General features: G+C 35.9%; 45 protein-coding genes and 3 tRNA genes (1 of these 48 running past the window's edge). 12 read left to right on the top strand and 36 right to left on the bottom strand.

Annotated elements, in window-relative coordinates:
* The 4 genes from BZG02_RS17935 to BZG02_RS17920 form a co-directional block, all read right to left on the bottom strand.
* Positions 1-2,139, bottom strand: partial view of a SusC/RagA family TonB-linked outer membrane protein gene (locus BZG02_RS17935; protein ID WP_101263123.1) — the 5' portion only. It extends 942 nt beyond the left edge of the window; the window shows 2,139 of its 3,081 coding nt (coding positions 1-2,139); its start codon is at positions 2,137-2,139; its stop codon lies off the left edge, out of view.
* Positions 2,140-2,179: 40 nt separating this feature from the next.
* On the bottom strand, positions 2,180-3,319 hold the full coding sequence (locus BZG02_RS17930) for a dipeptide epimerase (RefSeq protein WP_101263141.1): 1,140 nt from the start codon (positions 3,317-3,319) through the stop codon (positions 2,180-2,182).
* A gap of 14 nt (positions 3,320-3,333) precedes the next feature.
* Complete coding sequence (locus tag BZG02_RS17925) at positions 3,334-4,509, bottom strand: C40 family peptidase (protein WP_101263122.1); 1,176 nt, start codon at positions 4,507-4,509, stop codon at positions 3,334-3,336.
* 140 nt (positions 4,510-4,649) lie between these two features.
* Positions 4,650-6,125, bottom strand: coding sequence for a glycoside hydrolase family 10-like protein (locus BZG02_RS17920; RefSeq protein WP_245868132.1), 1,476 nt, complete (start codon positions 6,123-6,125; stop codon positions 4,650-4,652).
* A gap of 420 nt (positions 6,126-6,545) precedes the next feature.
* Between BZG02_RS17920 and BZG02_RS17915 the strand changes: the two genes are divergently transcribed.
* The 3 genes from BZG02_RS17915 to BZG02_RS17905 all read left to right on the top strand — a co-directional run bounded on the left by BZG02_RS17915 (position 6,546) and on the right by BZG02_RS17905 (position 9,388).
* Positions 6,546-7,820, top strand: a complete 1,275-nt coding sequence (locus BZG02_RS17915; protein ID WP_101263121.1) for an exo-beta-N-acetylmuramidase NamZ family protein — start codon at positions 6,546-6,548, stop codon at positions 7,818-7,820.
* Between the two features lie 269 nt (positions 7,821-8,089).
* Positions 8,090-8,860, top strand: coding sequence for a threonine/serine exporter family protein (locus BZG02_RS17910; protein WP_101263120.1), 771 nt, complete (start codon positions 8,090-8,092; stop codon positions 8,858-8,860).
* A gap of 3 nt (positions 8,861-8,863) precedes the next feature.
* The gene (locus BZG02_RS17905) at positions 8,864-9,388 is read left to right on the top strand and encodes a threonine/serine exporter family protein (protein ID WP_101263119.1); all 525 of its coding nucleotides are present in this window, start codon (positions 8,864-8,866) and stop codon (positions 9,386-9,388) included.
* A 560-nt stretch (positions 9,389-9,948) separates the two neighbouring features.
* Here the strand turns inward: BZG02_RS17905 and BZG02_RS17900 are convergent.
* From BZG02_RS17900 to nagB, 9 genes are all read right to left on the bottom strand, one after another.
* Complete coding sequence (locus tag BZG02_RS17900) at positions 9,949-11,058, bottom strand: acyltransferase family protein (RefSeq protein WP_101263118.1); 1,110 nt, start codon at positions 11,056-11,058, stop codon at positions 9,949-9,951.
* Between the two features lie 11 nt (positions 11,059-11,069).
* Positions 11,070-11,600 (bottom strand): GDSL-type esterase/lipase family protein, encoded by a 531-nt coding sequence (locus tag BZG02_RS17895; protein ID WP_101263117.1) that lies wholly within the window; start codon positions 11,598-11,600, stop codon positions 11,070-11,072.
* Positions 11,590-12,897: an AmpG family muropeptide MFS transporter gene (locus tag BZG02_RS17890; RefSeq protein ID WP_101263116.1), complete on the bottom strand. Its 1,308-nt coding sequence runs from the start codon at positions 12,895-12,897 to the stop codon at positions 11,590-11,592. Before BZG02_RS17890 ends, BZG02_RS17895 begins: the two co-directional genes overlap by 11 nt.
* Positions 12,898-13,025: 128 nt before the next feature.
* Entirely contained in the window at positions 13,026-14,486 is a 1,461-nt protein-coding gene (locus BZG02_RS17885; protein WP_245868129.1) for a SpoIID/LytB domain-containing protein, read from the bottom strand.
* Between the two features lie 332 nt (positions 14,487-14,818).
* Complete coding sequence (locus BZG02_RS17880; RefSeq protein WP_101263115.1) at positions 14,819-15,826, bottom strand: DUF4922 domain-containing protein; 1,008 nt, start codon at positions 15,824-15,826, stop codon at positions 14,819-14,821.
* Between the two features lie 193 nt (positions 15,827-16,019).
* Positions 16,020-16,898 carry an N-acetylmuramoyl-L-alanine amidase-like domain-containing protein gene (locus BZG02_RS17875; RefSeq protein ID WP_101263114.1) on the bottom strand — a complete coding sequence of 293 codons (879 nt, stop codon included), beginning with the start codon at positions 16,896-16,898 and terminating at the stop codon, positions 16,020-16,022.
* A gap of 478 nt (positions 16,899-17,376) precedes the next feature.
* The gene (locus BZG02_RS17870; RefSeq protein ID WP_101263113.1) at positions 17,377-18,837 is read right to left on the bottom strand and encodes a glycosyltransferase family 2 protein; all 1,461 of its coding nucleotides are present in this window, start codon (positions 18,835-18,837) and stop codon (positions 17,377-17,379) included.
* 27 nt (positions 18,838-18,864) lie between these two features.
* Complete coding sequence (locus tag BZG02_RS17865) at positions 18,865-21,984, bottom strand: golvesin C-terminal-like domain-containing protein (RefSeq protein ID WP_143470509.1); 3,120 nt, start codon at positions 21,982-21,984, stop codon at positions 18,865-18,867.
* Between the two features lie 87 nt (positions 21,985-22,071).
* Entirely contained in the window at positions 22,072-24,054 is a 1,983-nt protein-coding gene (gene nagB, locus BZG02_RS17860; RefSeq protein ID WP_101263111.1) for a glucosamine-6-phosphate deaminase, read from the bottom strand.
* A gap of 270 nt (positions 24,055-24,324) precedes the next feature.
* On the opposite strand from nagB, the gene BZG02_RS17855 reads away from it, so the two are divergent.
* Together BZG02_RS17855 and murQ are read left to right on the top strand one after the other, a co-directional pair.
* Positions 24,325-25,155: a BadF/BadG/BcrA/BcrD ATPase family protein gene (locus tag BZG02_RS17855; RefSeq protein ID WP_101263110.1), complete on the top strand. Its 831-nt coding sequence runs from the start codon at positions 24,325-24,327 to the stop codon at positions 25,153-25,155.
* 11 nt (positions 25,156-25,166) lie between these two features.
* A complete protein-coding gene (gene murQ, locus BZG02_RS17850; RefSeq protein ID WP_101263109.1) occupies positions 25,167-25,997 on the top strand; it encodes an N-acetylmuramic acid 6-phosphate etherase in 831 nt (276 codons plus the stop codon).
* A 73-nt stretch (positions 25,998-26,070) separates the two neighbouring features.
* On the opposite strand, the gene BZG02_RS17845 is transcribed toward murQ, so the two are convergent.
* From BZG02_RS17845 to BZG02_RS17820, 5 genes are all read right to left on the bottom strand, one after another.
* A complete protein-coding gene (locus BZG02_RS17845) occupies positions 26,071-26,790 on the bottom strand; it encodes a FadR/GntR family transcriptional regulator (protein WP_101263108.1) in 720 nt (239 codons plus the stop codon).
* Between the two features lie 319 nt (positions 26,791-27,109).
* Positions 27,110-28,480: a dipeptidase gene (locus BZG02_RS17840; protein ID WP_101263107.1), complete on the bottom strand. Its 1,371-nt coding sequence runs from the start codon at positions 28,478-28,480 to the stop codon at positions 27,110-27,112.
* 206 nt (positions 28,481-28,686) lie between these two features.
* Complete coding sequence (locus BZG02_RS17835) at positions 28,687-29,268, bottom strand: DUF3109 family protein (protein WP_101263106.1); 582 nt, start codon at positions 29,266-29,268, stop codon at positions 28,687-28,689.
* A gap of 303 nt (positions 29,269-29,571) precedes the next feature.
* Positions 29,572-31,101, bottom strand: coding sequence for a 2,3-bisphosphoglycerate-independent phosphoglycerate mutase (gpmI, locus tag BZG02_RS17830; RefSeq protein WP_101263105.1), 1,530 nt, complete (start codon positions 31,099-31,101; stop codon positions 29,572-29,574).
* Positions 31,102-31,590: 489 nt separating this feature from the next.
* Positions 31,591-31,663 (bottom strand) — tRNA-Phe (locus BZG02_RS17820).
* Between the two features lie 275 nt (positions 31,664-31,938).
* On the opposite strand from BZG02_RS17820, the gene BZG02_RS17815 reads away from it, so the two are divergent.
* Positions 31,939-33,228, top strand: a complete 1,290-nt coding sequence (locus BZG02_RS17815; protein ID WP_101263104.1) for a S41 family peptidase — start codon at positions 31,939-31,941, stop codon at positions 33,226-33,228.
* 202 nt (positions 33,229-33,430) lie between these two features.
* Complete coding sequence (locus tag BZG02_RS17810; RefSeq protein ID WP_101263103.1) at positions 33,431-34,333, top strand: DMT family transporter; 903 nt, start codon at positions 33,431-33,433, stop codon at positions 34,331-34,333.
* Between the two features lie 29 nt (positions 34,334-34,362).
* Here BZG02_RS17810 and BZG02_RS17805 read toward each other — a convergent pair whose 3' ends face one another.
* The 11 genes from BZG02_RS17805 to BZG02_RS17755 all read right to left on the bottom strand — a co-directional run bounded on the left by BZG02_RS17805 (position 34,363) and on the right by BZG02_RS17755 (position 45,901).
* The gene (locus BZG02_RS17805) at positions 34,363-34,821 is read right to left on the bottom strand and encodes a TspO/MBR family protein (protein ID WP_101263138.1); all 459 of its coding nucleotides are present in this window, start codon (positions 34,819-34,821) and stop codon (positions 34,363-34,365) included.
* A 66-nt stretch (positions 34,822-34,887) separates the two neighbouring features.
* The gene (locus tag BZG02_RS17800) at positions 34,888-35,349 is read right to left on the bottom strand and encodes an SRPBCC family protein (protein WP_101263102.1); all 462 of its coding nucleotides are present in this window, start codon (positions 35,347-35,349) and stop codon (positions 34,888-34,890) included.
* A gap of 47 nt (positions 35,350-35,396) precedes the next feature.
* On the bottom strand, positions 35,397-35,993 hold the full coding sequence (gene plsY / locus BZG02_RS17795) for a glycerol-3-phosphate 1-O-acyltransferase PlsY (protein WP_101263101.1): 597 nt from the start codon (positions 35,991-35,993) through the stop codon (positions 35,397-35,399).
* Positions 35,990-36,730: a peroxiredoxin gene (locus tag BZG02_RS21075; protein WP_218972296.1), complete on the bottom strand. Its 741-nt coding sequence runs from the start codon at positions 36,728-36,730 to the stop codon at positions 35,990-35,992. The genes plsY and BZG02_RS21075 overlap by 4 nt, the downstream gene beginning before the upstream one ends.
* 6 nt (positions 36,731-36,736) lie before the next feature.
* The gene (locus BZG02_RS17785) at positions 36,737-37,513 is read right to left on the bottom strand and encodes a DUF1295 domain-containing protein (protein WP_101263100.1); all 777 of its coding nucleotides are present in this window, start codon (positions 37,511-37,513) and stop codon (positions 36,737-36,739) included.
* Positions 37,514-37,525: 12 nt separating this feature from the next.
* On the bottom strand, positions 37,526-39,349 hold the full coding sequence (locus tag BZG02_RS17780; RefSeq protein ID WP_218972295.1) for a DAK2 domain-containing protein: 1,824 nt from the start codon (positions 39,347-39,349) through the stop codon (positions 37,526-37,528).
* 621 nt (positions 39,350-39,970) lie between these two features.
* Positions 39,971-40,909 carry a radical SAM protein gene (locus tag BZG02_RS17775; RefSeq protein ID WP_101263099.1) on the bottom strand — a complete coding sequence of 313 codons (939 nt, stop codon included), beginning with the start codon at positions 40,907-40,909 and terminating at the stop codon, positions 39,971-39,973.
* Between the two features lie 16 nt (positions 40,910-40,925).
* Complete coding sequence (locus BZG02_RS17770; protein ID WP_101263135.1) at positions 40,926-41,363, bottom strand: CGGC domain-containing protein; 438 nt, start codon at positions 41,361-41,363, stop codon at positions 40,926-40,928.
* A 174-nt stretch (positions 41,364-41,537) separates the two neighbouring features.
* A complete protein-coding gene (locus tag BZG02_RS17765) occupies positions 41,538-42,803 on the bottom strand; it encodes a cation:proton antiporter domain-containing protein (RefSeq protein ID WP_101263098.1) in 1,266 nt (421 codons plus the stop codon).
* Positions 42,804-42,805: 2 nt separating this feature from the next.
* The gene (locus BZG02_RS17760) at positions 42,806-43,444 is read right to left on the bottom strand and encodes a hypothetical protein (RefSeq protein ID WP_180335777.1); all 639 of its coding nucleotides are present in this window, start codon (positions 43,442-43,444) and stop codon (positions 42,806-42,808) included.
* Positions 43,445-43,519: 75 nt separating this feature from the next.
* Entirely contained in the window at positions 43,520-45,901 is a 2,382-nt protein-coding gene (locus BZG02_RS17755; protein WP_101263096.1) for an AAA family ATPase, read from the bottom strand.
* Between the two features lie 251 nt (positions 45,902-46,152).
* Here BZG02_RS17755 and BZG02_RS17750 point away from each other — a divergent pair, with 251 nt between their 5' ends.
* On the top strand, positions 46,153-47,580 hold the full coding sequence (locus BZG02_RS17750) for a bifunctional metallophosphatase/5'-nucleotidase (protein ID WP_101263095.1): 1,428 nt from the start codon (positions 46,153-46,155) through the stop codon (positions 47,578-47,580).
* 61 nt (positions 47,581-47,641) lie between these two features.
* Here the strand turns inward: BZG02_RS17750 and BZG02_RS17745 are convergent, their stop codons facing one another.
* Entirely contained in the window at positions 47,642-48,325 is a 684-nt protein-coding gene (locus BZG02_RS17745; protein ID WP_101263094.1) for a mechanosensitive ion channel family protein, read from the bottom strand.
* A 214-nt stretch (positions 48,326-48,539) separates the two neighbouring features.
* Here BZG02_RS17745 and BZG02_RS17740 point away from each other — a divergent pair, with 214 nt between their 5' ends.
* A complete protein-coding gene (locus BZG02_RS17740; protein ID WP_180335776.1) occupies positions 48,540-49,748 on the top strand; it encodes an acyloxyacyl hydrolase in 1,209 nt (402 codons plus the stop codon).
* Between the two features lie 55 nt (positions 49,749-49,803).
* Here BZG02_RS17740 and BZG02_RS17735 read toward each other — a convergent pair whose 3' ends face one another.
* The 4 genes from BZG02_RS17735 to selD all read right to left on the bottom strand — a co-directional run bounded on the left by BZG02_RS17735 (position 49,804) and on the right by selD (position 54,163).
* A complete protein-coding gene (locus tag BZG02_RS17735; protein ID WP_180335775.1) occupies positions 49,804-52,044 on the bottom strand; it encodes a TonB-dependent receptor domain-containing protein in 2,241 nt (746 codons plus the stop codon).
* Positions 52,045-52,235: 191 nt separating this feature from the next.
* Entirely contained in the window at positions 52,236-52,610 is a 375-nt protein-coding gene (locus BZG02_RS17730; protein ID WP_101263091.1) for a hypothetical protein, read from the bottom strand.
* A gap of 165 nt (positions 52,611-52,775) precedes the next feature.
* Positions 52,776-53,117: a sulfurtransferase-like selenium metabolism protein YedF gene (gene yedF / locus BZG02_RS17725; protein WP_101263090.1), complete on the bottom strand. Its 342-nt coding sequence runs from the start codon at positions 53,115-53,117 to the stop codon at positions 52,776-52,778.
* Between the two features lie 5 nt (positions 53,118-53,122).
* A complete protein-coding gene (selD, locus tag BZG02_RS17720; protein ID WP_101263089.1) occupies positions 53,123-54,163 on the bottom strand; it encodes a selenide, water dikinase SelD in 1,041 nt (346 codons plus the stop codon).
* A gap of 224 nt (positions 54,164-54,387) precedes the next feature.
* Here selD and BZG02_RS17715 point away from each other — a divergent pair, with 224 nt between their 5' ends.
* A complete protein-coding gene (locus tag BZG02_RS17715) occupies positions 54,388-55,149 on the top strand; it encodes a histidine phosphatase family protein (protein WP_101263088.1) in 762 nt (253 codons plus the stop codon).
* A 126-nt stretch (positions 55,150-55,275) separates the two neighbouring features.
* Here BZG02_RS17715 and BZG02_RS17710 read toward each other — a convergent pair whose 3' ends face one another.
* Both BZG02_RS17710 and BZG02_RS17705 read right to left on the bottom strand, forming a co-directional pair.
* Positions 55,276-55,917, bottom strand: a complete 642-nt coding sequence (locus BZG02_RS17710; RefSeq protein ID WP_101263087.1) for an O-methyltransferase — start codon at positions 55,915-55,917, stop codon at positions 55,276-55,278.
* Between the two features lie 2 nt (positions 55,918-55,919).
* Complete coding sequence (locus BZG02_RS17705) at positions 55,920-57,140, bottom strand: M16 family metallopeptidase (protein WP_101263086.1); 1,221 nt, start codon at positions 57,138-57,140, stop codon at positions 55,920-55,922.
* Between the two features lie 126 nt (positions 57,141-57,266).
* On the opposite strand from BZG02_RS17705, the gene BZG02_RS17700 reads away from it, so the two are divergent.
* Positions 57,267-57,339: transfer RNA gene (locus BZG02_RS17700), tRNA-Phe, on the top strand.
* Between the two features lie 29 nt (positions 57,340-57,368).
* A tRNA-Phe gene (locus BZG02_RS17695) sits at positions 57,369-57,441 on the top strand.
* Positions 57,442-57,671: the final 230 nt, after the last annotated feature.

Genomic DNA, 57,671 nt, shown 5'->3' with positions numbered 1-57,671 from the left:
TGGAACCTGAACCAACATGTCTTTGGTTTCTTTTTTGAAATAATCAGCAGAGAATGTCAATTGATCATTCAAAAATGCCAAGTCTAGTCCAAAGTTTGTAGATTCTACAGTTTCCCATTGCACTTTCAAATTGGCCATTTTAACTGAAGCTGCTCCTGCTTGTTCTTTATCACCAAAAACATAGCTATACTCTAACAAAGCATCGCTACTTTGAACAGTAGAGGCAAATGAATACGGATCAATTTTAGCATTACCAACACGTCCCCAACCAGCTCTTACTTTAATTCTATTCACCACATCTTCCGGTAAAAAATCCATGAATTTTTCATTTCTTAATTTCCACCCCAAAGACATGGAAGGAAAGTTACCAAATCGCTTATCAGGACCGAAAACAGAAGAACCATCCCGACGGAAAGACGCTGTTAAGAAGTACGTGTCCGCATAATTATAATTTACTCTTCCTAAATAAGAATACATTCTGGTATCAACGCCTGAATTCCAGGCATTTGTACTTTCTAAATCAGTAGAAGCAGAAATATATTGTAACTCCTCATTATCATTTGGAATGTTATTACGAGAAGCTCCTAAATATTCAGACTTATTTTTTTCTGCTGTAAAACCAGCAAGTAAGCTAATATTATGGTCTTCAATATTCATATTGTAAGACACCGTATTCTCACTTAAGAAACCATTAAACTCCCTAGTTGTTTTCGACAAACTATTGGTAATGTTTTTTTCATTTCCATAATCATATGAAGGCAAATAAGTCTTCTCTTTAGATCTTGAAATATTTAAACTTACCGATGATTTAATAATCAAATTTTTAATTGGCTCCACTTGCAAATAAGAATTTGCTAGAATTAAAAGAGCAGAATTCTCCCTAACGTCTCTATTCAAAATAGCAACAGGATTCGCCAAGTCGGAATATGGTGTTGAAGCATACTCTCCAGACTCCTGATAAACAGGAGTGATTGGATCCATTCTTTGAGCAAGAGTTAAAATACCATTAATAGCATTTCCATTCACCTGATCGGTATTGGTATGTGATAATGAAACATTAATACCTGCTTTAACTTTTGAACCAATATTGTAATTGTTATTCAAACGAGCATTAATTCTCTCGTATTTAGAATTTAAAACAACACCTTCGTTTTGTAAATAACCTGCACTAAATAGAGTATTTGAAGATTCATCTCCTTTTGATAAGGTAACATTCGTTTTATAGATTTTACCAACACGGGTAAGCTCGTCGAACCAATCTGTTGTGTTTCCTGTATTATCGGATGGCGATTGAAGAATTAGCGGCTTGTAAGCGCTTGAACCTGTAAAAGCAGCGGCATTTGTTTGTGCAGCATTATAAGTTGCCAACCAATCTGCTGTATTCATTAGATCTGGTTCGTTCCAAACACTTTGAAGTCCAGTCATTAATTCTAATTGAACTTTTACATCCTTAGTATTACCTGTTTTGGTGGTAATTAAAACAACACCATTCGCACCTCTTGAACCATAAATAGCCGTTGCAGAAGCATCTTTCAACACCTCAAGACTTTTAAAGTCAGATGGGTTTAAGCTGGAAATATCGTCCAAAAAGATACCATCCACCACATAAAGAGGCGATGAGTTATTCACAGTACCTGTTCCACGAACTCGAACGGATAAACCAGCACCAGGCGCACCCGAAGTTTGTGTAACCATAACACCCGCTGCACGTCCCTGTAGGAGAGCTGCTGCATTGGATACTGGCTGATCTTCCAAATCCTTAGCACTAATACTTGCTACAGAACCAGTAATATCACTTTTCTTTTGTACACCGTAACCAACAACTACAACTTCGTCCATCGCGAAATTATCAGTTTCCAATGCCACATTAACAACCGATTGAGATCCAACAGTAAACTCAAATGGTTTCATTCCGATATAAGAGAACACCAGAATGGCATTCGCTCCAAGTTTGATTTCGTATTTTCCATCAAAATCGGTAGTTGTTCCGTTGGTTGTACCTTTTACTACAACCGAAACTCCCGGGATAGTTAACCCGTCTTCTGCACCGGTAACCACACCTTTAACCAGCAAATCCTGTGCCCAGGACACCTGCCAGCCAAGAAGCATGATTAACGTAAAGCATGCAATTTTTCTCATAGTGTTTAATTTAGATTAGCAAGAAATAATTAAAAATTACTTATATTTTTATGACTCCAATTCCCGCACGATTGGGCAAGATTACTTTCCCGTTGAGAATTTCAATTCCTTTAAAAGGATCATTTGATATTAATAAATTTCCATCCAAATCGGCCCAATCAACCATAGGCGACAGTTGAGCTGCCGCACTAACACCACAAGACGTTTCCGTCATGCATCCTATCATCACTTTCATTTCCAATGAACGGGCTACATTCATCATTTTGTGAGCTTCGCGCATTCCTGTGCACTTCATCAATTTTATATTAATACCCGAATAAACTCCATGCATTTTCGCCACATCATCTAAACGTTGAATAGCCTCATCTGCAATAGTTGGCAGGGGACTATGTTGAGTCAACCAAGCCATATCTTCCAAATTATTCTTATCCATTGGTTGCTCAACAAACACAACTCCTTGTTCTTTTAGCCAATGAATTTTATCTAAAGCCTCGTGTTTATCTTTCCAACCCTGATTCACATCAACACACAAAGGAACCTTAGTAATTTTGCGAATTGTAGAAATCATCTCCTCATCGGTACCACGGCCAATTTTTACTTTTAACATTTTATAAGGAGCTGCTTCCTTTACTTTTTCTATTACCACATCGGGCTTATCCATACCAATGGTAAATGTAGTAAGCGGAGTATTTTCCTGATTATAACCCCAGATTTTAAACCAGGGCTTTTCCATCAACTTTCCAATTAAATCGTGTAAAGCAATATCAACCGAAGCCTTGGCTGCACAGTTTCCTTCGGCTACCGTATCTACATAGCTCAGTATTTCATTCAGTCGAAAAGGGTCCAAGAACTGTTTTAAATCCAATGCATTAAGAAATTTCGCAGCCGTTTCGTGAGATTCACCCAAATACGGTGGCATGGATGCTTCACCGTAACCAACCACTCCATCCCACTCAATTTTCACCAACATCACGGGCGTGGTTGTTCTAGAAAAGGATGCAATGGTAAATACGTGTTTCAGTTGCAGCTCATAAGCTTCGAAACTAAGCTTCAGACCTTTCCCTATGTGTCCCGATTTGCTTTTTCCGTTTACTCCACAAGAATTAATTGCAGGAAGTAAAAATGCGGCACCAGCTAACCATCCAGTATTTCCTAAAAATTTTCTTCTATTTATTGTCATTCTTACTTCTTTTCTTAATACCATTCGTGTTCGGACACCTTACTAATTCCTGGTTCTCCAATTCTATTTAAAACTCGTCGGCCACCTAACCAGGTAATCGACCTGTAATCATTATAATTTTCGGCTTCGGGATCGAAACTATTAATGCGAACCCTGCCCGAAGAATGAATATATTCTCCATTATTCATATACATTCCCACATGAGTAACTTTCATTTCATTCTTAGCCGTTTCGGCTCTTCCGAAAAAAACCAAATCTCCCTCGGTTAATTCTAAAAACCCCTGCTCTGGAGAAATTGTATCGCCATGAAGAAATTGTAAGGATGCATCGCGGGCTAAAATGATTCCATTCATAAAATAAACAGCCTTCACAAACCCACTACAATCGACTCCCTTAGCCGAAGTTCCTCCCCATAAATATGGACGACCAATAAATTCTTTTGCTTTATCACTTAAGAGAGACCTATCGTTTAGCTCCTGATTTTTCCAATCTGCAAATCGCTCACAATTCGATTTCTCGACTTGAATCTTTCTTCCATCCGGCAAGCTCAGATCATAACTTGTTTTGTTTTCCTTTTCAATTTTAAGAATTGCACCGGCAACTAAATCGGTAACCACTTCCTTTTTTGCAGGATCTTTAACTACCTCGAAATCGGGAAGAAAAATAACTCTTTCAGTATTTCTCCATGCCTCCATTTCCTGTTTTGTTTTTAAAGCCATTGCCCCTTTATCCAACCAAGCTATATATTTGTCTGGCGTCTGAATTTGATACCAGCCCTGCTCTTCTTTCATCAATTTAACCGGAGTACCCATTATGGCTTGAGAAACAAGCTCGGCCGAATGTTTTGGATTCGCCCTCAAGTTCACAACACTTAAATTGATGAGTCCCCAATTTTTATCGCCAAGTTTTTTCTCTGGTAAAAGAGTCAAACTATCAACCAAATGAATCTCCAAAGCCTCCAAAGTAGCCAACAATTCTAATTTGGCTTCCTGTAAAGATGTTTCTCCCCTAACCACTAATTCATTATTTCGATTCATCGAAAAATTAGGACTAAAAATTGCCTCACGACTATCCGGAGCAAACTGCAACTTTATAGCTTGAGAAATTTGATTTGCTTCCTGCAACAATTTATGACTATTGCTACAGGCAAATCCAAGGGAAATAATCATAAAATAAATTGTAATTCTCATTTTTACATTAATTGGTATTACATCTTACATGATTCCAAATTTAAACACATCCATTGATTTCCAATAATCGTTTAACATGTTTCAAAACACACACTTATCGACCATATCGACTTATTTAAAAACCATTTATTACGATTCTCTTATTGTCCAACTCTAATCCAACTACTAGCTGCACTTTCAAAATGCCCTCTATCTATTGCTTTCACAGAATAGAACAAACTTTCCTCCTGATTAGGTATTTCTAGCCCTAAGGAAGTTGTAATACAAAACACCTTTCCTTTTTTAAGGGATTTTTTAGACGACTGATAGACTATATAGTAAACAGCATCCTCAACAGAATTCCAAGTTACCCCCCCCTTCTTCCCTTTCACCTTTGGCGCTTTCAAGCTAGCTTGTTGATAGTTGGTATTTTCTAAATGCAACGCAGGATATGAATACACTTCCGCTTGTAAAGCATCATTAATTCCTAATCGGTTTTCGGTAAAATTCTTCGAACAGAAAAACATACTTCCATTTATTCCCTTCCCACGACGATTCATTTTTATTTGTCTGATAATTTGATCCCTATTCTGCCACTCCTTATCTTTTGAAAGAGAATCTAATCGATAAACCCCATGTCCGATATAGCAAGGCTTTCCAAAAGAATTTTTTCGCCACCATTTTGCAATTACTTTATAGTCGGCAACTTTTTTACCAATGTGCCAATATATTTGTGGCGCTACATAATCGATCCAATCGTTTTTTAACCACAACAAAACATCGGCATACAAATCGTCGTAATTGGTTTGACCAGCTTTTGTTTTCGATCCGGATTTATCCATATCCTTGTTGCGCCAAACTCCGAAAGGAGAAATTCCGAAAGGCATCCATGGTTTTATCGATTTAATGGTATCGTTAATTTGTTGGATCACCTGATTGACATTATTCCTGCGCCAATCATCAATTTGGTTCGGGTAAAACGCCCCACCATTTTTAGTGAAACTTAAAGAATCGGGAAATGGCTCTCCCGCTATTTTGTAGGGATAAAAATAATCATCGAAATGAATGGCATCTACATCATACCGACGAACAACATCTCCAACTATTTTAGACACGTAATTCCGAGTTTCCTGTAGTCCAGGATTAAAATACTTATGTTTTCCGTAGGTTAAGAACCATTCTGGATGCTGATTTGTAATGTGATTAGGATCTGTTTTTGCCCTTTGATAATTACAAACCGCTCGGTATGGATTCATCCAGGCATGAAGTTCCATTGCTCTTTTATGACACTCTTCAACTATAAATTGAAGGGGATCGTAAAGCGGATCGGGAGCAACTCCTTGCTCGCCACTTAACCACTGTGACCAAGGCTCGTAAGGTGATTGGTAAAACGCATCGGTAGCTGGTCGAATCTGAAATACGATGGTATTCATTCCATTCTTTTGATGCTGCTCCAAAAGAGAAATCATTTCTTTCTTTTGCTCCTCGACAGAAAGACCTGGCTTTGAGGGCCAATCAATATTATCGACTGTTGCCACCCAAACTGCGCGCATCTCTCTTGCAGGCGACTTTTTCTTTGCCATTGCACCAAATGCAATCAGAACAAACAAAATTCCTATGATTCCTTTTTTACTCATCCTTAGCTATGTGTTACTCTCATTTAATAAGTTCAACCTCTAAAGTTCGATATTCTCTATCAGCTATAGTTAAGCGAGCTATTTTAATTCCCTAAATCATCCTCTCCATCCAACGTAAAATAAACTTCCTTAATTTTCTACCAATTTCTAGCTGTAATTGTCACCCTAACGTATCACCGCCGATTGTAAACTCAGCTGTTTCGATTAAAAAGGCTAAATTTGTTTTACTTTCCATTAATGGCATATAAGCAATAAAAAGAAAGCAAAAAGCGAACAAAAAATAATGTTACCAACCATAATCATTTTAGAAAGATTGATAAGTTGTCATACATGTTACAAAAATATAAAATTTATTAGTTTTGCAATGGAATATTTCAGAAAACAAGTATCGAAACTGCAAAAACTTAAAAAACCCTCATCATGAATAATAACAATACATTGCATACTGTAAAAAGATTCGGATATTCCCTTCTTTTAGTCGGTATCCAATTCCTATCTATACAAACATCCCTCCTGGCTCAAAAAGTAGAAACAGGCATAGATGTACTACAAAAAACCAATTTCGCCACTTTAAAGGGAAAAAAGATTGGAATAATTACCAATCCTACGGGAGTGAATAAAAATCTAGTCTCGACCATTGACCTACTTCACGCGAGTAAAGATGTGGAGGTGAAAGTTCTTTTTAGTCCTGAACATGGAATAAGAGGAGATCATGCTGCCGGAGAGAAAGTAGCCACCTACACGGATAAAAAAACTGGTATTCAGGTGTATTCGTTATATGGCAAACAACAAAAACCAAATAGTAAAATGCTACATGATTTGGATGCTATTGTATACGACATTCAGGATATTGGTGTTCGCTCGTACACCTACATTAGCAGTATGGGATTGCTCATGGAGGCTTGTGCCGAAAATAATGTAGAATTTATTGTACTCGATCGACCAAATCCTTTTGGAGGAAATAAAATTGAAGGCTGTTTAGTGGAACCCAAGCAAATATCTTTTGTGAGTCAGTTCCCAATTCCCTATGTGTACGGACTAACATGTGGAGAACTAGCTAAGTACTTAAACGAAGAAGGCTTACTAAAAGACGGTAAAAAATGTAAATTGAAAGTGGTAGCAATGGAAGGATGGAAACGAAACATGACTTTTCAGGAAAGCGGTTTGCCTTGGGTTCCTACATCACCACACATTCCAAATGCTATGAGTGCAATTTACTATGCATCATCGGGCATACTTGGCGAATTGTATACCATATCGATTGGTGTTGGCTACACACAACCATTCGAATTATTTGCAGCCGAATGGATAGATGCCGACAAGCTATCCACCAACTTAAATAATTTGAAACTTGCAGGCGTACTTTTTCGACCAGTACACTATAAAGCCTACTATTCTGTTGGGAAAGATAATATGCTACATGGCGTTCAATTGCATTTTACCGACATTCAGCAGGCGCCCATCTCTCTCATTCAATTTTACGTGATGCAGGAATGTCACCAGTTATATCCTAATAAAAATCCATTTGAAATGTGTGAATCCTCGCGACTAAGCATGTTTGATAAAGTATGTGGGAGTAAAGAAATAAGAAGAAGATTTTCCGAAAACTTTCTGGTAAGTGATATAAAAGAACTTTGGGATGCACCTAAAACTTCTTTCCTGAAAAAATCGGAGAAATACTATTTATACCAATAAACAGGGTGAAAAATCAGCGCCTAATTTCCTCCTCCTTTCAAAGCTGGAATTCTTAAAATAACTACATTTGCAAACTATAACTTTTTGTGTCTTTTAAAACATATACTTCGAAACAGCTTATCAGTAAATTTTTTTCTGCTGACTTAACTACGAAATTAAAATGTAGATTTCAACAGTTAAACAGCAAGCCGGAATTCACTAACTAACTGTATAGTAGAAGGATTGAGAGTTATCAATTATCAAATTATTATTATTTTAATATAAAAACGATGATTTTATCCGAAAAAGATAAGATTAATGAGTTGTGTCAAATTCTGCTTGAGGTTGGAGCTTTACTGATGGAGACCGGAGCAAATACATTTAGAATCCGGGTTACCGTAATGCGAATTGCATGTACTTATGGCTACCGTGCAGAATTATTGATTACGCATCATGCATTAATGCTAACCCTATACAACAAAGAGTCGGATCAATTCTTTAGCAGACTAAAACAAACCTCGAGTCACCGTGTCAATTTTAAAATTGTGAGTGGACTTAGTAGAATGAGCTGGCACATTGTAGAAGAGAATTGGAGCTTAGAAATGGTTCGTAAGGAAATTGATCGGCTAAAATCCGGCTCTCATTATCCTCGAATTGTAACCTTAATAATGGTGGCTTTGGCCGGAGCTTCCTTCTGTCGCCTATTTGGTGGAGAAGCCATAGAAATGCTAGTAGCATTTGTGGCAACCTTTGTTGGCTTATTTGTAAGACAGGAAGCCGCGAAGAGAGAATTTAATCCGTATTTATGCATTTTCTCAGCAGCTTTTGTGAGCTCGCTTATTTCTGGAGCTACTGTTTATTTTCAAATTGGCAATAACCCCGAATTTGCTTTTGCCACCTCTGTTTTATATCTCATTCCTGGAATTCCATTAATAAATTCGCTACTAGACCTTTTAGATGGCAATATTATTAACGGTGTAGTAAGAGGAATAAATGGATTAACTATCGCTCTTTCGATTGCCTTAGGATTATTGGGAGCAATACTTATTTATAATATTTAAACTATGGAGTGGATTCATTTATTTGAGACATGGATTTGGCTGGGATTTGCAGCCACTGGTTTTGCAATACTCTTTAATGTTCCTCCACGAACATTATGGGTTATTTTTATTATGGGCGCTTTGGGTGGCACCCTAAAGCTAATCTGTTTAAAATTAGGAACAAACATCATTCTTAGCTCTTTTATGGGCGCTTTACTTATTGGTTTTTTAAGCGTAGTAGCGGCTCATTTAAGACATTCGCCACCCTTCATTTTTGCGATTCCTGCAGTTATTCCAATGGTTCCTGGAGCATTTACCTATCGCATGATGTTGGGAATTATCCGTTTAACGGGAGAAAATGATCATACTATTTTTCTTCAATTGCTGCAGGAGACTTTTGATAACGGATTAAAAGCCTTTTTTGTTTTAACAGCACTTTCGCTTGGTGTATCGGGTCCCATGTTATTGAGCCGAAACAAATCAACAAAAGAAATTAAGACCAGTAAAATTGTAACTAAGATATTTGGATCAAAAAAAGCTTCGGATTAGGTCCGAAGCTTTTCTTTTATATCTATTTTAATAGTTCGTGAGACAATCTTGTCCTAAATGATTTTGACAATTGGGCTTCCGCCCAAACCCGACTTCATCTTTTGGGCTTGATCCAAAAAACGAAGCAAAAAAAATCAAGGCTACTTATTAAATATCTTTCTTATTTGCCTCAGACTTAATTGCGTCCGGGTGATTTTCTCCCGAAAATGAATTTTGTTGTATTTGTAAAAACAAATACTTACAAATTCTATATCGGGATCAACTTCCCGGTCTTTCTAAAGCCTTCGTTAAACAAAAAATATTTAATAAAATGCCAATTCCTAAGGTGCTGACAAAAACAAACCCATCATTCTAATACCAGCATTAAACATCACTATATTAATGATTTATACGGATATAGTAAAAACGTTTAGGACGCTATTGTTCGTGAGATATAAAATTTAAGACGAGACTGATTTACTAACAACTTATTATCAACACACTGATAGAAATGTAGAAAATTTAGAACGAACTCATTATCGAATCTTTACAAAACCTTACCGAACTATTGTACTTAGTATTTAAATCTTAATAAAAATTTTTCGTTTATACAGAAATAAAACAATCAGCCAATACACAAGAATGTGTGCCAAGGCAAAAAATAAGGACCCATTTAAATCTCCTGCCCAGGATGCAAATGCATTTTTATACAAGCAAACGTATCCGGTCATTGAATTTCCATTCGGATCGGTGATCCGAATCAAATAAATAAGTACTCTCACCCAAACTCCCGAAAGCACATAAATAAACAAAGGATTCATCCCAAACACCAGAAAGGGATGCGCCCATTTTTTGTAGTTTAAAATATCGATCAGATAAATCATTACAGCCAAAACCAGAAGCGCTAAACCTGCAGTATAAACTACATAAGAACTAGACCAAATTGGTTTATTGATAGGGAATCCTAAGTTCCAAATTAAACCAACGATCACCCCCAAGGAACCAAACAGCAATAATTTCTTCACCAACTTATTTCGCTCGGTAGATTCAATTAAAAATCCGGCAAGGTATCCAAAAATTACAGTTGCAATTGCTGGAAGTGTGCTAAATAATCCTTCAGGATCGAAGGCAATGCCAAAACCTTTGTACAAATGATTCTCTCCCAAAATAAAGCTATCGAAAGCCATTGTAGGATTTCCCTGCAAACTATACGGATGATCTCCGCCAAGGAAAAAAACTAATCCCCAATAGACCAAAAGTATTACAGCAGCAACAACTACCAATCGAATTTTACTCAGATACAAACAAAGCAAACTACCAATTCCATAAGCCAAGGCAATCCGTTGCAAAACGCCCATTATTCGAAAACTTTCCCATTTAATTTGCACAAAAGGAAAAGCATTCAACAGCAAACCTATTGCGAAAATGATTACTGTTCGTTTCAGAATTTTTCTGCCTGCCTCGGGCTTTAATTGATGATCGAACTTTCCGAAAGCAAACCACATGGCTACCCCCACAGCAAACAGAAAAAAAGGAAATACCAAATCGGTTGGTGTGCAACCATTCCACTCGGAATGCAGCAATGGCGAATAAACATGCTCCCAGCTACCTGGAGTATTTACAGTAATCATGGCTGCAATGGTTAATCCCCGAAAGGCATCCAATGCCATAAGACGTTCTGTTTTTTTCATTCTTTTCAGTTTTAAAGAAGATTTTCCGCTCGCAAACAATTCTCCCACATCTTATAACCAGCATTATTTAAATGCAAACCATCAATGGTATAATCTTTTATCATTTGATAGCTATAGGTTGAAAAAGCTGTATATAAATCAACGTAAGTAATTTTCTCTTTTTCACACAAATCTCTCAAGTGATAGTTCAACTCCAAAATCCTCATTCCATCGAAATTGGCACTTTTAAATAGGGTTTCATTGGTAGGCAAAAGACTTTGAACAATTAATTCAATATGAGCATGCTCCTTTAGTAAGGAAAATAACTTTTGATAATTTTCGAGCACCTTTTGATAACTTAAACCATCTCCTAAATCGTTAACACCCATCATCACGAAAATTTTGGCAGGTTCCCAAAACAAGACCATATCCAATCGATCAAGAATCTCATCAGACCGTTCTCCGGATATCCCAAAATTGGAAATTTGATAAGCTGGAAAATACACTTCCCAAGTACCGCCCTCGGTTAAACTATCTCCTAAAAAAGCAATTTTATTTTTCATTTTTTTCTGTTTTTATCCCAAATTTAGGATCTACATGAATCAATTTCACCATTATAAAACTAGGAATGGTACATATCATTACCCAAACAAAGAAGTGTTGATAACCAATCGTTTCCTGAATCCAACCCGATATCATTCCTGGAAACATCATTCCTGCAGCCATTAGGCCTGTACAAAAAGCAAAGTGAGCCGTTTTGTGTTTTCCTTCGGACACATATATCTGATACAACATGTAAGCTGTGAAACCAAATCCGTAACCAAATTGCTCAACTGCCACCGAAGCACATATTAAATAGAACGATTCGGGCAATGCATAGGACAGATAAACATATACCAAATTGGGCAGATTTATAGCAATTACCATTGGCCAGAGCCAGTATTTTAATCCGTTTTTAGAAGCTAAATAACCGCCAAGAATTCCTCCTATGGTTAAAAAAATAATTCCAATGGTTCCATATACTAATCCAACATCGCTGGTGGTTAAACCCAAACCTCCAACTTCTTTAGGATCGAGCAGAAAAGGGGAAGCCATTTTTACCAATTGTGATTCTCCTAAGCGATAAACGAGTATCAAACCTAGGATTTTCCAAATGTCTTTCTTCATGAAAAAGGTCGAAATAGTCTCTCCAAAACCATCAAAAACATGAGAAATACTTTTCACTTCTCTTTCCTCATCATCTGGAGGATTTGGCAAGGCAAACTTGTGATAGAAACAAATAACCAAAAAACTAGCCGCTAAAATAAAAAAGGTCAACGACCAAGCCATTGGAATATTCACTTCGGAGGCTCCAAACAGTTTTGTTGTTTCGAAATATCCTGCCAAAATAATTAACAAGCCTTGGCCGGTAATCATTGCCAAACGATAAAAAGTACTTCTAATTCCAACAAAATAAGCTTGCTTATGCGTATCTAAAGCATACATGTAAAAACCATCAGCCGCAATATCGTGTGTAGCCGAACTGAAAGCCATCAACCAGAAAAATGCTAAAGTTGATTGAAAAAAGAAAGTGGTTGGAACGGTAAAAGCGACCCCTGCCAAACCAGCACCAATCAATAATTGCATGCTTACAATCCACCAACGTTTACTTTTTAAAATATCAACAACAGGACTCCATAATGGTTTAATCATCCAAGGTAAATACAACCAGGAAGTGTACAAAGCAATATCGGTATTCGAGATTCCTAGCTTTTTGTACATGATTACAGCAACGGTCATCACCACAACGTAAGGAATTCCTTCAGCAAAATAAAGAGATGGAATCCATGCCCATGGAGAGCGAGTTTTTGTTTTTGACATTATTTTTAGTTTAGATTTAAGATATGAGATTTGTGAAGTGAGAAATGAGATATTAGACTATTTACAGCTTTAGAAAAAAGCATACTCCATTTTTCTCATGTCTCATTTCTATTATCTCACATCTATAATTAATATCTTTTTTCCAATTCTGCTCCACGGAAATAGTGAAGTAGAATTTCATCGAATTTGTATCCTTTGGCACCCATCACCGCGGCACCAATCTGACAAAGTCCAACACCGTGTCCCCAGCCAGCACCAACCAAAATAAATTTGGCGGGAATTCCATTTTCTTCTCCCACTTTATCCACAACAAATTCGGAGCTATACAGGTGCGATTCGGAAAGTACTTTACGAATTTCCAACTCTTTCCCAATTACCAAACTGCGTTTTTTACCCACAATTTTTAGTTTGATTAAACGACCCGACTCTCCTCGTTCCACAGGAATTAAATCGAGAATCTGGCCAAAGTCTTTTCCTGTTTTTCTTTTTATTAATTCTGAAATTTCTCCTTGTGTGTAGGCTACTTCCCAACGATAGAAATCCATAGTTTCCTGATCGTAATCGTTCAAAACCTGCGATAAAATTTCTTTATCAGTAGTATTGCAAAAAGCCTCTGGCGAAGTTCGAATCCACTTTTCGGCAACTTCTTCCTTTTTCAGATTCATATCATATCCTGCAGGAGCTTTCGGATTATCGATAACCGCTTGCAGGTATTTATGATTTTCGGGTTCCCAAACATTCTCGAAAGTCTCGGCTACGCCACCACAACATTTCGAAAAACGTGCATCGCAAACCTTGCCTTCGCTAGTAAGTACCATTCCGCGAGTTGCATCAATTGCATCTACAACCAGTTGGGTCGATTGTTTGGTAATGCCTTGATAACGCTGACAATGATCGTCGGCACAAACATCAAAATTCACATGATCTTCGCGATCGTACCAACGAATATATTCCTGATCGGTTTCGACGATACTCTGATATTTAGTTTTTGATTTTTGCAATTCGGCACCTTTAAGCACCTGTGCAATTAACCACGAACGGGAAATAATTGCATGAGCTTTCAACAGCTCCATACTGCTGGTTGCACTCATTTCCGATGAAATAACACTAATCAAATAATCTTCCAGAGAAAGAACATTGATAGCAGTTAGTTTCTCGTTTTCGCAAATAAAGTGCAAAGCTCCCTTGAATCGCTGATCTTCTTTTCGCTCCCAATGGAATTTAATTCCAATAGTTACATCCAACAAATCGAACGATCCTTTCTCGTAATATTTGGGAGAGAATACCAATTCTTCCGAAGACAAACGTAAGCCATCGAAACCAATTTTTCCATCTGTGTAAACAACTTCCTGTTTTCCGGTGTACTCTTTTCCATTTTGCTGAAAAATATAAATCCCATTTAAATGAAATGAAATTTTAGGCTCGTACATGATGCCTATGCGTAATTGTGGTTCGTTCATATGATAGTTTCGTTTGATTTTAAGCATTTTACAATTCCTATTGCTTCCGGTTACATTTACATTGCTTCGACTTACATTTCTGTTGCTTCCGCTTACATTTCCACTCCCTTTACTTACCTTCCAATTCACTTAAGCTACATTCGCACTCCCTCGACTTACATTTCTATTCCCTTGAGTTACATTCACAGTCCCTCGACTTACATTCACAGTCCCTCGACTTACATTCACAATCCCTCAAGCTACATTTTCACTCCCTCGACTTACATTTTATAAAATGCCGTTTATTTCCTTCTGTAAATTTGATATTCCGACTTAAAGTCGGCTTACCAATGGTTCTTATCTATACCTATTTACTATCAAAAGCCTGCTTAAAATATCAAGCTGGTCATGCTCCGACTATCAGCAAGCCGTCCATGTCAGGGTATGACTTGATATTAATTTGGTATTATTGGGAATCACACTTAAAGTGAAAGCCCCAACTGAGCTTTTACCTTCTTACAAACTGTTGCAAAAAACACCTCATCAACACTTACCTGCTTAAAAATATCAACAACATCACTCGAGGTGATTTTCTCAAAATCCTCGCGCCGAGGAGTAATGAACACTCCGCCAAAATCTACCGAGGCCGGACTAATTAATAATTGTTGATCGCCTTCGGCAAAAAATTGTGATGGACGATGTAATTTTCGTGGAAACAAATGCATGATGTATTTTCCATCTACAAAGGAACAAATAGCATTGAGCATTGGCTCTTTTTCTTCTGCTTGCATCTCAGAAAAAGTCTGATAGAAAACAGAAACAGCATTTATCATTTCATTTTTGCTTTCCGACTCGATGGAAATCATCTTTCTTAGATAATTCGGAAAAGCCCGCACTTCCACTTTTTTTGAATCACTTAAAAGTTCCGATTGCAAATTCTTTAAAACAGCATACTCGGTTTCTACTGGCATAAAATTTTTAGTGCCAGCCTGAAAATGCATATGATCGGGAGCCGACGCACCGCATTTTGGTCCGTTGTAAAAAAGAGTATAACCAATCATGCTTTTGCATAAGGATAACATTCCCTCCAAATTCGCCAGAAAAGATTGATCGATATGATCTACTTTTGGAATGGTAAAATGTTGTGGAATGATTGGAAACGGATTTACCAGAATCACAAAATCATTGCCATGAGCAATTCCTGCTTGCTCGGCAGGAAGCTTATCCAAACACAAAAAACAAGCACGATTTTCGATACTTTTTGAATCGACTTTGGCTACTGACGATCTTATTCTTTCGGGATTGAACTGCACTTTTATCTTAAAATTCTCGAATTGAAATTCTTTTTCTTCCACTTTTTCCAATCCCTTGTAATTTCCTGTTGCCAACGGCCAATTTTTAAGCTGATCGTTCAGAAAATCACCTAATATCTGCGTAGAAGATTTCTCTTTCAATAAATCCTCTAATTTATCTATGCTGTTTACGTTCATTGTTTTCCTAGTTCAAGTAAAAAAATATTTACTTTATTTTTATGCGATATCATTAAAAATAGATTGTGAGATTTTAGATGTGAGATAGGAGACTGATCTGCAATTCGCTTATTGTCGACCCAAGCATCTATACATTATTCAAACAATCATCGAGTTATTATTAAAACTCTTACAGGTCTTCGACTCTGTCAGGTTATTTTAACCTAACAACCATTATTCCTGACTGAAATTTACTTATCAGAAGCATTTCTGCCAAAGGAATATCTGAAATCACCACTTTTTTAGCTTTGCTAGAGGCATGCATCAAGTGCAACCTGTTGTTTACATGAATGGCAATACCAACATGAGATATGTCCAAACCTTCTATTTTTGTAGTAATTGCAATTAAATCGCCATTTCGAATTTGATCTTCCAACTGTTGCACCTTTGCTTCGGGAATAAAAAATAGATCCCTTTTATTAATTTCATTTTCGGTCTTCCGGATTTTCCCTACCAATAAAGTATTCGCCTGTAAAGCAGGATAAGCACTGAGGTGCGTACTCATAAAATTGATTACTTTATTGTACTTTTCACCACCAATTTCGGCTGTGCTATTTTTTACAATTCCTTTTTTTTCATTTTCATAAATCCAATCGGAAAAATAATGCAATCGCGAAGCGTAATCGGTCAGTTTGCCATTTCGGTAGCGCAAATTTTCAAGTTCCTTCAAAAAATCATCCGCTTGAAGCGAATCGTTGGCTAGTGCCTTTGATAAAACCACCACATTCTCCAGGTAAGTGGTACAATCTAACTCGCGGAAATTAACCACCAATTCCTCTTTTTTATTCCGATCTAAAGTACCTCCAACATAAGCTGTTTGTAGAAACATTTTTGCCACTTCAATCACCCTATCATTTAATTGTAAAGTATCTAGGGAAGCATTGCTTGCAACTTCCCGTATGGAATTAAAAATTGCCTGATCGGTAGAATCTTTAAATTGGACAGATTCCTTTACCACTTGCTGGGATTTCTTTCCCTGACAAGAGCTTAGAGATATCAGCAGTATCACTAAAATTTGAAAAAATTGCTTCATACTTCTTATATTTTATCAGATTTCACCCTAAAATAACACCTGTATTCTTTTTTTATCTGTGAATCTCCGTGTGCTCTGGGTTAAAGAAAAGTTTAACCACAGAGCACACAGAATTTTTACTTACCTGCACCCCTCTCCCTGTCGGGTTTCTCCCCTAAAAGGGGAGATTGCAATTATTGATGTTTTTTGCCAAAAGTAAAGTTTTTATCAACAAGCTTACTCAAAGCATCTTTCCCTTATAGGGAAAGTCCCGAAGGGGAAAGGGTGAAAAACACATTGACAAATAACGACGCTATTTTAAAGATGTTAACTTAACCACGTTTTTACTTACTTGCACCCCTCTCCCTGTCGGGTTTCTCCCCTAAAAGGGGAGATTGCAAATATTGATGTTTTATGCCAAAAGTAAAGTTTTTATCAAAAAGCTTACTCAAAGCATGAGAAACACATTGACAAATAACGACGCTATTTTAATCTACATCTATTTTTTGCACAATAGTTTTCTAGCTTTCAATTCGATGGTGCGAATACGATCTTTGTAGGTATTGTGCGCATTCATTTTTTCGATATCCAAAGAAGCATCGGAATTATCATCCCAACGACGACACAAATAAATAGAGTCGTAAATTCTACCAATCTGGTAGTTACGCGAAATGGCTAAACCTAAAGCATAATCCTCACCATAATTCACATTTGGAATTGGATTCTTGCGCAATACCGGAGTATAGAATGCACGAGGAGCACCCAATCCGTTAATACGAAGCGCATTATTTCTTCCATTTTCTGGTGTCCACTCTTTGTGATCGATAATTCCAGGAGGAATTTCTTCCAGTGCAAAATTTACCATCTGATAAGTTCCCACTACCATGGCACAGTTTTCGCGATAAAATGCATCCACTACTTTTTGAACGGTATCATCACCAGCATACAAATCGTCGCTATCTAACTGAATAGCAAATTTACCGCAAGACTCGTGCGCTACCGCTTCGTTCCAACAACCACCAATTCCCAAATCTTTTCGTTCCGGAATAATGTGAATGATACGCTTATCGATAGAGGCATATTTTTGAATAATTTCTGTCGTTCCATCTGTAGAATAATTATCTACAATAATTAAATTGAAAGCCACATTCGCTTTTTGAGTCAAGACCGATTTAATTGCATCCTCGATGGTTTTTACACGATCGCGAACTGGAATCACCACAGAAGCTTCCATTTTAAAATTGCCTTCCTCGAAAGCAATAGGATCGAATTTAGGTGCCAAGAAAGCGCCAATTCTTTTTAAATGTTCGGTGCAGGCAATCTCCATTTCAATTTGTACCGCACGATTCTTAGGATCCACATAATCGAAAATTTTCTCTCCCGATTTTCTGGTATCCATTTCTTCTTCGGTGTACAATACTTCCGGAATTCTCATAAATTCGGAACGCGAAGCCACTGCCAAGCGCAATTCGTACAAGCCTGCATGACGAAAAGAAGCATCCACATCCTTCACAGCTTCTTTCAACACTTTCGCATCGTAAAAAAGCACCGATCCAAAATTAAAATCATCTCTCAAACTACCTTCCTGATAATCGATAACCGGACAATTTTCAACCACACCATTCTTAATGGCACGATAATTTGAATACACCAAACCACTGTTTGTATCCTTTGCTACCTTCAGAAAACGATCCAAAGCCAACTGTCCCAGAGTTAAGGCGCTAGTTTTTGTGTAGATAAAAACATATTCCGAATTTGCTTTCCCGGCAATTGCATGAATTGTTTCGCCATAGGTTAAAGCTTTCGAACTTAAAACCTCAACTCCCTCAATTTCTAACTGTTCAGTACTGCCTACAACATAAATTGCAGACACAAGTCCTGTTTTTTTTAACTCGTCAACCGTAATTTTTGTTTCCTCCTTTGTTCCAAAAGGAATAAAACATGTCACCTTTCCGTTCATAGTAAATATTGTGTTTTTGTTATATTCTTACTGATTAAAAAATTGAAGTATCTGTTTCATCAATTCATTTCGGTACGCTTTTGTTTCCAGCGTTTCCAATGGAAATCCTAAAATTACCGACTGATATTTCCCATTGTACAAAACACCTGCACTTTTATTATTTCCCGAATATCGTAAAAGCACTTTTGCATTCTCGCCAAAAGGTTCAATCGCATCCGGTGCTTCTACCTTATATATTACCGATGAATATCCAGTTACAAACTGATATTCTCCTGTGAAATTGTTTCTCACCTCATTCGTATGCGATACTTTTCCCAATTTACTCCCATAATTGGTTCTAAACTGATAATGCAATTCATTCTCGGCAAAAGATTTTGCCAAACTATCGCCACAAAGTTCTAAATCTGTGCCAACATAAGCTCCCGAAAGAATTAATTTCGCATTTTTATCGAGCAAATACTTACGAATTGCCTCCCTCATTTCGGGCGTATAAATAGTAAAATCTTTGTTCTCCTTGCCATACATTCTTTTGCTTGTTTTTTCCTCTCCAAAAATAAGATCTAAAACAGAGAACTCTTGCGCTTCCCAATTCAGCTCCTCAAAAGCCTCATCACTCATGGATACAAAACCAAAGCCATTATCGCGAACCGCTAATCCGTGCACAAAAGGATAATCGAAACTGTTGCCCGGAATTATTCTTTCCTCCTGATCGGCATAAGAGCTTCCATGACCCGATGCATCATCATCCAGCCAAACCGATTTCCTATCAAAATCGTATTGATCTCCAACATAAGCAATATTTCTTTTGTAGGCTACCCCTTCGTCTTCCGAACTTTTAAAACCAGCTAACTTTCCATCATCAAACCCCTGAGGAGCAGTCAACCGATCAAAACCATTTACAATTAAAACAGGTTTTTTCCCATTTTTAGCTTTGCAATAGGACAATATTTCCGAATCAAAGCTTTCTCCGCCTTTATTCAATGCCGTCACCTTAAAACTATATATCACACCAGGTTTACAGTTTTCAATTCTATATTCGGGCTCGAAGCTTTCTATTCCATTATCAAATCCCTCCTCTTCAATTCTTGTATAAACTTTATAAGAAGTAGCATTTGCTGTAGCTTCTAATTCATCAGCAACCGGCTTCCATGCCAATAAAATTCCTTTTTCGGTTTCCCTGATTTGAAAATGATCAACCGGCAAAGGTTGCACCACATAATCTCTTCCATCCTGAGAAGAAAGAAACTTTAAAATCCCTTTGTAATAGGCTCTGCTAACATCGAATTTAAACTTCGGATCCATCGCCTGATACATATCTGCAAAATTCTGATGCGACATGAGTTCCGATAGCATGGTTGGCACTTTGGGACGATAAGCTTCGGAATATTGCTTGTTCCACATTCCTCTCCTAGTCCATTTTGGCTCGTATTTGCTCCGAATATCTTCCACCACCTGCGACTGAATAATATCGGTTAAATCGCGACTTGCCCATTTCGATTGTCCGTTTGGAAAACAATCATTATCCCGCGTAGTCGAATAAATCGCCAGACTTCCAATAATGGAGTCATTCGGAGTAAAGCCGGCATCGGTATGGAATGCCAAAGCCATATCAACAGGTATTCCCAAACCTTTAACCGTTGGATTTTTTGTAGGACCAGATGGAGCGCCGATCAAATAATCTACCCATTCGCCACGACTCATGTAATCGTCTTTGTAATCGGTTTTACCAACTTCTCGTTTCTGAAACTTAGCCGCATCTTTTCCCCTATTGCTGTAATCTGCCTCGTAATCTTTATTTATGCTGTACACCAATGAATCGGGCATGCCTGCATACTGAAGGTAGTAACGTGCCGCCTCCTGATATCTGGGACGATTACTGGTATATTTTTGCCAAATAGCTGTATCCATTTTAAAACCAAACTCAGCTCTTTGCTTTTTCAGGGCTTTCAGTTCGTCGGGATTGCCACGAGCAATATTTCCCATTCCTCCACCAAATCGAACCGCGTCGGCCGAAATCCACTTTCCCACCTCCTTACTTTCGTTCGACAATTCCAGTCTTCCTTTTTCAGGATTTCTCCCCTTATCAAAAAGGAAAGTTCCCAAATAAATCCAGGTTTTACCTCCCATACTTTGGTTCACCACAAACTCTGTTTTGCCTCCAGTATGATATACAGTATAGTGTGCGTCATTCACATTATCCTCATCATCCGAATAGGAAACGTAAACTGCATATTCTCCTTTCTCAGAAAAATAAGGAAGGTATTTCGCAATAGCAGATTCATTAGTCCCTGCCTCCACCTGATAACTATGTCCCAATTCGAATGGATTTTCTCCCTCCAAATAAAATGGATATTTATTTGCGAAGCCAGCTTGAGAATTAAGTCCCCAAACCGAAGCATCTACAATACACTCCGAACCTTTCGATGACCAATCCGCATCTACAATCACCTCGTTTTTCTGAATATCTCTTTCACGAGGAAACAAAACATTAGCTCCAGAATTTTCGAGCATTGGAGCAATATATGGCACAACAAATTCCATGGTCCATAAATCTTCAACGGTGCAAAAAACTCGTGCTCTTTGCCATTCCCATCTATCTAAAGTATTCTCGTAATACCAACCATGCGAATGCCAAAGTGCAATGTGCTTGTTCTTTAATCCAAATTCCGGAGCAATTCCTGCATTTAGGTTTCGTACCAATGCATGTGCTACCTCTGCATTTTTATTTAGTCGCCCCTTATCCAACGCCACCATTCCTCCCCGGTAAAAATTAGGAATCAAGTCACTAATTTCCTGCCCCATACTTTCCATTCGAATCGAATAATCTTTAAATTTCCGACCCAAATCTTCCTTGAAATCATTCTTATATTTCAAAACAGATTCCGGACGAAAAGGGATGTAAGAAAATACCGAATTCATAAACAATACAATCTGCTTTTGCTCTGAATCGATCTGCAAACTATCGTATTGAAAACTGTACACAAAATCCTTAGATGCTTCCTCCACAAAATATTGCGCAGCTTTGTCGGCTTTCCGTTTTAACCGATCTGATTTCCGGATTGCCTTCGTATGATAGGAAGAAAACATCAAAAAGAAGATGACAAAAAGGAGCTTGAAAAAGCGAATGTTTCGAAAAGATAAAGACATGAAAATCATTGTTTTTTAGCGTTAAAATAAAGCGACTCCATAAAATCCGGTATTCAGGAAATTGAGTTCGAAAATTCTCAGATAAATCTAAACAATATACCTGACAAATGCTTCAATTGCCTCGTATTCTGCCAGACCTAATTTGTTAAACAAATCGGCTGTAGCCCTATTTCTTTCTTCAGATCTTTGCCAGAATAATCGAGAATCATTTCCCATAAAAGGCGCACTCTCCATTTGCGATTGATGACGCAAAATTGCATTTCGTTTGTGCTGAAGCTCTTCCGGACTCACAGGAACAGCCATTTGAATTTCGTCCAAATCCCACTCCTGCCAAGCTCCGCGATACAACCACACATAACAGTTCTTCATCCATTCCTCGTCTCTTACTATTTTTAATGCTTGGTAAATTCCTTCCCAACATACCCGATGCGTTCCATGAGGATCGGACCAATCGCCTGCAGCAAAAATTTGTTGTGGCTGTAACCTTTGAAGTAAATTCACCAAAATTCGAACATCTTCTTCCCCTAGCGGATTTTTCTTCACTGCACCAGTTTCGTAAAAAGGCATATCTAAAAAATGAAGATTTTTGGATCGAACACCAACAAAACGACAAGCTGCCTTGGCCTCTCCTCTTCGAATTAAAGCTTTCATATTTCGAACTTCAACAGTATCTATTCCCCCTGGCTCCTTATTCTCCAACAAAAACTTTCGAATATCTTCTATTACACACTGAAGGTTCCCCTCATTGGTATCGTGTGTTCTTGAAAAACTTTTTACAAAAGAAAGATATCTTACCGCCTCATCATCAGCAACTGCAATATTTCCGGATGTTTGATAAGCAACGTGAACTTCATGTTTCTGATCTACCAATCGTCTCAAAGTTCCTCCCATCGAAATTACATCATCATCAGGATGCGGACTAAAAACCAAAACTTTCTTACTTGCAGGCTCTGCTCTCTCTGGTCGATGAGAGTCGTCTGCATTTGGCTTTCCACCTGGCCAACCAGTAATGGTATGTTGCAAATCATTAAATACTTTAATATTTACCTCGTAAGCAGAACCATACAAAGCAAGCAATTCACTCAAGCCATTATCATTATAATCCCGATTAGTCAGCTTCAAAATTGGTTTTTGCAGTTTATTACACAACCACACTGCAGCTTTTCGAATCCAATACCGATCCCACTCCACACTTCCAACCAACCAAGGATTCTTCACCCTAGCCAATTCACTTGCCGCCGGAACATCCAAAACAAATTTAACATCCGCGTGGCGCTGTAAATAACTAGCTGGAACCGCATCGCACTGACTTTCTTCCAAGGCTTTTTTTACAATAGCAGCTTTTCCTTCGCCCCAAGCCATTAAAATAACACGCTTGGCTTTAAATATGGTACCAACCCCCATGGTTATTGCTGCTTTAGGCACATTATTTAATCCATTAAAATCTTTAGCCGCATCTCTTCTGGTTAAAGAATCGAGCATAATCAATCGGGTTTTCGAATCCAATTGCGAACCAGGTTCATTAAAGCCAATGTGACCTGTACGACCAATCCCAAGAATTTGTAAATCCAATCCGCCACAAGAATCAATCCTATTTTCATACTCCTTGCAATATCCGGTAATCGTAATTTTACTTACCTCGCCATCTGGCACATGAATTTGATTTTTCGGAATATCGATATGATGAAACAAAACATCATTCATGTAATGATTATAACTCTGCGCACTTGATTTCAACATTGGATAATACTCATCCAAATTAAAAGTAATCACATTCTGAAACGATAAAGCTTCCTCCTGATGCAAACGAATCAATTCCGAATACACACTCAAAGGAGTTGCACCGGTTGCCAATCCCAAAACACACTTTTTACCAAGCTTTTGTTTTTCTTTAATTACACTTGCAATTTCTGCAGCCACCCATTTAGCAGCTTTTTCTACCGTTAAAAAAATATCTGCCGGCATTTTCTCGTATCGAGTCTTCACTGTTCTGTCGAACTCATCGGCAGGTTGGTAATACAACTTGGCTTCATCATGCTCTTCTCTAAATTGTAGTATCTGATTCTCCATTTTGCTATCTCCTGATTTAAATTACTTTCGGATCAAAAATAGAACAGAAAAGCCAATTTTCCAAAATTGGTAATACATGTTATATAATACTTTTAGCAAATGTTTAATTTTTATATATTTGTAAGGTGAAAATGTCACAAGCAATACAATAAGCTTGTTGGAAGATACAGAGAGAATATAAATAAAAGTTTACGGATTGAATTTATAATTTAAATATTTGTAAATTCATTTCTAATTGGCACTCATCATACATGTTATAAAAACAAAACTATGCTATTAATTGCAGAGAGCGGATCGACCAAAACCGATTGGGTTCTTTTAGGAAACGAGGGCGAAATAAAACGCCGGCAAACACTTGGAATCAATCCCTACCATCAAAATACAAGTTCAATTATTAAAATAATTAGCTCATTGAACGATTTTGACTCGGTACATCAGATCTTTTTTTACGGAGCTGGCTGCGCTACTGATGACAAAAAACAAATTATTAAAGATTCCTTACTACAAATATTTCCCGAAGCAACATGTGAAGTGAACAGCGATGTTTTAGCTGCTGCCCGATCGGTTTGTGGCAGAGAGAAAGGAATAGCATGCATTATGGGAACAGGTTCGAACTCCTGTTTATATAACGGAGAAAACATTGAACACAACGTTTCACCACTAGGTTATATTTTAGGAGATGAAGGTAGCGGAGCCGTTATGGGCAAAAAATTAATTGCTGATATACTAAAAGATCTTGCTCCTGCAGAAATAAAAAGTGCATTCTATCAGAAATACAATCTGGAATATGCCGATATCATAAACAAGATATACAAAGAGGAAGCTCCCAGTCGTTTCCTTGCTCAATTTACCGTCTTTCTTTCGGAGAATATTCAATCTCCTTATATTTTACAACTGGTAAAAAAGAGCTTTTATGAATTTTTTGAACGAAACGTAAAACAATATAACAATCATACGAACCTACCCATTCATTTTATTGGGAGTATCGCATTTTATTTTAAGAATGAATTAAAAATTGTGGCTGATGAAATGGGCTTGCGGATTGGTAAAATCAAGCAAAGCCCATTGGAAGGATTAATTCAATACCATCTTAGTAAATAATACAGAGAAGAATGAACAAAGAGAGTAATCAGAAAACCTCAAAAACAATAACAGAATCACCATCGAACTTTTCCAATTTAGAAAAGATGTCGGTTACCGAACTGCTTACCGGAATTAATCAGGAAGATGGACAGGTTCATTTAGCAGTACATCGTACCATTCCCGAAATAGAGAAATTTGTCACTTTACTTATTGATCGGATTAAGGCAGGTGGTCGGTTGTTTTATTTAGGCGCGGGCACTAGTGGCAGACTTGGCGTATTGGATGCTTCGGAGTTACCGCCAACTTTTGGTGTTCCTGGAAATATTGTAATTGGTTTAATTGCTGGAGGCGATAAAGCGCTGCGAAATGCAGTTGAGTCGGCAGAGGATGATTGGGACAAAGCCTGGGAGGAAATTCAGGAACATGGTTTTAACCAAAACGATACCGTATTGGGAATTGCCGCTTCGGGCACAACCCCTTATGTAATTGGTGGTGTGAAAAAAGCGAGAGAAAATGGATTGCTTACCGCTTGTATTACTTGCAATCCGGGAGCTCCTGTTTCGCAAGCTGCAGAAATTGTAATGGAGGCAATTGTTGGACCCGAATTTGTTACCGGAAGCACCAGATTAAAAGCTGGAACTGCCCAAAAAATGATTTTAAACATGATCACAACCAGCCTAATGATTAAATTGGGACGAGTTCAAGGAAATAAAATGGTGAACATGCAACTAACCAATAAGAAATTGGTAGAACGCGGAACCAAAATGATTATGGAAGAATTAAAACTGGAAAAAGAGGTAGCCAAAAGCCTGCTTCTAAAACATGGCTCAGTAAAAAAAGCAATAGAAGCCTACAAATAAAATACTCCTTTAACACTATAAAAAAAACGGAGATTGACGAGTCAATCTCCGTTTTCTATTGAAAATACTATTTTTATTTTTTCAAATATTGTGTATAAATCTCAAGGGTTCTATTTATTTGTCCAACCATTGCTGTAAATGCTTTGTCAGCATCTTTATCGCGAATAGCCTCGTAAATAGTTCGATGTGCTTTAATCGTAAAATCTTTCTCACCATCTACGTTCGCATAAATTAAATTACGCATGCGTGGTAAAAGCGAGTAAATTGGCTCCATAGTAATAATCACAATCGGATTGCAGGAAGCTTTAGCCACATTCAAATGAAATTTATTAATGATATCGGCTTCCATTTGCGTATTATCTGGATCGCAATCTTCTAAATCAGAAATACTCTTAAGCAATAAAGCCAAATCCTTATCGGTTCGGTTATTGGCCGCCATACGAGCAATCTCTGGCTCAAAAACACGTCTTACTTCAATAATTTGAGGAATTAAATTACTATCAAAACTTAAATCGTAATATAAATTTAAAGAATCAATGGCATCTTTGATTTTCAATTCACTAACATACATGCCACTTCCCTTTTTGATCTCAATCAGGCCCCGGGCGCTTAATCTACGCAAAGCTTCACGTAATGCAGTTCGACTCACCGCAAACATCTCGCACAATTCCCGCTCCGATGGAAGTTTAGCTCCAACCAGTAATTTCTTCTGGCGAATAGCCTCTTCTATTCGGCGCTCAATCTTTTGACTAAGAGTTTGAGCCGATCCTATTTTTCCAAAAATCTCATCCATGAACTACAAATTTACTTCAACCTGTATGATCTATTACGACAAATCCAGAAAGAACTCCGAATTTCGGGGCAAAACCATACATTTTAACCCAAATGCAAAGATACCCAGAAAAATACCTATTTTCAAGGTTTAAGCTTTATTTTAAACGATTCCGAAGAATCAATAGAATAAAATATTAATTATTACGCTTTAAATCCAATAACTAAAAGCAATTTCAAATTAAAATTAAACTGATCATACCAAAATAAATTTTAACACATAAAAAAGGGTACTCCATACTAGAATACCCTTCCTGTTTATATTTTTAAATTGCAAATTACTATTTCTTCAGTTCTGCAAAATACTTATAAAACAATGGAATTGTATTAATTCCATTAAAGAATTGCTCCAATGGGAAATTCTCATTTGGCGAGTGAATTGCATCACTTTCCAATCCGAATCCCATTAAAACCGACTTTATACCCAAAATTTCTTCGAAAGAAGAAATAATTGGAATACTTCCACCACTACGAACAGGCACAGGAGCTTTTCCATAAACTTCGGTATATGCTTTTTCTGCAGCAACATATGCTGGGAAATCAATCGGACAAACATATCCTTGACCACCATGCAATGGAGTAACAACTACTTTAACGCAATCCGGAGCAATGGCTTCGAAATGTTCTTTAAAAAGAACTGAAATTTTCTCCCAATTTTGGTTCGGAACCAAACGAGTAGAAATTTTTGCAGTTGCTTTCGATGGAAGAACTGTTTTAGCACCTTCGCCAATATATCCTCCCCAAATACCACAAACATCGAATGATGGACGAATTCCTGTATGCTCTGAAGGAGTATATCCTTTTTCACCAGCTAATTCTTTTACATCAATTGCTTTTTTATATTCTTCAACATTAAAAGGAGCTTTAGCCATCATTGCTCTTTCTTCCTTGCTTACTTCAATTACATCGTCGTAAAATCCTGGAATGGTAATGTGACCGTTATCATCCACCATCTGAGTAATCATTTTAGCCAATACATTAATTGGATTAGCTACAGCTCCACCAAACAATCCAGAATGAAGATCCCGATTAGGACCTGTTACTTCCACTTCCCAATACATTAAACCACGTAATCCAGTAGTAATAGATGGTATATCCGGAGCAATCATTCCGGTATCGGAAACTAAAATTACATCGGCTTGTAACATTTCCTTATTTTCCTCACAGAATTTTGGAAGATTAGGAGATCCAACTTCTTCTTCACCTTCAATCATGAATTTCACGTTGCAAGGAAGACAGTTATTCTTCACCATATATTCGAAAGCCTTTGCGTGCATAAACGCCTGACCTTTATCATCATCGGCTCCACGAGCCCAAATTTTACCATCTTTAACAACAGGCTCAAAAGGATCTGTATCCCATAAATTTACCGGATCAACAGGCATTACATCCATGTGACCATAAACCATCACTGTAGGTAATTTAGGATCGATTATTTTCTCACCATAAGTAACTGGATTTCCGTCTGTTTCCATAATTACAGCTTTATCAACTCCAGCATTTAACATCAACTGCTTCCAATATTCTGCAGCTTTGTACATCTCTGGTTTGTTTGCTTCAATCGAGCTGATAGACGGAATACGAATCAGTCCAAATAATTCTTCTAAAAACCTCTCTTTGTTCTCTTCAATATATGCTTTAATGTTATCCATAATAATGTGTTTATTGGATTTAAGTAATATGAAACGTAAATATAGCAATTAGAAATTAGCTTTTAAACTTCTAGCAATAGAGATTTATAAGTGATTAGTTATCAACAAGTTTCAAATTATAAAATAAAAAAAAACAGCAAGTATAAACTTGCTGTTTTTAATCCATTTATCGAATACTTACTCCCTTATTCAGGGGAATTTAGCACCTATCGTTTCTTCATAATTTCATCGATATGCTCTGCTGCATATTGAAGCTCTTCGTACCATTCTTTGCCATACTTTCGAATCAATGGTTCTTTTAGAAAAACGTAAACCGGTGTTCCATTTTTAAACCCTAACTCTCTGGCAGGCTTGCAAATATCCCATTTATTATAATTTACCGCATCAAACTCGGCATACTTTTGAATTCGAATAGGATACAACTGACAAGAAATTGGTTTTCGGAAACTGATTTTACCATCGAAAAAAGCTTTCTCGATACCACATTGGGCAGTTCCATTTTCAAAAACAGTATAAACACACTCTTTATTATTAATAATTGGAGTCACTAAATCGCCATCTGAATCAATAACCGTTTTTCCTTGTTTTTCAATTTCTTGAATGCCCTTCTCGGTAAGATACTCTTTTATAACAGGATAAATATCCTCAATAATTTTCTTCTCCTCATCTTCCAAAGGTGCTCCTGAATCTCCCTCAACACAACAAGCGCCGCAACATTTCGAAATATCACATATGAATTTCTTCTCAATCACGTCAAGACTTATTATGGCTTTTCCTATCTGTAACATTTTTTTAAAGTATATAGCAACTAGCACAAAATGTAAAAACTAATTTACGACCCCCTACTAATTACTTATTTTATTAAAAGCAAATCCGTATTATCGGCAAAGATAATACGGATTATTAGATTTTTTAGAATACGAAGATTAGAAACCTATCCATTTATGCTGCAAAGCAACTAAATCCTATCTTCTTTTATCATTACCGATAGTAAAGCACTTCATTAAAAAAAATATTTACTGCGACTCACTCTACAATAAATAATAAAGAAGTCAATCCATTTTTATATGCTGCACTTTATCCTCGATAAGTTATTTTATCAAAGATTTACCGGTCATGTCTGCAGGTTTCTCAATTCCCATAATATCTAATAGAGTTGGAGCCACATCAGCCAGAATACCATTTTCAATACTTTTCGAGCTATCCGTCACCCAAATACATGGAACTGGATTTAAAGAATGAGCAGTATTTGGAGAACCATCGGCATTTACAGCAAAATCAGCATTTCCATGATCAGCAATAATAATTACGTCGTAACCATTTGCTTTGGCTGCTTCCACTACCTGCTCGGCACATTTATCTACTGCCTGAACTGCTTTTGAAATTGCCTCATAAACTCCTGTATGCCCAACCATATCGCCATTAGCAAAGTTTAAACAAACAAAATCAGCCGATTTAGCATTCAACTCAGCAGTAATCATATCAGCAACAGCTGGAGCAGACATTTCTGGTTGTAAATCGTAAGTTGCCACTTTTGGAGATGGAACCATCAATCTTCTTTCACCTTCAAATTCAGCTTCTCTTCCTCCTGAAAAGAAGAAAGTTACGTGAGCATATTTTTCAGTTTCAGCAATACGAATTTGTTTTCTTCCTGCGTTTGCGACCACCTCGCCCATGGTGTTTTTCACGTTATCTTTATCGTAAATAACATTTACACCTTTAAAATTCGAGTTGTAACAAGTCATTGTATACCACTGTAAATCCATGGTATGCATTCCAAATTCTTGTTTATCTTCCTGTGTAAACACAGTTGTCATTTGACGCAAACGGTCAGTACGGAAATTAAAACAAATAACCACATCGCCTTTTTCAATTTTTGCAAGAGGAGCACCCGCTGCATCCACCATCACAATTGGCTTAATAAATTCATCGGTTACGTCAGCAGCATATGATTCTTCCATTGCTGTTACAACATTAGAAGCTTTTACACCTTCTCCTTTTGTATATAAATTGTAAGCAAGCTTAACACGCTCCCAATTGCTATCTCTATCCATTCCGTAGTAGCGACCAATAAGAGATGCAAACTTTGCAGATCCTGTTTTTTCAATTGCTCCAACAAATTCTTTTACAAATCCCAATCCAGATTTTGGATCCGTATCACGTCCATCCGTTAAACCATGAACAAATACATCTTTCAATCCGAAAGCCTTAGCAGCATCACAAAGTGCAATTGCATGAGCACTTAATGAGTGAACACCACCATCACCAATCAATCCTATTAAATGAACTTTTTTACCATTTGTTTTAGCATAGGTAAAAGCTTTCACAACTTGTTCATTTTTTCTAATTGAACCGTCTTTTACAGCCATGTTGATTTTCACCAAATCCTGATAAACAACACGTCCTGCACCAATATTTAAGTGACCCACTTCAGAATTTCCCATCTGTCCATCAGGTAAACCAACAAATTCGCCAGCCGCCTGCAATTGAGAGTTAGGATATTTTGAATACAAACTGGTAATATATGGAGGTTCAACTGTAGAAATTACATCCGATTTTGATTTGTCACCAATCCCCCATCCGTCAAGGATCATCAATAAAGCTTTTTTACTATTTGTCATATTGAAGTATTTTATATCTTAAATTCTTTATTACTTGGTCTAAGTATTGCAAAAATATCGTATTAATTCAAATAAAAAAATTAGTTAGAGACTTGAATTTCTTTATTTTAGATCGAAAACGTTTGTTTTTTTGTAATTTAATCAAACTTTAACGTTTCGAATAGATTTCTAATTAGGAAGTACCACCTGACCCCGAAAGCTTTCGAGGGCGAACAGGTAAACTATAAAGGAGTTGAACGATTTCGACAATCGTAGCAAATGCTTCTGCAGAATCTTTTAATACTAAAAAAAAAGCTTTCAGATCAGCTTTTAGAGGGGTGAGAGATATTAACTTCTTCCTTTTTTAGAGTCGCTAAAATATATGCTTAAAAAATCTTACTCCACCTGATATTCGAATTGATCCGAATTGATCCATATTTGAATTGATCCCCAAATCCACATTTTAATTTTAAGCACAAAAAAAACCGATCATTTGATCGGTTTTTTTTGTGGTACCACCTGGAATCGAACCAGGGACACATGGATTTTCAGTCCATTGCTCTACCAACTGAGCTATGGTACCCTTTATTTTGGTGTTACAAATGTAGGGAAAATTTATACTTCACAAAACAAAGCCTAAGGTAACTGGCATAAATAGTAGCTTAAAAATATAGATATGATTAAGTATCAATTTTTTCACAACACTATTTAGATTCACTCTAAGTGTTATTATACTAAAAATGAAACAATAGATGACTTTTTTTCTCGTTACAGAAGTCTTAGGTACGATTTTTGTTACGCTTTACACGTCTATTTTTTTCAAAAATCGCAATATCGAACTTATTTAATTCAAAGAATATGAAATTTTCAATTCTAGTAAAATATTCTCTCCTGCTAATCCTGATCTCGACATTTATGTCGTGCAGCGATGATAGTGGTATATTACCCCGATCGGGCAACGATAATACTGCCTACGAAATTATTGATAAAACCATGCAAGAGTGGTATTTGTGGAATGATAATTTACCAACAATCAGTTCCGCTAATTACTCCTCGGCAAACGATTATTTTGAAGATTTGTTAGCCTCCAACGATCGATGGAGCTATATCGCCAATCTGGATGATTTACTAGCTTATTTTGAAAATGGCACCTACACAGGTTATGGTCTATCCTTTAAGTTCGACAGTAATAATGATTTACGAGTAAAACTTATTTTTAACGACTCTCCATTATTTTCATCGGGCATTACCCGTGGATGGAAGCTTGTTAAGATTAATCAGCTGGATATTTCGAGCTTAAGCGAAGAGCAAATTTTAAGTGAATTAGACAAATCGACTGGAACATTCCTCTTTGAAAATAATGCTGGAGAACAAAAAGAAATTACTGCAACTCAAAAAGAGTTAGATCAAAACACAGTGCTGAAACGAGAAGTAATACCCTACGAAGGAATTCAGGTTGCTTATCTCGCATTCGACAGCTTTTTAGGAAAATCGGAAGATGAATTAAACGAAGCCTTTACCTATTTTAAAGAACAAAACGCTACAGAATTGGTTTTAGACCTGCGTTACAATGGCGGTGGCAGCACTTATATATCGAACCAGTTAGCCTCCTTAATCACTGGAAATGCTTATGCTGGCGATATCTACTCAAAAGTGTCACATAACAAATCAAAAACAGGTGAGGATTTTACCGAAGCATTTGAAAATCAAGGAGCCGCATTTGGCTTCGACAGAGTATTTGTAATTACTACCTCGAATACTGCATCGGCAAGTGAGATGGTAATAAATGGCTTAAAACCATATATGGGCAAAGATAAAGTGATCTTGATTGGAAGCAAAACGCATGGAAAACCTGTTGGCATGTATGTATTTGAAGAAAAAGCGCTTAATTTGGCTATCGTTCCTATTAGCTTTTCAATTACCAATGCCCTTGGCGAAGGTGATTATTTCGATGGTATTCCTGTTGATTTTGAATTAGCTGATGATTTAAGTCACGATTTTGGAGATATTGATGAATCTAACTTTAAAGCAGCATTAGATTATATAGTTAATGATAATTTTCCGGTGGTTACTGCATCTAAAGCTTTATCAACCAACGAACGCGAATTTAAGAAAAAAGGATTGGAAGAATTAATTGATGCCTTTTAAAGGAGAAAAAAATCTATAAATAATATGTTAAAAGTCAACAAGTGATGCTACTTGTTGACTTTTTTCGTTACTACTAACAATTTGAATCCATCCAATTTACGAACAGGAAAAAATCAAAAATTGAAGTATATTCGAGCTCTTAAAATGGCATTTTTAAGACTTACTCTATTTTTCGTTAAAAGATCTATCAATATTTAATCGGATGAATAATTTTCTTCTACTACTAGTCACCATTGTTTGGGGATCCACTTTCTTTATTATTAAAGATACTGTAGGTACGGTAAACGAATACTTCATTGTATTTGGAAGAATGCTTTTGGCAGCTATCCCAATGCTACTATTTGTACTTTTCAAAAACAAAAAAAGCTTAGTAACTACAAAAGCCATTGTCAATGGATCTATTTTAGGATTTTTACTTACCGCTACCTATTTATCGCAAACTATTGGATTAAAATATACAAGTAGCGGACATAGCGCTTTTATTACCGGTGCTGCAGTTATTATTGTTCCTATCATTCTATTTGCCCTTTACAAAGCTAAATTTCAAAAAAGCGATCTTTTTTCCATTTTGGTGGTAGTATTTGGCCTTTTTTTATTGACTTATGATTTCGATACAAAATTTAATCAAGGCGATATTATTACTTTATTTACCGCTTTTACTGCTGCTTTCCACATTGTATTATCGGGTCGTTACGTAAGAAAGACCGAAACGCTATCCTTAATTACCTATCAATTTATTTCGGGAAGTGTATTCAGTTTTATTGGCTTACTACTAATGGACTCGAACATTGGAGTCCTTTCCTCCGAATCGTTTGCTGCAATTGTCTATTTAGGAATTTTTGGAACCTTGTTTTGTTACTTTGTATCCGTGTGGGTTCAAAAATATGTTAGTTCTGTAAAAGTGGCTCTCATTTTTTCTTTAGAACCTGTTTTTGGTGCTTTATTTGGTTATTTGGCTTTGCATGAGTCATTAAATAGCAAAGAAGCTATTGGAATGTTTTTAATTCTATTGGGAGTCGTTCTTTATCAAATTCTCACAAGTGAGAATGAAAACAGCACCGCCGTAACGCAAAAAAAACAACGATTTATGCCCCAAAATAAATAGTCTCCTATAGCCTACTTCTCCACTTTCAGCTAATTTCTAAAAAAAATATATCCATTTAAGGAGGTGGCTATAAGTAACCACAAAAAATAGGGAAGCAATAAAGTGGATTTAAACTTTACTTGTGACCAATAAAAAAAGATTAAAAATCCGATAAGAAGGGTAAGCCCTGAAATTACCAGTAAGCCTGCGAAAATTTGGTGGTAGTGAAAAAAGATAGGGCTCCATCCTACATTTAGAATCCATGTAATGGCAAACAATACAAGAAGGGGGTTCTTATTTTCGGTACTTTCCCACAAATAAGTCATGTAAATACTAAAACAAATCATTATTATTGTCCATGCTGCACCAAAAACCCAACCCGGAGGAGTCCAAGGTGCCTTGGCAATACCCACATACCAATCGGACGGAACGCCTTTACTTGTAAATAGTCCAGCAATTGCAAGACCTGTAAAATTGAGAATTAGGAATATAATTAGTCTATATATCATTCTATTAGCTTTTAACATACCTACTCTTACTATATGTTTGTTTTTTTAAGGATATCTATTTGATTATTAGGATGGAAAAAGCTCCTCTAAAATTTGAGTTCGATAATCAAAAATTTCGTTTAATTTATTTTCAATAATTAGCTTATTGGCAATGCTTCCTAAAAATCCTAATGGTGGTTGATAGCTAACAATATCTTTCATTACAACTTTATCTCCCTGCTGCCTAATAATATGTTGATGATGCCATAATGAATATGGTCCAACCCTTTGTTCATCCACAAAGTATTCCTTATCCTTTACGTGTGTTATTTCAGTAACCCAATTTGTTTCTATACCAAACAAAGGCTTAACGATGTAACTAATAATCATTCCCTCATAAATTTTATTTGGTAAGTCTTTGGAACTAATATCAAAGCCCATATAATCAGGCGTAATCTTTTTTAGGTTTTGAGGAGAGGAAATAAAATTCCATAATTCGTCGATAGAAGTCTTTATAATCTGTTCCCGATAAAATTGATAAAATGCCATAACTTCGTGTATTTATAGTTTCAATATGCTCATTTTCGTCCTAAACTCTATGATTTCAATTCATTTCCTGCAATTAACCGACTGATATTCTGTCGATGCAAAAGAATAATTAGAATGGAACTTATCAGTAAAAAATAAAAAGTAGGCGTAAACCAGTACAAAAGAAGTTCGATAACTGGCAACATTATAGCCAACACAATGGACCCCATTGAAACGTATTTAGATCGCCATTTCACGATAAAATAAATACCAACAGCTATAAACACCGAGTAAGGAGCTAGTAATACGGAAGCACCCAATGTTGTATTTACGCCTTTTCCTCCTTTAAATTTTAAAAACAAGCTAAAGTCATGTCCTATAATTGCAGCCAATGCCAGCATAAAAATGTAATATGGACTCGATGCACCAGTATCGAAAATAAGAAACAATGCAACCGGTAAAAGTCCTTTTAACATGTCTAACAATTGCGTAATTATTGATATTTTTTTTCCTGCAACACGCCTCACATTTGTAGAACCTATATTTCCACTTCCTAACTCGAGTATATTTTTTCCTATATAAATTTTAGTTAACAAAAATCCAAAAGGAATAGAGCCCCACAAATAGGTTAATAGCAACAAGAATATTTCAGGTAATGAAATCATTTTATTTCCTGTAAAATTCGTAAAGCCTCCTCTACATGTTTTTCGGATTTTGTTTGAGAATTAAAAAGGTATACCACTTTCCCTTCTTTGTTGATAAGGTAAGTAACCCTTCCTGGAATTAATCCAAATAGATTACTAGGCACCCCAAATAATTTTCGAACTTTGTTTCCATTATCACTTAATAAAGTAAAGTTTAATTTGTGTTTTTGTGCAAACTTCAAATGACTATCAACCGATTGAGCACTAATGCCAATAATTAGAGCTTCGGCTTCCTCAAACACTTCAAATTGATCGCGAAAAGCACAAGCTTCTTTTGTACAACCGGGAGTATCATCTTTTGGATAAAAATAAATAACCAAATTCTTTTTACCCCGAACAGCATCGAATTGAAACAATTTGCCATCCTGATCTTTTAATTCAAAATTGGGAACCGTGCTCCCTATTCTTAGCTCTTCCATTTTATGAGTAGTTGTGTCAAAATTTAAATAAAAAATAAATAAAACGATATATACAAACAGATAAAACCTGTAAAAGTTCCGAAACTTCGTATATTTTTTGTTATCCGGATAAATAGACCCAAATAATCCTTTCATCTCTTTCCAAAATACTGGTTTAATGTTAATCGTCCAACTGCTAGTATTGTAAACAATTTTCCGAAATTTACTTCGATAAAAACTTAAGGGGATACCCCACAACAGGAACAAAATCCACCAAATATTTTTACTTATAAAATCCATAACCATTTATTTTTTAGGAATCCATGGCAAAAAAGCACTAGTTTTTTTTATATATTCCTGATATTGCGGTTTGGTATCTTTCAAACTCTTTTCAAGCAAAGAAACACCTGATACTTTTATAATTATCAAGCACATAGCAATTGATCCAATCACTGGCCAATAACTCCCGGCAGCAATACTAAAAATACCGAAAGAAAACCACACAGTAGCATCTCCAAAATAATTGGGATGCCGAGTATATTTCCAAAAACCTGTATTTAAGACCTTCCCTTTGTTGAAGGTATTCTGCTTAAACTTTGCAAGCTGATAATCGCCGCCGGCTTCGAAAATAAATCCGATAATAAAAACCAGAATTCCCAAATAATCGATCCAAGTTAAACCATCGGAAACGGTATTTGAATTTGCTGCCAACAAAGGAAGCGAAACGAATAATATTAATGCGCCCTGCAACAAAAACACCTGAAAGTAGCTAAACCACCAATAACGTTCGGGACCATAATTTTTTCTGAATTCCTGATAGCGAAAATCTTCCCCTTTCCCAATATTACGCCATCCAAGGTAGATCGAAAGTCTTAAGCCCCACAAACTAACCAGAACCAATAACAGTAGTTTACGTGTAAAAAAGTCGCCAGAATAAGTAATGTAAAATGCATTTACGATTACAAAACCCATTCCCCAAAACACATCAACTATACTCACATTAGTGATAATCACACTAAACACCCAAAGCAAGGTGACCAAAATGAAAATAATAAGAAAGGCCTGTAGAAATAACGTGAACATAGCTTCTTGTTTTTAATTTGTAAGCAATAATGAAATGGATATGGCACCATTACCGGCATGTATGCCAATTACCGGAGAAATATCAACTACAGAAACCGGTTTTTTTCCAGTAATTGCAAACATTTTCACCTCCGCTTTGTTTGCCCCCTCTAAATTGTGAGCGTGCAGAACAATATAATTCCATACCGACTTTCCTTGAGTTATTTTTTCGATATGTTTAAATATTTTATTCAAACTGCCCTTTTGGCTAAAGGTTTTTCCAAATAACAAAGATTTCCCTTCTTTGTTCATAGAAATAATAGGATTAATGCCTAAAAAATTAGCAATAAAGCCTGCAGGTCGCGAAACCCTACCACCTTTTATCATGTACTTTAGATCTTTAACACTAACAAAAATTCTAGCATTATCAATATCAGTATTCAACTCTTTCACAATAGCTTCTGGCACTTTCCCCTCCTCAATATAATGAGCCGTTTTTAATACAAGTAAACCAAGCGCTCCTGATAAATTTTTTGAATCAATAACATGTACCGGTTTTTTAAATTCCTTCTGAATTCGTTCTCCAGCTTTCACACTATTCGCATAGGTTCCGCTAAAGTGAGAGGTTAGATGTATCGAAATTATTGCATCGTAATGCGAAGCCAGGTGCGAATACAAATTGGTAAAAGTTCGTTCATTAATTTGCGATGTTTTTGGTAGTTCGGGAGTACTATCCAGCAAATCGTAAAACTGCTCCGGTTGTATGGTAATTTTATCGAGATAATGCTTGTCGCCAAAATTTAAATTTAAAGGCACTACATTAATTTGATAAAAATCGATTAAATCCTGAGAGAGGTCGCAAGTTGAATCGGTAACTAAAGCAATATTCCACTTCCTTTTGCCTGCAATTTCCTGCTGGCGTTGCATGTCATCTACTTTCTGAAAAGTAATCGTCCCTGCATCTTTCAGCTTGTGAAACAAAGTAGCAGGATGGTTGGTATGAACATGAATACGACAAGTATGCTCGGAACCAGCTACCACCACAGAATCGCCATATTTTGCTAAAGTTTGTTTTAAAGAACCTGTGCTCACCCGTATTTCTTTAATAATAGCCTCTGTACAATACCGAAAAGAAAGCTCTTCATCAATAATATCTTCGGAATGAATAAGCGAAATTGTTTCCATTCTTTCCACTGCAAAATCCCGAATATTTCTATTTGTTATAAATCCTATTACCCCTTGTATAAAAATCACAAAACCTTTGGCTCCTGCATCCACAAAACCATATTTATTTAAGGCCTTTAGTTTTTTTGTTGTTTCAGCAAGAGATTTCTCCAATACCGAAAAAGAGTCAACGATCACTTTTTTAAAATCGTGAGCGACATCTTCTTTACTACTTAGGAAATTAGACCATTCCCGAATAACAGTTAACATCGTACCTTCAATCGGATTGGATATGGCTTCGTACATGTAAGGAATTGAGTTCTTTACACTCTCAGCAAATTCCTGAAGAGTTATAACCTGCTTATTTTTCGTTTCCCTACTTAAACCGTGCAGGAACTGAGCGAAAATTATTCCTGAATTACCTCTAGCACCAATTAATGCAGCCTCTGCAATATTCTCAATCGTTTTTTTATACGACTTATCCGGATGGATATTATCGATTACCGCACGAATTGTAGATGCCAGATTTGTCCCTGTATCTTTATCGCGCACTGGAAATACATTTATTTGATTTAGTTCCTCTTGACTTTGCAATATTTGCAGGCTTCCGGCTATAAAACCATAATAAAGGAATTTTCCATTAATAGACTGGTTGGTAGTATCATTCATAAAATAAGCATCCTTTTGTTCCACTATTACACGCTTAAAAACATCCTAAGCACGTTTTGTTTATTGAGGTAAACATCTTTCCTGTACATTTTGTTCGCTTGCTAGGCTTCGGTATGGCATCTGCAACAAATTGGAAGATCTACAAATGAATTAGATTCATTGATCTTTTTAGTAGCTCCGGGAACATCATAAACCTTATCAAAAAAGATAAGTCTTTAAATTCGCAGTTTGCTACGCTGAAACCAGAATTTGAAACGTATCTTAGCCAATAAACCAAGTGCAATAACCAAGATACATATTATTTTTAGCAAGTCTATGTAAAACTGATTCAAGAAATTAGAATTTTACGAAAGGCAATAGTAAAGAAAAATGCAACCAGCATTCTTGAAGTGTTCGACTATTGATATTTATACAAATTAACAACTAGCAAGAACTGCTATTGAGATATTTTTAATGGTACTAAAAATGATTTTTTGTTAGATACACTCCTTGAAAAATGAACGTAACTCACCCAAAATGCAGAAAAATAATAGTTTATATCCTGCAAGAAAATTTAAAAAGAAGCAAAGAATGCCTGGTCAACCCCAGCTTATCTACGAAAGCTATTGATATTTCGTTTGGTTTTATCGATATTTTTAGGCCAACTTACTTTTCATTAAGTTGATAAAAAACCCCTCTTTCTTGTTCTATGCTTACAATTTTAGCTTCAGCTTCTAAAACATCCAGGTATTTATTTATTTCGTTGATGTGCAAGCCTAGTATTTTCGTCAAATCATCCAACGTACAAGGTCTTCTGGATATCGTTTCGACGATTGCGGTTTCGATATCACTCCTAAATGATTGAATATCTCTTCTTTCCAGAGAAGCGCTAATTATTTCAACATTCTCTACCCCAAAAAAATCGGATATTCGTTGTAATTCGTTCCTTGTAGCTCCTTTTAAATTAGGAATAGTTCCCGGGCGATCTAAAGTATTTAACTGAACCGAATCTGGATTTACCCTTTCAATTACTTTTTTAAGTTCAAGCAACTCCTGCTTGCTATCGTTAAAATCTGGCAAAATAAATATTTCAAGCCAAATTTTCCCTTTAAATTCTTCTCGGAAATCAACTAAACCCTGAATACATTTCTCAATACTCAGATCTTTAGCCGGACGATTAATCTTTCTAAAAACCTCCTCTGTTGCCGCATCGAGAGATGGAAGAACCACATCAGCCTGTAGAATTTCTTTCCTAACATTTTTGTCGTAAAAAAGAGTTCCGTTGGTTAAAACAGCAACAGGAATATTTGGTTTGTATTGCTTTATAAATCGAAGAATTTCGCCAATACGTACATTTAAAGTGGGTTCACCCGATCCTGAAAAAGTAATGTATTCAGGATCCGGATTATTCGCAAAATAATGTATCAGCTCCTCTTTCACCTTATCAAATTTAACATACTCTTTTCTATCCAGTGTTAACTTTGTTGTTTTACCAACTTCACAGTAAACACAATCAAGAGAACATACTTTTTTAGGAACCAAATCGATTCCTAAGGACATCCCCAATCTACGTGAGGGAACAGGTCCAAATAAAAATTTATACATTTTACACTCCTTATATTTAATCGTATTTCAATCTTAAATCGCTAGTAACTAATGTAGGTTGTATTAAACTTTGCCATTCATTAGTTCTCCAAGTTTCCATATTTTCATGCGTAATAAAATATTTTTGTGGAATAGGATGAGTTCCAACCACCACTTTTATTTTATACTTTTCCTCGATAAATTTCTTAAAATGAGAAACATATGGACAAGGAGGATAACCAACTACCAATCCTGTAGCAAGATGAATTGCTTCTACTCCATTTTTAATCATCTCTTCGGGAACATATTCAATATTACCCCCTGGACATCCTCCACAACTGGTATAGCCAACTATTTCTAAAGGATCTTCTTTTTTATAAATATCAAAAGCTCCTTCTCTATTCTGCATGGCTCTAAAACACTTACCACCAGCACAATTCCTATACCTATCACAAATTATTATCCCTATTTTCATATGATTATAATTTAAAGTTTTTGCCATATGGAACTTACCATGTTGGGATAATCATTTCCCTGTGTGTTAAAATTGCTTTGACATGGACGTTTCATAGGACAATCTCTTGTATTTAGTTATTGTATAATTTTCAAATTAGCATGCTTTGTAACGCGTTCAGTTCATCGGCTCTATTTATTTCACCTCATCAATACTTGGCGCTTTCCACTTTACGCTTTCCACTTTTCTACCCGAAGCAATGCTTATGGCAATGGAATTTCTATATTTATCGTAAATCATTGCAGCAGTCATAATTAAACTGGTTCCAATAATTACACAAAGTAATATTCCTGGTTCAAAACCAGCTATTTGTGCTTCGGCAGGAATGCTATAAAACAAAAGTACTGTTATTAAACCACGTGGTGCAATAAATAATTGTGGAAGAATATCCTTTCCCACAAAAATTCTAAGAATAATAAATCGTATCGCATAAATCGAAATCAAGATCAAAAAACTTATAATCGTTACATTTAAACTGAGCAAGGAGGAAACAGCTATTGAAAGACCAAAAATTACAAAGAAAAAGGTACGAACAACAAATGCAGTTTCTGCTGTAATTGTATGCAACTCGTGATAGATATGATGCGCTTTCTCGAAATCGATTAATTTGGAAAGTTTTCCTTTAAAGAAAAGTTTCATATTCGCAATCACCAAACCAAATATCAAGATAATAATAAGTGAAGAAAGGTGCATTTTTTTACCTAGTGCATACAATAATAAAAGCACTGCTATCAGTAAAAAAAGTTTCACCTGACTTTTTATTCGTTGAAAAATTAAAATAATAGCATAACTAGCTATTAATGAAATAATAATAGTTAACACTATATTTCCAGCAAATCCGGTTACACCGCTATCTTCGGCCGGATTTAGTTTTCCGGTTAAAAAATAAAACATCATAATTCCCATGATATCCGAAAAGGTACTTTCGTAGATATGAAATTCTTTTTTCCCTGCATTTAAACCAGTTACACTAGGAATAATAATTGCGCTAGAAAGAATAGACAATGGCGTAGCGTATAGCCATGCCGATTGCATAGTCATTTCGGGAATGAAATTATAAAGAATTAAAACAACCGCCCATGTTGATAAAATAAGACCAATTAATGCTACACCAAACGACTTTAAAATAGGAATTAATTTATCTCTTTTCAGTTCTAATTCAAGAGCCGCTTCTAAAACAATCATTATTAGTCCCACAATTCCCAATACTTCCAGTATCGGAAAAAAGTTTAAGGATTCGGCATTGAAATGTTTTAGTATATATTGCAAACCAACTCCCAATACGATAAGCATCAATACGGCAGGAATGTTTGTTTTTTTCGATAATCCGTTGAATAAAAAGGATAAAATAATGATTACAGATACTTCGATAATCAAATTATAGGATGAAATAATTTCCATGTTTACTTAAAGTTGTTGGTTACACTTGTCTCAATCTGTATTTCCTGTAAAAAGGCAGCTAAATCTTCGGAGGTAGCTCCATTTTCTAGCGTGTACTGAAATTTATATACTTGAGGATCTTCACTATTTTGAATAGTAGGTTTTTGATCGAAATCTAAAATTGGATTGTCAAATATCAAATTTAAAACCTGATCTTTTGTTAATGATGTATGTAAATAAAGAGTTTGTCTTAATTTGGTATTCACATTTGAGTTAATCGCAAAACCTAATCTTTCAATCGTAGTATAATTAATGAATCGTTCTCCATATTCTGCATTAATTATTAATCCGAAGGCTTGTAAACTTCTAACTTCTCCCTTAAAATCGCCAATGGTAATAAATGCACCTTTGCTCACCAATGGGTTTGCTTGAAAAAAAATACCACTCAGGTAGTTTTTAAGATAATAGAAAGCAAAAACACAAACAAAAATTAGGATAATGCTATGCGTAATACGATTAATAGAAATAAAGCCCAGCACTAATATTGCTATTGCAATGGGTTTATAGAATAGTAAACTTTTTCGTAAAAAGCTTATTATTTTTTTATTGGTCACGTTCTTTTTGGCAAATCGTTCTCCAATGTATTTAACTAGCTTCAGCATCCAATAGATGAATATAAGCAGTACAACCAGGCCAAATAAACCGCTCCAAGTGTATAATTTCTCTATATTTTCCATTTAGTTGAGTACTCCTCTGTATTTAAGAATTTCGTGAATATTGTGATACAACACCTGATTTAAGATGAGATTTCCCTCTGAATTTCGCAAAAATACTTTCGTATTGGTTAATCGTCTTAATCCAGATTTATAGGAACTATCGTATCGTTTTCCCAAAAAGTTTTTTAGTATTACTTCGTTAATGTGCTTATATAGTAACACATACTTAAGAATAATAGCCTCTTCGGGAGTAAAAAAATCTTCGAATTCGTATTCTTTTTCCTCAAAAACCACTTTATCGTCATCAGCTGTTGTAATGGCATAAGTCCATGCCTGTAATACTTCGCCAATATTATTATCGTAACTCCTACACAATTTCTGCACAATAAGTTCAAGTTGCTTGTTGGCTAAAGGGAGCCCATTTTCTGTCACCAGGTTTCGGTGCGAAGCATCGTGTCGCAATAAAATAGCTTTGTATATTTCGTCTGTTTTTGCTTTGTTTACATCAATTATGGAACTAAACGATCGGGAAAATGGCAATCTTCTATCGAGGTGCAACTGCATTGCTTTTGATGTTGTAATCACAACAAAAAAGTTATTCGACTCCGACTCCACAAATTGAATAGCCGCTCTAACATTATCCAATAAATTATTATTCTTATCGCGCCATAATTCCAAATTATCAATTACCAATAAAGGGCGTGAATTATAAGTATTTTTCTTAATGTATTGCAAAGCCTCGATCAAATTTTTTGAAGTTGCAAATTTTCTTCCCTCCACCTTAATAGTGCTGTTTGCTTCCAGAATAATACTTTGTTTTTTGAAATGATCGTTTGCAACACTTTCTATAAATGTCGACTTCCCACTTAAATTATTTCCAACCACTAGTACTGCTTTGCTGTGTCCTTTTTTCCATAAATTGATGGTTTCCATTAATTTTAACCGCTCCGTTTCTCGTGGAACAAGAAACAAATTTCCAATAAAATTTTTATTTAAAAAAAGTGTATCGTAGTGAATATTAGTTGCTTTTAAAGTTCTGTACTCGATACACCTTGACGAGTTTTCTAATTTTCTTAACGGATTATCCGAAGTGCTGATTTCATATTTTGTACTAAAAAAAGCAAAGGCTGTTTTCAATTTCCTTCGTAACTCGATTAGGTAATTATTTTTTGTGGAGGTAAGCTGCGTAAAAGAAGATTGTAAAGAAACCTTTAAAAAATCTTCCGAGCGATAAATATTAGCAACTAAAAAATCAATATTAAATTTTTCTTGTACCTCATTAATGATCCTTTGTTGTAAATTTTCGTTTGTATTGGCCGAATGCAAAAGATTTTGCAGACTTTGTATTTGAGAAGGAAGGGTTTCCAGCGTTTTATTATTTTTCAGTAAGGTTAAACTACTTTTTAGATTTAATAAACTGTGTTTATAGAAAGCCAGCAAATTCACCCTATTTTGCCATAGTTCGATTAAATCGGGAAGCAATACATAGTTAAGCCATTTTTTTGTAGCCTTATTAAAATCAATTTTTTTGATCAGCAATAAACCATCCTCGCTAGCAACAGGAATACTTTGTTCTTTAAGCACCGCAAGTTTCGCTTCAATCTCAAACGCGTAAGTTTCTTGTTGTGGATTGGTTACATCTAATTTATCCAGTATGGTTTCAATTAATGAAATGGCGTCCGAAATCTTAACATGTTCGTTTAAATTCTTAACAGAATCGATCAGCTTAGCTATGGTTTGTTTGGAAATCTCTAACTCATCGGTTAAAGTGGTACAAATTCCTTGTGTATGACTTTTTACATCTTTAAATACTAAAACAATTTCTGATAAAACAGCTGTTGATTTCTCAATTTCTCTTGCCTGATTTTGTATCGTTAAGAACTGTTTTTTATAAATATTCCATGGATTTTGCTGATGTACTGCTTTAGAAACAAGCTTCTTTCTTTTCCTATCGGGTTTCTGAAAAGCATTTTTCTCTGCCTCGATATTCTGAATAAAAGATTGAATCGCTTGTTGTAAAATTGCTTTCGACCAATTAAAATGATCCAGGATAGATTTTACCTCTACCAAAGACTCCTGTTTTTTTATTTTTGAAATTTGAAGTTGTAGAAGCACATCCCGATGAATCAACATTCTATCCTTAAACAATTCTGGTAAAACATAGTTTAGAATATAGCTTCCTGCAAAATCAAAATTCTTGTCGCCTCGTTTTTTTTGGGATTCCTGATCGCTTATGGTGATAAAAAAATTACATAAGTCTATAAATTGCACTAAAATTAAGCGAGAAAGACTCTCTGACTCGAGACTTTTATCTAATAAATTTAAGTAGTCCTCCAAACGTAATTTTAGAGCCTCCAAAACACCCAAACTATTCTCTTCCAGATCTTTCTTGATATCAGACATCATTTATTTTTAATCTATATTATTCATTGCAACACCAATACAATATAAGGATTCCATATTCATAAATTTTATATTCTATCTACTTTTTAGCCTAATTTTCAATTAAGTGAAAAGTAAACCTTACCAATTAAATCACTTATTGAAAATGTAATTTTAGCTCAAAAAAAGTCATCATTAATTTCTAATCATTGCGCTGAATTTGAATAGATCTTCAATTATTCTTAAATTTCCAATGAATAAAAAAAAATCTCATGTTTCGAAAATTCTTTCTGTTTGTCTTCCTTATTTCTAGTATCTCCCTTACCGCTCAAAAAGTAGAATTAGTGTACTTCACCGATGCTCACCAAATTTTTCCGCTTGAATCTGCGGATGGAGAACGAGGTGGTGTTGCTCGCTTAAAAACTGTTGCTGATAAAATTAGAAAGACAAATTCGAATACACTGGTAATTCATGGTGGAGATTTATGTGGTGGTGTTCTTTTTGGTGGCATGTACAAAGGTGAACCTATGATTGAAGCTTTTAATGATATTCCTGTTGATATTTGCAATTTTGGACAGCATGAATTTGATTTTGGAGCAAAACATACCATTCAACTTTTATCTAAATCCAAATCGAAGTGGTTTAGTTCTAACCTTAAAGACAGGGATGGCGAAGTTTTCGGGAGTCTGCCAGCTTATTTGCTGAAAAAAATCGGCGGTTTGCAAATCGGATTCATCGGACTAACAGATGCTATGAATACGAGTATTCATGATGATTTCGTGATTCAGGAAGATTTGTTTGTTGCTGTATCGCAGATTCTACCCAAAATGGGGAAACTTGATTTTTTGGTACTTATTACACAAACGGATTTAGAAACCAATAGGAAGTTATTGGAACAATTCCCCGAAATTGATTTGATTTTAACCGAAGAACAATACGAATATGAGAGCAATGTTTTTTATAAGGGAAGTATTCCTGTAGTAGCAACTGCCGGAAATATGAGTTCTGTGGCAAAAGTAAGTTTAGAAAAGAATAAAAAACCATTGGTCGAAATTATTCCTTTGAACCAGGAAATTGTTGCCGAAAAATATTTACGCGATATGGAACTGTATTATCAAAAAGATATGGAATTACAGTTGTCCGAAAAACTTGGTCGATTAGAAGTAGCACTTTCCGTAAAAGATGGAATTATCGGCGAAAGCCTAGCTGGGAATTTAATTGCTGATGCTTTTCGGGAGTGGCACAAATCCAATGTGGCAATTATTAATGGAGGAGGAATAAGAGCATCGATTCCTATTGGCAACCTCAGCTTAAAGTCGGTTCGATCGCTACTCCCTTTCGGGAACAAAGTTTGTCTAGTATTAATGAAGGGAACCGATTTAAAACAGCTCTTAAAAGAGAATGCCACCAATAAAAACGGCCAACTCCTGCAGGTTTCAGGAATTAATTATAAATATTCCCGGACAAACCAAGAAATTACTGTAGAAAGGAACGGAAAAGAATTAGACGATGAAGAATTGCTAAGTATTGCTTTGAATAGTTACAACTTAGGCAAGTTAAAAGGAGACTTTGAGATTTTGATTGATGAAAGCAATTCGAAGGCAATTGAGGATTTTGAGGCGCTAAAAGCTTACTGCAAAAAGCTAAAAGTAATTCACCCCGTTTTGGAGGAAAGAGTTATTCTTATAGAATCGAACTAATTTATTTAAACAAAAAAATCCGCCAGGCTACTTGCCTGGCGGAAACCGATTTCTATAACCTTTATTCTTTGCGACTATTTTTTTCCTCCTGCAATTTCTTTAATAAACTAGCCGCATATTCTTTCCCACCCAAGCCGAAGGCCAAGCCAAAAGCCAAACAAAAGGCGCCAAGTATTAACAAAAAGGCTATTGTAACAATATTCTCGGCAATATTCAGCTGACTTAAAACAATGAAAATAGTTAAAACAATAATGGCATAGTAAGTAATTTTCTCGATAAGATGAGAAGATGCTTCGTGCATATTTTTTAAGGTAACCGCAATCGCCTGAGAAACAAATTTGGCGGCATACAATCCCAATAGTAATATAAGAATTGATACAATTATATTAGGAATATATAATATAATCTGATTGAATAAGTCCTGAGCACTAGTGAGTTGCAATGTATTTAATGCAGCCATAATTACGAACAGCATAATAATCCAATAAATTAAGCTTCCAATTAAATCTACTGCAGTAATTTTTACACCTCCATCTTTCAGAAACTTTTCTACTCCCGACTTTTCGGTAAGCCAATTTAACTTGACCAACATCATTAGTTTAACAAAAATTCTTTTAATAAGTTTTGCAATTAGCCAACCTATTATAAGAACTATTATTGCTCCGATAATTTGAGGAATTGCTCTCGCAAATTCATTTAAAAACTGTTGTGAACTCTCTAATAAAACCTGAATTTGTTCTTTCATGATGTTAAATTATAAGTTAATACTAAGTTCTAATTGTCCTTACGTCAAGTGTTTGGTCAGCATCCCTATTATTGTAAATATATGATAATTATTATAATTTTTCTTCCTACTAGCAGCTTAAATATTCATCCAAAATATTAATTGTAAACGATTTACTAAATAATTAATTAGATTTGCATTTTTGCTTATGCTAAACATTATTTTATCCCCAAATATGAATTGTTCAATATTAAAATTCTTGCTAGTCCTTTTTATATGCTTGTGTGCAGAGAAATCGTTCTCACAAGATCAGGCGAAAGACTCAAAATATCAGTTTTTTGTTGAACCTGAACTAATGTTTGGCAAAACAGTTTCTAATTACAACGATTTTCCGAGTTCTAATGCTGTACGATCCATTTTTTTAAGCATAGGAATAAATGACACTCGCAATATTCACAGCAGTAAATACTATCATCAACCAACAACAGGCATAAGTTTATCCTATTCAAATTTTGGAAATGACTCGATTCTTGGGAAAGCATATGGCATTATGCCATTTATCATGTTTCGACCATGGGGAAACCATCAAAAAGCGTGGTCGCTAAAATTTGGAATTGGGGGAAGCTACTTTACCAAAACATTTGAAGACAGCGAACAAAATTTGGCAATTGGATCGAATCTCACCTGGTCTTTTCAGGCTTTTTTATACCGAGAATTATTTACTCTGAATCGAATGAAATTTCGATTAGGAGCTGGCTACCTGCATAGTTCAAACGGACACACGAAACTACCTAATATGGGCTTAAACTCGGCACAAGTAAGTCTTTCGTGCCAATTAAATTCCAAGCCATTAACTTCTCAAAAAAGAGATGTGTATTTGGGGACCGATGCGGACTTAAACCGAAGGTATTTTATTACTATTCGAACCGGATTGGGAATTCATGAATATGGAGGAAAAAGTAAACCAATAGGTGGCGACAAAGGCAATGTATATGCTAGTGCTTTAAGCGGTGGTATTCTATTTAAACAACACCTAAAAGTAAGAGCCGGTTTCACTTATCGATTTTACGAACATTACTACGATCAAATTAAAATAAACGAGGATTCCGATTATGCAGATTCACCAAACTGGAATGCATCCAATATCTATTTTCATTTGGGAAGTGAATTTTTAATCGGCCACTTTGGGTTGGATATTGAAGGTGGTTTGAATTTATACAAACCCTATTACAAAGAATATTATAAAACCTATGGAGGCAGTTCCAGCGAATTAAAATACAAGTTGAAAAAATATTTCTCGAGTCGCATGGGACTTAATTTCTATTTCGTAAACACCAATAAATTGCCAAAGAATAACTTTTTTATTGGAGCAAACATCAATGCAAATTTCGGTCAAGCCGATTTTTCGGAATTGTGTTTTGGATACACCCACACTTTTTTATAAATAAAAATTGTAGATGAAGTATTCGCCTCATCTACAATTAAAAACTTGCTTTTTTTTACATCAAATTAATAGTTAAAGTAAGATAATAACTGCGCCCAGGAGCATAAATTGCCTGATTACTACTCACTACCGATCGGTTAAGATGCTCGTAATAAGCCTCATCGAAAACATTTCTTACACCACCCATTAAGCTCAACTTTTCCGAAAAATTGTAGCTTGCTTTTATACTTGCAATAGTAAACGAAGGCGTTTCGCTTTCGCCAAAATTGCTTGCAATCCTATTTTGTTGTAAGGCATGTCGAACCGTAATTTCGGGATGAAATTTACCATTACAAAACGTTCCACCCAAGGCATATCTTAAATCCATTGGTGGAATTTCGGGTAAGGCAGTATTTGCATCCTTATTTTTTCCGTATGTATAAGCAATATTTAGTTGATGATAAATGGAGGCACTAACTTTCTGATACCAAAAAACTTCAAATCCTCTTAGTACAGCTTTATCGATATTATAGTATTGCTTCACACCAGGAGCTGTTGCCAATCGAGGCGACAAATCGTCTCTTATTCGGGCACTAATATAATCGTTAAGTACCGATGCAAACAAGTTAATTCCTAATTCCGATCGCTCCGTTTTCCATGTAAAGTTATAGTCTAGCTGATAATTAACCTCCGATTTTAAATTGGTATTCCCAATTCGTTCGTAAGCATCCACATCAACAGGCAAAAAATTAATAAAACGCTCGGTTAAACTTCCACTTCGTTCCGCTCTTCCCAACCATAAGCCCATTCGAACCTGTTCCGACACATCACGAGTAGCACCAATACTTGCCGACAAGTTTAGTTTGTTATCCGGATTTTTCTCGTTAACTCCTGTAAATTCTGAAGTTTTTTCTCTACTCTTTGCACTATTGTGCTCGAGGCGACTAGAGGCAACAAAGAAGAACTCATTCCAAGAAAAATGATATTCGCCAAAAAGCGCCATTTTAGAAATTTTACTATCCTGCCAAATATTATCCTGTAAAGTTTTTCCGGCCATGGGTCCCATTAACATTTCGCGAGTACGATTCCCTTCCGCTTCTTCGGCCTTGTAATCGATACCTGCAAAAAGAGAAGTGCGCTTTAATTGAAAGCTTGCCTCTGATCGTCCACCATAGTTTTTTGTTTTAGCCAAAGTAATGGCATTTACCATTCTTGGATTCAAATCTTTGGTTAAATTATCCATGCTATGATCCACAAAAGAACCATAAAAAGAAGTAGATAAAGAGCTAATTCCAGAATTCTTAAAAGTGATTTTATGTGCAAGATTTACTAAATAGGTATCATCTTCTCGTAAATCCATATTCAAAGCCGGAAAATCGACATCCTTAGCAAAGTTGTTATTTGCAGATAGTTTAATACTCTGATTATCGGACAATTTAAAAACACTACTTATACCAATATTACGCCGATTAAAGCCCGAAGGAGTTTTAGCTCCATTTCCGTCTTCATAATCGTCACCCTCGCTATATGCAGCATAAACCCCAAAATTGTAAAAATCCCCTTTTGCTCCAGCCAGTGCCTCTGTACGAAAAATATTTCCATTACTTTCGTAACTTCCACTTGCCCTACCAAAAGCTTTTGTAGCTTCGCTAAAACTTGCTGGTGCCGATTTAAAATGGATACTTCCCCCAAAAGCATTTCCAAATCGAAGGGAGTGTGGCCCTTTTATAATTTCTACTTGCTCGACCATGCTCATTGGAATTTGACTTGCGGGTGGATCCATTCGGTTTGGACAAGCTGCTGATGCACTCAATCCATTATCCATAACAAGATTTAACTGATCGTATTTAAAGCCACGCAATACAGGATCGAAACCATAGCTTCCACTTTTTCGGATGCCTCCAATCATAGCACTCTGACTTAAAAAGTCACCTGCATCGTGCGATAATTTGTCGCTGGTGCGAACTTTCATAATGTCGCTTTTTGCTTTACGATCTGTTCTCGCAATTACGGTAGCTGGCAGCAAAGAAATGTACGACTGCGTGAGTACTAATACTCCACTCTCTATTGCTTCGCGTAATACTTCGCTTTCAATTTCAAGCTTTCCATAGTTTACATGAGAAAGATGAAGTTTTTCAGCAGGAACAAATTCTAGTGCAATTTCGCCACTTAAAGTGCTTGTTCCTTTTTGATTTTGATACACGAAGTGAGCATAAGAAATTGCTTCGCCCGTATCGGCATCCTGTAATTTTATTCTTTGTTGTGAATACGCTTGCATCCCAAGTAGCAGGAAGCAGACGATAAGAATTTTTTTCATTCCTGTCTGTTTAAAATTCATAATGTACCCGATTAGTCGTTTAAATATAATCGCGCAAATACAATACAAATCTGCCAATAGCAGAAGGTGTATAGTGAATTACCAATTCATTGTTTAACAAGTAATAAGCAACAAATGAACTACCTATCCATTTAAACGGGTAGAAAAAGCTCTGTTTTTATTACTATCTATTAACCATGTATTTTGGGAGGATGAAAAATATCGAAGGTATTTTGAATAGAGTACAATGGCTCCTCATAAATCAATCGTTTTTCGGAGCTTGAAATTGCATTTGAAAGCTTAGTAATAAGAATATTCTGAAAAAACAATTGATACTCTTTTTCGGAAATTTGTTTGTCTTTTGAAGTGTCCTCTTCGTGTTGCTGAATTTGCTTTTTTAAGTGACACTTTCCGTTGCACTTCATTTCAGGCTTATCTTTATTGGTACAAATAGTCGCAAAAAACTCCTGATTTATTTTAAAATTCACGGTAATAAGTACCACTTCAAAACTTTGAAAGCAGAATACAAAAAGAAGTAAATAGGTAAATAATTTATTCAGGAGCATAAAAAAAGACATTTGCGTATTAAATATACAAAGCTTTATGTAATCTACCTTAGGGAATGTATTTAAAATTAAAAAAATGTATGCGACTCGTAGCTGTAATCCAAAAATAAAAGAGCTCATCTGAAATACAGACAAGCTCTTTTTGTATCTTTTAGAAAAGGAATTTTACAAATTAATTACCTTATCGGCATCCGCCTGAAGTGTAATAATATCAGGCATACTGCCTACAATTCCAACTTTCATTTTATCCGTTAAACTGAAATGATCCAAACAAGTTTTGCAAGCAACCAATTGCACTCCTTTTTTGCTTAAATTTTGCAAAGCCTCCAAAGCAGGTGAGTTTTCACAGATTAATTTAACCCCAGCATTATAAAAAACAATAATTTTAGGAGTTCGTCCATCTGCATCTAAAAGTTTAAAGTAGTTGGTTATTAATTTCAAACCCAATTCTTCGCTTCCAGTTCCCATTCCATGTTGAGTTACCTGGATTAATGTATTTCGTTGCATAATTTTTATTTAACACTTATGTAAGGTGCATTTGAATTTGTACGCTCCACCATTCTTCCTATCGGATTTAGATCAAATCCTTCGCTTTTTGCTAAAGCTATAAATTCAGTAATGTGATTATCGTCGACAGCCACCAATAATCCACCACTAGTTTGCGGATCGCAAAGCAAAGATTTTTGATCTTCGGTAATCGCTCCAATTAAATGTCCGTAAGAAGCCCAGTTTCGTCTGGTTCCTCCTGGTGTGCATCCTTGTTTAATTAGTTCTTCAACCCCATCAATTTTAGGAACTGCTTTGTAATTAATTTCGGCATTTACCTTACTGCCTTCGCAGATTTCGCCCAAATGTCCTAGCAAACCAAAACCGGTAACATCCGTCATCGATTTGATATAAGTTTGTTCGCCAAAAACAATTCCAACTTTATTAAGCGTGCACATTAAATCTACAACCATTTTATTGTTTTCGTGTGCAATTAATTGCTTCTTTTCAGCTGTTGTAAGCACGCCAATTCCTAGTGGTTTAGTAAGGAATAAAGTACAATTTGGAGTTGCAGTATTGTTTTTCTTAACTCGATCGGCAGCTACAATTCCGTTTACCGATAAACCAAAAACTGGATCGGAAATATCGATAGAATGACCACCTGCCAATTGAATTCCGGCATCGGCACAAACATCGCGAGCACCTTCTACCACTTTTTGAGCAATTTCGGTTGACAATTTTTCCAAAGGCCATGCTAAAATTGCCAATGCCATAATTGGTTTTCCGCCCATTGCATAAATATCGCTAATAGCATTCGTAGCTGCAATTCGCCCAAAATCGTATGGATCATCAACAATTGGAGTGAAAAAATCGGTAGTACTAATTAAAGCTTGCCCATTTCCTAAATCGTAAACTGCAGCATCATCTTTCGTATCGTTACCAACCAACATTCGCGGGTTAGGTATAGCCGTACTACTGCTTTTAAGAATACATTCCAGGTCTTTAGGAGATATTTTACACCCACAGCCTGCGCCAGGACTAAATTGAGTTAATTTTTTTGTTTCCATATTGTTTTTGAATCTAATAAAACGGTACAAAGATATTACTTTTTATGCTTTTCTCGTACCTAATTATGAGCTTTATTGTTAAAAATTACACAATCAACTAAGCAAGAAATAAAGAGGTTCATCGCGCATTCTGAAAACTGTTCCTTCCTAATATCAATTAATAATTGCTAATTTTGACTTTACTTTATTTCAAAACCAAAAACTTGATAAGAATTACTAATAGCATGAAAGCATTTCTAGTATTCATTCTAGGATTTTTTATTATAGGATGTTCAACTCCGTGCAATTTCTTAAAAAAGAAATCATCGATCGATCAACATTCTGTGGTAAAATGCGAAACGTTCACTTGCATTAACGAAGTAGATTCAACTTTTCAAGATAGCTTATTGCAACAAGGAAAAAGAATGCTGCAAATTTATTTAATTCGCCATGCAAAACCCAATGTAAAAAAGAATTGGTTCTACTCTGCAGCTGAAGCCAAACAGTATGTAATCGATTATAATTCGGTACCAATTATTCCCTTCGATTCTTCTCTAGTATCCGTAAACTTAGGTCCCAACCATACCATTTATTGTTCGAGCCTACCAAGATCGCAGGAAACTGCTTTAAAAATGTTTAGCGACAAGTACCCTATAGTTTCTGACTCTATTTTTCGGGAGTTTGAAATTAGAATGATCACTGCAAATAGTTTCTTTAAAATGCCACTTGCAATATGGCAGGCATTTAGTCGCGGAAGCTGGATACTTGGTTTTAATCATCGAGGCATCGAAAGCCATAAAGAAGCTAAACTTAGGGCACTACAAGCTTCAGAAAACTTAATAAAAGTTGCACATAAGGAGGAAACCGCTATTTTAGTTGCCCATGGCATGCTAAATGGCGCTATTGAAAGCGAATTAAAGAAAAAAGGATGGAACCTACTTCAAAAACAAGGTCATGTAAACCTCGGCGCCACCATTCTTGTTAAAATTGTGGATAGTAATAAATGATAATTGAAAAAGTATTTTTTAGTTAAACACCCCTCTCCCTTTCGGGATCGCCCCTTAAATAGCGAGAATTCTATTTTTCTTGTATTGAAACGTATCGTTTTCTCCTTTTAGCTTTCTGCTTTGAACTTATTTTTTTCGAATCATCATTAGTCCGTGACGAATAGGAAGAATCAAATTCTCGACGCGAGTATCCTCTTGAATAAAATGATTAAAATCAATAATTCCCTGAGTTTGCTTATCGTTGTTTTCAATTTCTTCCACCACTTTTCCATCCCACAAAACATCATCGGCTAAAACAAAAGCACCTTTGTTTAGCTTCGGGAATATAGCCTCGAAATATTCGATATATTGGCGTTTATCCGCATCAATAAATACAAGATCAAAATTTTCATTTAATTTTGGAATAATATCCAACGCATCCCCAATATGAAAATGAATGCGATCCTCGAATCCGGATCGTTTAAAGTATTTGCGAGTAAATTGTTCCAGTTCATCGTTGCAATCAATGGTATGAATAATACAATCCTCACTCGTTCCCATTGCCATGCTTATTGCCGAATATCCGGTATAGGTTCCAATTTCCAGAATGCGCAACGGACGAATCATTTGGCAAGTCATTTTTAGGAATTTTCCCTGAAGATGACCCGACAACATTCTAGGCCGAAGCATTTTAACATGTGTTTCACGAGTCAAATCCTTTAATACAGAATCTTCCGCCTCACTATGTTTCAATATATAATCTTCCAATTCTTTATTAACTTCTATCATGCTTATTTATACATCAATGTGCTTAATAAATCTTTATTAAGAATTTCGTTGGCAACCTCGAGCAATTCTTCGGCAGTAATACTTTCTACCTTTTGATACAGTTCTTCTAAGGAATCAATACGATTATACAGCAGAAAACTTTTCCCAATACTGAGCATTAAATTTTCATTATTTTCAGAAGATATAGCAATTTGCCCGATCATCTGATTTTTTGCTCTTGTAAGCTGGCCTGGACCAAGTTTTTTGGTGCAAAGCAATTCCATTTCTTTATTGATTAAAGAAAGGCATTTATCCAAATTTCCTTTATCAGTACCAAAATAGATACTAAAAACACCAGTATCGGCATATGGCGTATAATTTGCTTCAATATTATATGCCAATCCATGTCGCTCCCGAAGCGATAAATTTAAACGAGAATTCATGCCCGGCCCTCCAAGAATATTGGTAAGCAAAGATAGTGGAATTCGTTTTTCGTCATTTAAATCGTAGGCAATATTTCCCATCACACAATGCCTCTGATAAGTTTTCTTAATCATTGTTTGCGTGCGGGCTTCGTACGAATTCGGCTTTTTTCTTTCGGTGGTACGGATACTCTCAGGAATCGACCCAAAGAATTTCTCAACCATTTTCACCAATTTGTTAAATTTAATGTTCCCAACAGAACTAATCACAATTTGGTCGGTATGGTAATTATTCTTAATAAAATTAAGAATATCATTACGTTTAAACTTTTTAATATGCTTTGGAGTTCCCAAAATATTTCGACCAATAGGATCATCTTTAAAAATTAATTCTTCAAAATCATCAAAGATTAATTCAGACGGAGAATCCTTGTAGGAATTAATTTCATCCAAAATTACTTCCTTTTCTTTCTCTAACTCCTTTTCGGGAAAAACCGAATTGAATGTAATATCACTAATAAGCTCTAAAGCTCTTTTATAATCTTTATCAAGAAAAGTTGTGTAAACACAGGTTTCCTCCTTGGTAGTATAGGCATTTAATTCCCCACCCACATCTTCCATTCTGCTTAGAATATGATAGGCCTTCCGTTTTGTGGTCCCTTTAAACACAACATGCTCTATATAGTGAGCAATTCCCCATTCCTCCTCTTTTTCATCACGCGATCCAGTATTTAAAATAATTCCACAGTGTGCAACATTTGCATTCACAGCGTGGTGAATTAGTCGTATACCATTTGATAATGTGTGAGTTTCGAATATCATATCTATTTTTATTAGGACGCAAAGGTAACAAGAAGTTTAGATTCCTTTAAAATTCCTCTCTAATTTTATTGATTTTATTTGGTGATTTTATTTTTTTGCGTACTTTTGCATCGCTCAAGTAAAGAGGGTACCATAGCTCAGTTGGTAGAGCAATGGACTGAAAATCCATGTGTCCCTGGTTCGATTCCAGGTGGTACCACATCCTTTTTCTTTTGAGTACACCAATAGGGTACCATAGCTCAGTTGGTAGAGCAATGGACTGAAAATCCATGTGTCCCTGGTTCGATTCCAGGTGGTACCACAAAAAAACCGATCATATGATCGGTTTTTTTTTGCTTAAAATTAAAATGTGGATTTGGGGATCAATTCAAATATCAGGTGGAGTAAGATTTTTTAAGCATATATTTGGATCAATTCGAATATCAGGTGGAGTAAGATTTTTTAAGCATATATTTTAGCGACTCTAAAAAGGAAGAAGTTAATATCCCTCACCCCTCTAAGTGATGCTCTGAATGCTTTCAGTTTTGCATT

This window comes from Labilibaculum filiforme (genome assembly GCF_002843315.1).
Classification (GTDB): Bacteria; Bacteroidota; Bacteroidia; order Bacteroidales; family Marinifilaceae; genus Labilibaculum; species Labilibaculum filiforme.
Note: the sequence above shows the minus strand (reverse complement) of the source record. Positions and strands in the feature narration are given on the sequence as shown.

Coding starts and splice junctions, on each gene's coding strand:
- gpmI (WP_101263105.1), bottom strand. CDS start 31,101: ATGACAAATAGTAAAAAAGCTTTATTGATGATCCTTGACGGATGGGGG.
- murQ (WP_101263109.1), top strand. CDS start 25,167: ATGAACAAAGAGAGTAATCAGAAAACCTCAAAAACAATAACAGAATCA.
- BZG02_RS17765 (WP_101263098.1), bottom strand. CDS start 42,803: ATGGAAATTATTTCATCCTATAATTTGATTATCGAAGTATCTGTAATC.
- BZG02_RS17900 (WP_101263118.1), bottom strand. CDS start 11,058: ATGAAAAAAACAGAACGTCTTATGGCATTGGATGCCTTTCGGGGATTA.
- BZG02_RS17920 (WP_245868132.1), bottom strand. CDS start 6,125: ATGAGTAAAAAAGGAATCATAGGAATTTTGTTTGTTCTGATTGCATTT.
- BZG02_RS17760 (WP_180335777.1), bottom strand. CDS start 43,444: ATGCTGAAGCTAGTTAAATACATTGGAGAACGATTTGCCAAAAAGAAC.
- BZG02_RS17810 (WP_101263103.1), top strand. CDS start 33,431: ATGAATAATTTTCTTCTACTACTAGTCACCATTGTTTGGGGATCCACT.
- BZG02_RS17845 (WP_101263108.1), bottom strand. CDS start 26,790: ATGGATGAGATTTTTGGAAAAATAGGATCGGCTCAAACTCTTAGTCAA.
- BZG02_RS17815 (WP_101263104.1), top strand. CDS start 31,939: ATGAAATTTTCAATTCTAGTAAAATATTCTCTCCTGCTAATCCTGATC.
- BZG02_RS17915 (WP_101263121.1), top strand. CDS start 6,546: ATGAATAATAACAATACATTGCATACTGTAAAAAGATTCGGATATTCC.
- BZG02_RS17715 (WP_101263088.1), top strand. CDS start 54,388: ATGAAAGCATTTCTAGTATTCATTCTAGGATTTTTTATTATAGGATGT.
- BZG02_RS17865 (WP_143470509.1), bottom strand. CDS start 21,984: ATGTCTTTATCTTTTCGAAACATTCGCTTTTTCAAGCTCCTTTTTGTC.
- yedF (WP_101263090.1), bottom strand. CDS start 53,117: ATGCAACGAAATACATTAATCCAGGTAACTCAACATGGAATGGGAACT.
- BZG02_RS17710 (WP_101263087.1), bottom strand. CDS start 55,917: ATGATAGAAGTTAATAAAGAATTGGAAGATTATATATTGAAACATAGT.
- BZG02_RS17855 (WP_101263110.1), top strand. CDS start 24,325: ATGCTATTAATTGCAGAGAGCGGATCGACCAAAACCGATTGGGTTCTT.
- BZG02_RS17755 (WP_101263096.1), bottom strand. CDS start 45,901: ATGTCTGATATCAAGAAAGATCTGGAAGAGAATAGTTTGGGTGTTTTG.
- BZG02_RS17770 (WP_101263135.1), bottom strand. CDS start 41,363: ATGAAAATAGGGATAATAATTTGTGATAGGTATAGGAATTGTGCTGGT.
- BZG02_RS17735 (WP_180335775.1), bottom strand. CDS start 52,044: ATGAAAAAAATTCTTATCGTCTGCTTCCTGCTACTTGGGATGCAAGCG.
- BZG02_RS17730 (WP_101263091.1), bottom strand. CDS start 52,610: ATGCTCCTGAATAAATTATTTACCTATTTACTTCTTTTTGTATTCTGC.
- BZG02_RS17905 (WP_101263119.1), top strand. CDS start 8,864: ATGGAGTGGATTCATTTATTTGAGACATGGATTTGGCTGGGATTTGCA.
- BZG02_RS17870 (WP_101263113.1), bottom strand. CDS start 18,837: ATGAACGGAAAGGTGACATGTTTTATTCCTTTTGGAACAAAGGAGGAA.
- nagB (WP_101263111.1), bottom strand. CDS start 24,054: ATGGAGAATCAGATACTACAATTTAGAGAAGAGCATGATGAAGCCAAG.
- BZG02_RS17745 (WP_101263094.1), bottom strand. CDS start 48,325: ATGAAAGAACAAATTCAGGTTTTATTAGAGAGTTCACAACAGTTTTTA.
- BZG02_RS17880 (WP_101263115.1), bottom strand. CDS start 15,826: ATGAACGTAAACAGCATAGATAAATTAGAGGATTTATTGAAAGAGAAA.
- BZG02_RS17705 (WP_101263086.1), bottom strand. CDS start 57,140: ATGATATTCGAAACTCACACATTATCAAATGGTATACGACTAATTCAC.
- BZG02_RS17910 (WP_101263120.1), top strand. CDS start 8,090: ATGATTTTATCCGAAAAAGATAAGATTAATGAGTTGTGTCAAATTCTG.
- BZG02_RS17835 (WP_101263106.1), bottom strand. CDS start 29,268: ATGTTACAGATAGGAAAAGCCATAATAAGTCTTGACGTGATTGAGAAG.
- BZG02_RS17740 (WP_180335776.1), top strand. CDS start 48,540: ATGAATTGTTCAATATTAAAATTCTTGCTAGTCCTTTTTATATGCTTG.
- BZG02_RS17840 (WP_101263107.1), bottom strand. CDS start 28,480: ATGGATAACATTAAAGCATATATTGAAGAGAACAAAGAGAGGTTTTTA.
- BZG02_RS17750 (WP_101263095.1), top strand. CDS start 46,153: ATGTTTCGAAAATTCTTTCTGTTTGTCTTCCTTATTTCTAGTATCTCC.
- BZG02_RS17800 (WP_101263102.1), bottom strand. CDS start 35,349: ATGGCATTTTATCAATTTTATCGGGAACAGATTATAAAGACTTCTATC.
- selD (WP_101263089.1), bottom strand. CDS start 54,163: ATGGAAACAAAAAAATTAACTCAATTTAGTCCTGGCGCAGGCTGTGGG.
- BZG02_RS17875 (WP_101263114.1), bottom strand. CDS start 16,898: ATGAAGCAATTTTTTCAAATTTTAGTGATACTGCTGATATCTCTAAGC.
- BZG02_RS17895 (WP_101263117.1), bottom strand. CDS start 11,600: ATGAAAAATAAAATTGCTTTTTTAGGAGATAGTTTAACCGAGGGCGGT.
- BZG02_RS17775 (WP_101263099.1), bottom strand. CDS start 40,909: ATGTATAAATTTTTATTTGGACCTGTTCCCTCACGTAGATTGGGGATG.
- BZG02_RS17785 (WP_101263100.1), bottom strand. CDS start 37,513: ATGTTCACGTTATTTCTACAGGCCTTTCTTATTATTTTCATTTTGGTC.
- BZG02_RS17890 (WP_101263116.1), bottom strand. CDS start 12,897: ATGTCAAAAACAAAAACTCGCTCTCCATGGGCATGGATTCCATCTCTT.
- plsY (WP_101263101.1), bottom strand. CDS start 35,993: ATGATTTCATTACCTGAAATATTCTTGTTGCTATTAACCTATTTGTGG.
- BZG02_RS21075 (WP_218972296.1), bottom strand. CDS start 36,730: ATGGATTTTATAAGTAAAAATATTTGGTGGATTTTGTTCCTGTTGTGG.
- BZG02_RS17925 (WP_101263122.1), bottom strand. CDS start 4,509: ATGAGAATTACAATTTATTTTATGATTATTTCCCTTGGATTTGCCTGT.
- BZG02_RS17805 (WP_101263138.1), bottom strand. CDS start 34,821: ATGATATATAGACTAATTATATTCCTAATTCTCAATTTTACAGGTCTT.
- BZG02_RS17930 (WP_101263141.1), bottom strand. CDS start 3,319: ATGACAATAAATAGAAGAAAATTTTTAGGAAATACTGGATGGTTAGCT.